The 56,702-nt window shown below is 70.7% G+C and carries 51 protein-coding genes, 1 tRNA gene and 1 pseudogene; 21 read left to right on the forward strand and 32 right to left on the reverse strand.

Features of this window, described 5'->3' with window-relative positions; translation table 11 throughout:
* The 6 genes from AC1DWC_RS18585 to AC1DWC_RS18610 all read right to left on the reverse strand — a co-directional run.
* Positions 1–169: nuclear transport factor 2 family protein (locus AC1DWC_RS18585; protein WP_477910447.1), on the reverse strand; the 169-nt coding region annotated here is incomplete at its 3' end.
* 81 nt (positions 170–250) lie between these two features.
* A complete protein-coding gene (locus AC1DWC_RS18590; RefSeq protein WP_477910449.1) occupies positions 251–1,363 on the reverse strand; it encodes a TIGR03617 family F420-dependent LLM class oxidoreductase in 1,113 nt (370 codons plus the stop codon).
* Positions 1,360–2,472, reverse strand: coding sequence for a 3'(2'),5'-bisphosphate nucleotidase CysQ (locus AC1DWC_RS18595; protein ID WP_477910354.1), 1,113 nt, complete (start codon positions 2,470–2,472; stop codon positions 1,360–1,362). The genes AC1DWC_RS18590 and AC1DWC_RS18595 overlap by 4 nt, the downstream gene beginning before the upstream one ends.
* Positions 2,469–4,331, reverse strand: coding sequence for an adenylyl-sulfate kinase (cysC, locus tag AC1DWC_RS18600; RefSeq protein WP_477910356.1), 1,863 nt, complete (start codon positions 4,329–4,331; stop codon positions 2,469–2,471). Before cysC ends, AC1DWC_RS18595 begins: the two co-directional genes overlap by 4 nt.
* Entirely contained in the window at positions 4,331–5,272 is a 942-nt protein-coding gene (gene cysD, locus AC1DWC_RS18605) for a sulfate adenylyltransferase subunit CysD (RefSeq protein ID WP_477910358.1), read from the reverse strand. Before cysD ends, cysC begins: the two co-directional genes overlap by 1 nt.
* Before the next feature lie 145 nt (positions 5,273–5,417).
* Positions 5,418–6,338, reverse strand: a complete 921-nt coding sequence (locus AC1DWC_RS18610) for an IclR family transcriptional regulator (protein WP_477910360.1) — start codon at positions 6,336–6,338, stop codon at positions 5,418–5,420.
* Positions 6,339–6,430: 92 nt separating this feature from the next.
* On the opposite strand from AC1DWC_RS18610, the gene AC1DWC_RS18615 reads away from it, so the two are divergent.
* The 5 genes from AC1DWC_RS18615 to AC1DWC_RS18635 all read left to right on the forward strand — a co-directional run bounded on the left by AC1DWC_RS18615 (position 6,431) and on the right by AC1DWC_RS18635 (position 10,474).
* Complete coding sequence (locus AC1DWC_RS18615; RefSeq protein WP_477910362.1) at positions 6,431–7,615, forward strand: hypothetical protein; 1,185 nt, start codon at positions 6,431–6,433, stop codon at positions 7,613–7,615.
* An 8-nt stretch (positions 7,616–7,623) separates the two neighbouring features.
* A complete protein-coding gene (locus tag AC1DWC_RS18620; protein ID WP_477910364.1) occupies positions 7,624–8,406 on the forward strand; it encodes an SDR family oxidoreductase in 783 nt (260 codons plus the stop codon).
* 13 nt (positions 8,407–8,419) lie between these two features.
* On the forward strand, positions 8,420–9,571 hold the full coding sequence (locus AC1DWC_RS18625) for a sulfotransferase family protein (RefSeq protein ID WP_477910366.1): 1,152 nt from the start codon (positions 8,420–8,422) through the stop codon (positions 9,569–9,571).
* Between the two features lie 160 nt (positions 9,572–9,731).
* Positions 9,732–10,145: a Zn-ribbon domain-containing OB-fold protein gene (locus tag AC1DWC_RS18630; RefSeq protein WP_477910368.1), complete on the forward strand. Its 414-nt coding sequence runs from the start codon at positions 9,732–9,734 to the stop codon at positions 10,143–10,145.
* Positions 10,142–10,474, forward strand: coding sequence for a hypothetical protein (locus AC1DWC_RS18635; RefSeq protein WP_477910370.1), 333 nt, complete (start codon positions 10,142–10,144; stop codon positions 10,472–10,474). Before AC1DWC_RS18630 ends, AC1DWC_RS18635 begins: the two co-directional genes overlap by 4 nt.
* Before the next feature lie 23 nt (positions 10,475–10,497).
* Here AC1DWC_RS18635 and AC1DWC_RS18640 read toward each other — a convergent pair whose 3' ends face one another.
* Entirely contained in the window at positions 10,498–11,331 is an 834-nt protein-coding gene (locus AC1DWC_RS18640; RefSeq protein ID WP_477910372.1) for an alpha/beta fold hydrolase, read from the reverse strand.
* Positions 11,332–11,510: 179 nt separating this feature from the next.
* Between AC1DWC_RS18640 and AC1DWC_RS18645 the strand changes: the two genes are divergently transcribed.
* Both AC1DWC_RS18645 and bfr read left to right on the forward strand, forming a co-directional pair.
* Positions 11,511–11,708, forward strand: coding sequence for a (2Fe-2S)-binding protein (locus AC1DWC_RS18645; RefSeq protein ID WP_072846427.1), 198 nt, complete (start codon positions 11,511–11,513; stop codon positions 11,706–11,708).
* Between the two features lie 86 nt (positions 11,709–11,794).
* A complete protein-coding gene (bfr, locus tag AC1DWC_RS18650) occupies positions 11,795–12,280 on the forward strand; it encodes a bacterioferritin (protein WP_378419509.1) in 486 nt (161 codons plus the stop codon).
* Positions 12,281–12,333: 53 nt separating this feature from the next.
* On the opposite strand, the gene AC1DWC_RS18655 is transcribed toward bfr, so the two are convergent.
* The 7 genes from AC1DWC_RS18655 to AC1DWC_RS18685 form a co-directional block, all read right to left on the reverse strand.
* Positions 12,334–13,497: a CaiB/BaiF CoA transferase family protein gene (locus tag AC1DWC_RS18655; protein WP_477910375.1), complete on the reverse strand. Its 1,164-nt coding sequence runs from the start codon at positions 13,495–13,497 to the stop codon at positions 12,334–12,336.
* Positions 13,490–14,551 carry a phosphotransferase family protein gene (locus tag AC1DWC_RS18660; RefSeq protein WP_477910377.1) on the reverse strand — a complete coding sequence of 354 codons (1,062 nt, stop codon included), beginning with the start codon at positions 14,549–14,551 and terminating at the stop codon, positions 13,490–13,492. The genes AC1DWC_RS18655 and AC1DWC_RS18660 overlap by 8 nt, the downstream gene beginning before the upstream one ends.
* The gene (locus AC1DWC_RS18665) at positions 14,551–15,300 is read right to left on the reverse strand and encodes an SDR family NAD(P)-dependent oxidoreductase (RefSeq protein ID WP_477910379.1); all 750 of its coding nucleotides are present in this window, start codon (positions 15,298–15,300) and stop codon (positions 14,551–14,553) included. Before AC1DWC_RS18665 ends, AC1DWC_RS18660 begins: the two co-directional genes overlap by 1 nt.
* A 1-nt stretch (position 15,301) precedes the next feature.
* Positions 15,302–16,309, reverse strand: a complete 1,008-nt coding sequence (locus tag AC1DWC_RS18670; RefSeq protein ID WP_477910381.1) for a 3-oxoacyl-ACP synthase III family protein — start codon at positions 16,307–16,309, stop codon at positions 15,302–15,304.
* Between the two features lie 180 nt (positions 16,310–16,489).
* Positions 16,490–16,560 (reverse strand) — tRNA-Cys (locus AC1DWC_RS18675).
* Between the two features lie 87 nt (positions 16,561–16,647).
* The gene (locus AC1DWC_RS18680) at positions 16,648–17,145 is read right to left on the reverse strand and encodes a DUF6998 domain-containing protein (protein WP_477910383.1); all 498 of its coding nucleotides are present in this window, start codon (positions 17,143–17,145) and stop codon (positions 16,648–16,650) included.
* A 126-nt stretch (positions 17,146–17,271) separates the two neighbouring features.
* Complete coding sequence (locus tag AC1DWC_RS18685) at positions 17,272–18,456, reverse strand: MFS transporter (RefSeq protein WP_477910385.1); 1,185 nt, start codon at positions 18,454–18,456, stop codon at positions 17,272–17,274.
* A 112-nt stretch (positions 18,457–18,568) separates the two neighbouring features.
* Between AC1DWC_RS18685 and AC1DWC_RS18690 the strand changes: the two genes are divergently transcribed.
* From AC1DWC_RS18690 to AC1DWC_RS18700, 3 genes are all read left to right on the forward strand, one after another.
* Positions 18,569–19,381 carry an SDR family NAD(P)-dependent oxidoreductase gene (locus AC1DWC_RS18690; protein ID WP_477910387.1) on the forward strand — a complete coding sequence of 271 codons (813 nt, stop codon included), beginning with the start codon at positions 18,569–18,571 and terminating at the stop codon, positions 19,379–19,381.
* A 104-nt stretch (positions 19,382–19,485) separates the two neighbouring features.
* Entirely contained in the window at positions 19,486–20,019 is a 534-nt protein-coding gene (locus AC1DWC_RS18695) for a MarR family winged helix-turn-helix transcriptional regulator (RefSeq protein ID WP_072846441.1), read from the forward strand.
* A gap of 107 nt (positions 20,020–20,126) precedes the next feature.
* Positions 20,127–20,903: a DUF7159 family protein gene (locus AC1DWC_RS18700; protein ID WP_072846442.1), complete on the forward strand. Its 777-nt coding sequence runs from the start codon at positions 20,127–20,129 to the stop codon at positions 20,901–20,903.
* Between the two features lie 44 nt (positions 20,904–20,947).
* Here AC1DWC_RS18700 and AC1DWC_RS18705 read toward each other — a convergent pair whose 3' ends face one another.
* Genes AC1DWC_RS18705 through AC1DWC_RS18725 form a run of 5 tightly spaced genes read right to left on the reverse strand, consistent with a single transcriptional unit; the run spans position 20,948 to position 26,455 of the window.
* Positions 20,948–21,724 carry an enoyl-CoA hydratase gene (locus AC1DWC_RS18705; RefSeq protein WP_477910390.1) on the reverse strand — a complete coding sequence of 259 codons (777 nt, stop codon included), beginning with the start codon at positions 21,722–21,724 and terminating at the stop codon, positions 20,948–20,950.
* A complete protein-coding gene (gene mmsB, locus AC1DWC_RS18710; protein WP_477910392.1) occupies positions 21,721–22,635 on the reverse strand; it encodes a 3-hydroxyisobutyrate dehydrogenase in 915 nt (304 codons plus the stop codon). Before mmsB ends, AC1DWC_RS18705 begins: the two co-directional genes overlap by 4 nt.
* A gap of 26 nt (positions 22,636–22,661) precedes the next feature.
* A complete protein-coding gene (locus tag AC1DWC_RS18715) occupies positions 22,662–23,753 on the reverse strand; it encodes an enoyl-CoA hydratase/isomerase family protein (protein ID WP_477910394.1) in 1,092 nt (363 codons plus the stop codon).
* A gap of 40 nt (positions 23,754–23,793) precedes the next feature.
* Positions 23,794–24,942 (reverse strand): isobutyryl-CoA dehydrogenase, encoded by a 1,149-nt coding sequence (locus AC1DWC_RS18720; protein WP_477910396.1) that lies wholly within the window; start codon positions 24,940–24,942, stop codon positions 23,794–23,796.
* Between the two features lie 7 nt (positions 24,943–24,949).
* On the reverse strand, positions 24,950–26,455 hold the full coding sequence (locus AC1DWC_RS18725) for a CoA-acylating methylmalonate-semialdehyde dehydrogenase (protein ID WP_477910398.1): 1,506 nt from the start codon (positions 26,453–26,455) through the stop codon (positions 24,950–24,952).
* A 165-nt stretch (positions 26,456–26,620) separates the two neighbouring features.
* Between AC1DWC_RS18725 and AC1DWC_RS18730 the strand changes: the two genes are divergently transcribed.
* On the forward strand, positions 26,621–27,400 hold the full coding sequence (locus AC1DWC_RS18730) for an SDR family NAD(P)-dependent oxidoreductase (RefSeq protein ID WP_072846447.1): 780 nt from the start codon (positions 26,621–26,623) through the stop codon (positions 27,398–27,400).
* A 14-nt stretch (positions 27,401–27,414) separates the two neighbouring features.
* Here AC1DWC_RS18730 and AC1DWC_RS18735 read toward each other — a convergent pair whose 3' ends face one another.
* Entirely contained in the window at positions 27,415–28,200 is a 786-nt protein-coding gene (locus AC1DWC_RS18735; RefSeq protein WP_477910401.1) for an SWIM zinc finger family protein, read from the reverse strand.
* Positions 28,197–31,094, reverse strand: coding sequence for a DEAD/DEAH box helicase (locus AC1DWC_RS18740; RefSeq protein ID WP_477910403.1), 2,898 nt, complete (start codon positions 31,092–31,094; stop codon positions 28,197–28,199). The genes AC1DWC_RS18735 and AC1DWC_RS18740 overlap by 4 nt, the downstream gene beginning before the upstream one ends.
* A 103-nt stretch (positions 31,095–31,197) precedes the next feature.
* Between AC1DWC_RS18740 and AC1DWC_RS18745 the strand changes: the two genes are divergently transcribed.
* Complete coding sequence (locus tag AC1DWC_RS18745) at positions 31,198–31,515, forward strand: hypothetical protein (RefSeq protein ID WP_477910405.1); 318 nt, start codon at positions 31,198–31,200, stop codon at positions 31,513–31,515.
* A gap of 26 nt (positions 31,516–31,541) precedes the next feature.
* Here the strand turns inward: AC1DWC_RS18745 and AC1DWC_RS18750 are convergent, their stop codons facing one another.
* From AC1DWC_RS18750 to AC1DWC_RS18770, 5 genes are all read right to left on the reverse strand, one after another.
* Positions 31,542–32,453, reverse strand: a complete 912-nt coding sequence (locus tag AC1DWC_RS18750) for an aminotransferase class IV (RefSeq protein ID WP_477910407.1) — start codon at positions 32,451–32,453, stop codon at positions 31,542–31,544.
* Between the two features lie 42 nt (positions 32,454–32,495).
* The gene (locus AC1DWC_RS18755; protein ID WP_477910409.1) at positions 32,496–33,161 is read right to left on the reverse strand and encodes a DUF5602 domain-containing protein; all 666 of its coding nucleotides are present in this window, start codon (positions 33,159–33,161) and stop codon (positions 32,496–32,498) included.
* A gap of 215 nt (positions 33,162–33,376) precedes the next feature.
* The gene (locus tag AC1DWC_RS18760; RefSeq protein ID WP_477910411.1) at positions 33,377–34,762 is read right to left on the reverse strand and encodes an FAD-binding oxidoreductase; all 1,386 of its coding nucleotides are present in this window, start codon (positions 34,760–34,762) and stop codon (positions 33,377–33,379) included.
* 122 nt (positions 34,763–34,884) lie between these two features.
* Complete coding sequence (locus AC1DWC_RS18765) at positions 34,885–38,295, reverse strand: BTAD domain-containing putative transcriptional regulator (RefSeq protein ID WP_477910413.1); 3,411 nt, start codon at positions 38,293–38,295, stop codon at positions 34,885–34,887.
* 77 nt (positions 38,296–38,372) lie between these two features.
* Positions 38,373–39,818 (reverse strand): MFS transporter, encoded by a 1,446-nt coding sequence (locus AC1DWC_RS18770; protein WP_477910415.1) that lies wholly within the window; start codon positions 39,816–39,818, stop codon positions 38,373–38,375.
* Between the two features lie 173 nt (positions 39,819–39,991).
* On the opposite strand from AC1DWC_RS18770, the gene AC1DWC_RS18775 reads away from it, so the two are divergent.
* The gene (locus AC1DWC_RS18775; protein WP_477910417.1) at positions 39,992–40,828 is read left to right on the forward strand and encodes a shikimate 5-dehydrogenase; all 837 of its coding nucleotides are present in this window, start codon (positions 39,992–39,994) and stop codon (positions 40,826–40,828) included.
* A gap of 51 nt (positions 40,829–40,879) precedes the next feature.
* Here AC1DWC_RS18775 and AC1DWC_RS18780 read toward each other — a convergent pair whose 3' ends face one another.
* The 3 genes and pseudogenes from AC1DWC_RS18780 to AC1DWC_RS18790 all read right to left on the reverse strand — a co-directional run.
* Positions 40,880–41,512 (reverse strand): class I SAM-dependent methyltransferase, encoded by a 633-nt coding sequence (locus AC1DWC_RS18780; RefSeq protein WP_477910419.1) that lies wholly within the window; start codon positions 41,510–41,512, stop codon positions 40,880–40,882.
* On the reverse strand, positions 41,505–42,368 hold the full coding sequence (locus AC1DWC_RS18785) for a sulfurtransferase (RefSeq protein WP_477910451.1): 864 nt from the start codon (positions 42,366–42,368) through the stop codon (positions 41,505–41,507). Before AC1DWC_RS18785 ends, AC1DWC_RS18780 begins: the two co-directional genes overlap by 8 nt.
* Before the next feature lie 30 nt (positions 42,369–42,398).
* Positions 42,399–42,986: pseudogene (locus AC1DWC_RS18790) on the reverse strand (O-acetyl-ADP-ribose deacetylase); the annotation flags it as partial.
* Positions 42,987–43,015: 29 nt separating this feature from the next.
* On the opposite strand from AC1DWC_RS18790, the gene AC1DWC_RS18795 reads away from it, so the two are divergent.
* A complete protein-coding gene (locus tag AC1DWC_RS18795; protein WP_477910421.1) occupies positions 43,016–43,273 on the forward strand; it encodes a GlsB/YeaQ/YmgE family stress response membrane protein in 258 nt (85 codons plus the stop codon).
* 118 nt (positions 43,274–43,391) lie between these two features.
* The gene (locus AC1DWC_RS18800) at positions 43,392–44,705 is read left to right on the forward strand and encodes a benzoate/H(+) symporter BenE family transporter (RefSeq protein ID WP_477910423.1); all 1,314 of its coding nucleotides are present in this window, start codon (positions 43,392–43,394) and stop codon (positions 44,703–44,705) included.
* Positions 44,706–44,940: 235 nt separating this feature from the next.
* Here the strand turns inward: AC1DWC_RS18800 and AC1DWC_RS18805 are convergent, their stop codons facing one another.
* Both AC1DWC_RS18805 and AC1DWC_RS18810 read right to left on the reverse strand, forming a co-directional pair.
* A complete protein-coding gene (locus tag AC1DWC_RS18805; protein WP_477910425.1) occupies positions 44,941–45,972 on the reverse strand; it encodes a phosphotransferase family protein in 1,032 nt (343 codons plus the stop codon).
* A complete protein-coding gene (locus AC1DWC_RS18810) occupies positions 45,969–47,231 on the reverse strand; it encodes an acyl-CoA dehydrogenase family protein (RefSeq protein WP_477910427.1) in 1,263 nt (420 codons plus the stop codon). Before AC1DWC_RS18810 ends, AC1DWC_RS18805 begins: the two co-directional genes overlap by 4 nt.
* Before the next feature lie 139 nt (positions 47,232–47,370).
* Here AC1DWC_RS18810 and AC1DWC_RS18815 point away from each other — a divergent pair, with 139 nt between their 5' ends.
* The 6 genes from AC1DWC_RS18815 (at position 47,371) to AC1DWC_RS18840 (ending at position 54,189) form a co-directional block, all read left to right on the forward strand.
* Complete coding sequence (locus tag AC1DWC_RS18815; protein ID WP_477910429.1) at positions 47,371–48,777, forward strand: cytochrome P450; 1,407 nt, start codon at positions 47,371–47,373, stop codon at positions 48,775–48,777.
* Between the two features lie 53 nt (positions 48,778–48,830).
* Entirely contained in the window at positions 48,831–50,234 is a 1,404-nt protein-coding gene (locus AC1DWC_RS18820) for a cytochrome P450 (protein WP_477910431.1), read from the forward strand.
* Between the two features lie 104 nt (positions 50,235–50,338).
* Complete coding sequence (locus AC1DWC_RS18825) at positions 50,339–50,707, forward strand: DoxX family protein (protein WP_477910433.1); 369 nt, start codon at positions 50,339–50,341, stop codon at positions 50,705–50,707.
* 118 nt (positions 50,708–50,825) lie between these two features.
* Positions 50,826–51,932: a pyruvate dehydrogenase (acetyl-transferring) E1 component subunit alpha gene (gene pdhA / locus AC1DWC_RS18830; protein ID WP_477910435.1), complete on the forward strand. Its 1,107-nt coding sequence runs from the start codon at positions 50,826–50,828 to the stop codon at positions 51,930–51,932.
* Entirely contained in the window at positions 51,929–52,906 is a 978-nt protein-coding gene (locus tag AC1DWC_RS18835) for an alpha-ketoacid dehydrogenase subunit beta (RefSeq protein WP_477910437.1), read from the forward strand. Before pdhA ends, AC1DWC_RS18835 begins: the two co-directional genes overlap by 4 nt.
* Positions 52,907–52,917: 11 nt before the next feature.
* Positions 52,918–54,189 carry a dihydrolipoamide acetyltransferase family protein gene (locus AC1DWC_RS18840; RefSeq protein ID WP_477910439.1) on the forward strand — a complete coding sequence of 424 codons (1,272 nt, stop codon included), beginning with the start codon at positions 52,918–52,920 and terminating at the stop codon, positions 54,187–54,189.
* Positions 54,190–54,302: 113 nt separating this feature from the next.
* Here AC1DWC_RS18840 and AC1DWC_RS18845 read toward each other — a convergent pair whose 3' ends face one another.
* Entirely contained in the window at positions 54,303–56,660 is a 2,358-nt protein-coding gene (locus AC1DWC_RS18845; protein WP_477910441.1) for an arylsulfatase, read from the reverse strand.
* Between the last annotated feature and the right edge of the window lie 42 nt (positions 56,661–56,702).

Consider the following 56,702-nt stretch of genomic DNA (forward strand, 5'->3'; position numbering starts at 1 on the left):
ACGCCCCGAGGAACCCGGCGAGGAAGTCCTTGATTGCGGGCTTCCCCACCACGGGTTCCATCGGAATGTTGTGGTAGACAGCATCTTCGGCGAAGTACTCGGCGAGCGTCTCGGGGTTCGAGTCCGCCCAGCGGGCGCAGAACTCGGTGACGACGGCGTCTGCATCCATGGATGCTCCTAGTGTGGGTGCGACTCGACGCGGATCGGACGCGGCCCCGGTCGGTCGCGTCGGCGCCGGGTCCTCACACTCTCACGCGGGCCCGGAAACCAGGCCCGGTTTCGGCGCCGCTGCGCCGGTCTGGAGGTCGGCTACCACCCGGGCCATCTGCGGGTCACGGTCCGGGTCCGCGGGCAGCGTCAGGGTGACCCCGTCCGCCAGCCCGGCCACCCGGCGGCGGACGGCCTCGGCCAGCTCCGGGTAGCGCGCGGTGGGCAGCATCGCGTCGAGCACGTCGTCGGTGACCACCTCCCGCAGCTCGGACCACGAGTCGCGCCGGACCATCCGGGCCAGCGGCTCACGCAGGTGTCCGAGACCGCACCGCACCAACTCCTGGTGGTAGGCCGGCGTCGAGTAGAGGAAGGCGAAGAGCCGGCGCTGGCGTTCCCGCTCGCGGTCCACCTCGGCTTCCGTCTCGCCGGTGATCACCTGCACGCCCGCGACGAGTTCGAGGTCGGCGAGGGTTCGGCCGGCGGACGCGGCACCGGCGCTCAGCGCGGGCCGGCAGTCGGACTCGAGGTACTGCGGGCTGGAGTTGGTGGGGTGGGTGATGAAGCCGTCGGCCAGTTCCCCTGCCACCGTGCACATCCGGCGCCCCACCCCGCCCAGGTAGACGGGCGGTGCCGGGGTCTGCGCGTCGGGTCCCGGGTTGAAGTACGGCTGCATCCGCCGGAAGCGGTAGTGCTCGCCGTCGAAGACCGTCAGCTCACCGGTCCGGAAGGTCTCGAACGCCGCGTGCACCACCCGCACGTACTCGGCCATCCGCGCGGCGGGCGCCGACCACGGCATCGCGTACCGCTCCTCGATGTTCTGCCGTACCTGGCAGCCGAGCCCCAGCTGGAAGCGGCCGCCGGAGAGCCGCGAGAGGTCCCACGCGGTGTACGCGGTCAGCAGCGGGCTGCGGACGAAGGCCAGCGCGACGGAGGTGCGGACCACGATCCGCTCGGTCGCCTGCAGGGCCTGCAGGGCCAGCATGAACGGGTCGTGCACGGTCTCGGAGACGTGCAACCCGTCGTAGCCCGCCGCCTCCGCGCGCCGCGCGTAGGCGCCGATGTCCGCCAGTCCGAGCCTCGGGTCCGTGCCCGTGTACACCTTCACCGGACAGTTGTACCCGAGGCCGACCCGGACCCGAGGCGCCGCGGTCAGCGCAGCGGTTCGATGATCGCGGTGATCGCCGCGATCGCCGCGCCCGAGATCGCGAAGTGCTCGGTGATCGACACCGTGAGCGTGCCCTCGCCGGAGCGCATGTCGAGCAGGAAGCGGGCCACCACCTGGGAGCCCCACTCGTTCAGCTGGAGGTCCCGGATCCCGGTGATCGGCTCGTACTGGTGACCGTGCTCGAGCTCGTACCGGATCTCCGCACCGCTGCTGCCGGTGCGCTGGCCGTTCTCCACCCGGAGGCAGTTCTCCGCCAACCGCACCTTCGAGGCGTCGTGGGTGACGAGCGAGTCCAGGTACTCGCGGACCAGCGCCACCGACTGGCTGCCCGCCGCCGCGGTGAGCGTCGCGATCTCGCCCAGCAGCGTGCCCGCCACCTCCGGCCGGCAGATCAGCAGGTCCGGCAGGTACGGACGGGTCTCGTTGTAGCGCAGCGCACTACCGTCCACCCGGGAACAGTGCAGCCCGGCCGCCTGGGCCACGCCGACCGGTGCGGCGGAGTCCCACTCCCACTGCCCACCGGCGTGCACGTACGCGTCCGCCTCTCCGCGCAGCACCGCCATCGCCTTCGCACCCGCCGAGCCCATCGGGACCAGCTCGGCATCGACGCGGTGGGCCAGCTCCGTGACGAACGCGGGTGGGCGACTGCCGCTCACCAGGATTCGGAGCGGTCCGGGCGCGCGCTCGGCGAAGCCGACCGCACCGGAGGTGTACACCGCACCCAGGGCGGGCTGCGCCACCGCCGCCTCGGTGATCCCGCGGCCACGCTCCCACAGCGCCACGTGCACGGCCCAGTCGTCGCGGCCCGGCAGCCCGTACTCCTTGGAGCCGTCGAGGGGGTCGATGATCCACACGCGGTTCCGGTCTAGTCGCGCGAGGTCGTCGGCCGACTCCTCGGAGAGCACGGCGTCGGCGGGACGCCCCTCCGCGAGGAGGTCGAGGAGCAAGGTGTTGGCCTCCTTGTCCCCGCGCCTCCCCAGCTCCCGCGCCTGGGCCGGGTCGAGCGGGGTGGCACCGAGCTCCCCGGCACGGATCTCGGTCAACAGCTCACCCGCACGGGCGGCCAGGTCGGCGGCAAATTCGGCGTCGGCGTTCATACAGACAGATATTCCACGATCCGCACGGCCTGCGCAGCCGGATCGCCGTCCTCGGGGGTCAGCACCAGTTCGGCGTGCTCGGGCCGCTCGTACGGGTCGTCGACTCCGGTGAACCCGGTGATCTCCCCCGCCCTCGCCTTGGCGTACATGCCCTTCGGGTCCCGGGCCTCGCACTGCTCGATCGGGGTGTCGACGAAGACCTCGACGAACGGGATCCCGGCCGCCTCGTGCTGGGCCCGCACCCGGTCCCGGTCCTCCCGGTAGGGACTGATCAGCGAGGCCACCGCGATCACCCCGGAGTCCGCGAGCAGCTGCGCCACCTCCCCCACCCGGCGGACGTTCTCGGCCCGGTCGTCGGCGCTGAATCCGAGGTCCGAGTTGAGTCCGTGCCGCAGGTTGTCTCCGTCGAGCCGGTAGGCCGGCACCCCGGCCGCGACCAGCCGTCGTTCGAGTTCCACGGCGACGGTGGACTTTCCGGACGCCGACAGTCCGGTCAACCAGACCGTGGCGCCGCGGGTGGCCCGCTCCTCTCGCGAGACCGCGGCGGAGTGCCACACCACCTTCGACTCCTTGAGCGTCGGCCCGGTGATCATCCCGGCCGCGACGGTGGCGCCGGTGGCCTCGTCTACCAGGACGAAGCTGCCGGTGACCCGGTTGCGCCGGTACGGGTCGAACAGCAACGGCTGCTGGGTCTTGAGCTGCACGCGGCCGATCTCGTTGAGCTGCAGGCGTTCCGCGGACTCGTCGCGGTGCAGGGTGTTGACGTCGAGCCGGTAGTCGAGGCTCACCACCTGCGCCTTGGTGGCCCGGGTGGTGTGCAGCAGCGAGTACCGCGCGTTCTCGCTCAGTGCCGACTGCTCGGTGAGCCAGCAGACCATCGCGTCGACCTCCTGGCCGACGAGGGGGCGGTTGTTCGGCCGGCACAGCATGTCGCCGCGGCCGATGTCGATGTCGTCGGCGAGCTGGACGCAGACGGCCGACGGCGCGAATGCCTCCTCGACCGGCACCCCGCCCGGCCCGTAGACGGCCGCGACGGTGGAGGTGAAGCCGGACGGCAGCACCACCACCTCGTCGCCCGCCTTGAACACGCCGCTGGCGACGGTGCCCGCGTAGCCGCGGAAGTCGCGGCGGGCGGCGTCGGTCTGCTGCTGCGGGCGGATGACGTACTGGACCGGGAGCCGCGCGTCGATCAGGTTGCGGTCCGAGGCGATGTGCACCTCCTCGAGGTGGTGCAGCAGCGACGAGCCCTCGTACCAGGGCATGTTCTCGGTGCGGGTGACGATGTTGTCGCCCTTGAGCGCGGAGACCGGGACGAAGGTCAGGTCGTGGATGTCCAGCTTGATCGCGAACTGCCGGAACTCCTCCTTGATCTCCTCGAAGCGTTCCTGCGACCAGTCGACCAGGTCCATCTTGTTCACGCACAGCACCAGGTGCGGGATGCCGAGCAGGGTGGAGAGGAACGCGTGCCGCCGGGTCTGCTCCAGCACGCCCTTGCGCGCGTCGACCAGGATCAGCGCGAGATCCGCGGTGGACGCGCCGGTCACCATGTTGCGGGTGTACTGCTCGTGTCCGGGGGTGTCGGCGACGATGAACTTGCGGCGCGGCGTGGCGAAGTAGCGGTGTGCGACGTCGATGGTGATGCCCTGCTCGCGTTCGGCGCGGAGGCCGTCGGTGAGCAGCGCCAGGTCGGCGTACTCGTCGCCGCGGGCGCGGCTGGTGCGCTCGACGGCCTCGAGCTGGTCCTCGAAGATCGACTTGGAGTCGTAGAGCAGCCGACCGATCAGCGTGGACTTGCCGTCGTCGACACTGCCCGCGGTGGCCACCCGGAGCAGCTGGAGTTGATGCTGGGACTGGGCCATCAGAAGTACCCCTCCTTCTTGCGGTCTTCCATCCCGGCCTCCGAGATGCGGTCGTCGGCGCGGGTGGCGCCGCGCTCGGTGATCCGGCTGGCGGCCACCTCGGTGACCACCTCGGCCGCGGTGGCCGCCGAGGACTCGACGCAGCCGGTGCAGGTGGCGTCGCCCACGGTGCGGAAGCGGACCAGCTCGTCGCGGGCCTCCTCACCGGGCAGCAACGTCAGGAAACGGGTCTGTGCCAACAGCATTCCGTCGCGCTCGACCACCGGCCGGCGGTGCGCGTAGTAGATCGACGGCAGCGCGATGTCCTCCTCGAGGATGTACTGCCAGATGTCGAGTTCGGTCCAGTTGGAGATCGGGAACACCCGGATGTGCTCGCCCTTGCGGTGCCTGCCGTTGTAGAGGTTCCACAGCTCGGGACGCTGCGCGCGCGGGTCCCACTGCCCGAACTCGTCACGGAAGCTGAACACCCGCTCCTTGGCCCGCGCCTTCTCCTCGTCCCGGCGGGCGCCGCCGAAGACCGCGTCGTACCCGTTCTCCCGGATCCCCCGCAGCAGGGTGTGGGTCTGCAGCCGGTTGCGGCTGGCCCGCGGACCGGTCTCCTCGACCACGCCGCCGGAGTCGATGTCGTCCTGCACCCCAGCGACCACCAGTCGCAGCCCGAGCCGCTCGACCGTCTCGTCCCGGAACTCGATCACCTCGTCGAAGTTGTGCCCGGTGTCGACGTGCATCACCGGGAACGGCAGCGGCGCCGGCCAGAAGGCCTTGGCCGCGAGGTGCAGCATCACCACGGAGTCCTTGCCACCGGAGAACAGGAGCGCGGGCCGCTCGAAGGTGGCGGCGACCTCACGGAAGATGTGCACCGACTCCGCCTCGAGTGCACCCAGGTGGGACAACTCGTATCTCGGCGGGGACGAACTGCGTGGCGGGGACTGTGCGGTCATCGTGGCTCCAGTTCAGGCTCACAGGGTCGGAGATCGGTACATTTCTGTACCGCATCGGTACCAAATTGCGATCTGTGCCCGACCTTAGAACGTGTTGCAGAACCGGTCAATGCCCCGACGGCACCGCCCCGGCACACCCACGCCCTCAGCGCACCGGAGCCCGGCCCCCCACCTCGGCGGTCACCGCGTTCGCCGCCGCCACGAGCGCCCGGCCCCGGCGCGCAATCTCGGCGCCACTGATCGATCCGCCCACATCGAGGGTCATCACCAACGTCTGCCGTCCGTCCGCGTCGTAGCTCGGGGCGGCGATCAGGCTGACCGGGTACTCGACGTCCGCGGACGTTTCGCGACCGAGATAGACCCGTTCGCCGAGACTCGAGACCATCTCGCCCACCAGTTCGCGCAGCTCGGCCGGCAGGTCTCGACCGGCGACCCCGGCCATCAGGGAGAACAGCCGTCGCCCCGTCGGCGTGAGGCGCTCGACGAGGTAGCCCGTCTCCCGGCAGTCGTCGACGACGCTCCGCAGCAGGTCGCGATCGAGCACGACGGGGAATGCCGGTTCGCGCCCGAGCCACCGCGTGAAGTCCTCGTCGTGGCTCCACAGGACGTACATCAGCCCGACCGGCGGCGCGAAGGGGTACACCTGCCCGACCTTGGCGACGGTTCGTCCGGCCTCGACACCGGACGGAGCCGCGACCTCGAGAATCATGACCTGGTCCCCCACCACCGCGGACGCCGTGCAGATCGCGCCGAACTCCTCGGCCAGCGCGTCCAGGTACGGCCGGACGATGGGCCCGACCGCGAATCCCCGCTGCGCGGCCCGGCCGGCGACTATCAGCGCCGGCCCGAGGCCGTACTTCGCCTCCGGATCCCGGGTGAGGTACCCGCCGCCGACCAGGGCGGTGAGGATGCCCAGACAGGTCGGCTTGCTCATCTCCAACGCCCGGGCGAGCTCGGAGAGGCCGAACCGTCGCTCGGGCCGGGCGACGAGGTGATCGAGCACCTGAATCACCCGATCGGTCGGGGGCGAACGGCGCCCGGTGACGGCATCCGGCTCGACAGCCATTGACCACTCCTTAGAACACGTTCTATGGTCGGGGCAACAAATTCCCTACCACTTGGGTACATATTTGTACCACCTGAACGCGAGGAGCGGGAGTGCTGACAGATCCACTGGCCGAGGCGATCGCCGAGGCCGAGAAGCTGGTCGAGGCCGCGCCGCACATCCGGTCCGAACAGGACCTGCTCGAGGGCTACCAGTACCTCGCGGGCGGCATCCTGGCCACCGTGCACGCGGCCTGGGCCACCGAGAAGACGCATCCGGGCTTCATCCAGGGCACCGGCCCGTACACGAAGATGGGCCTGGACAACCCCGACACCCTGTACTTCGGCACCCGCGTCAACGACGACGCCGAGTACGTCGTCACCGGCACCCGGGGCACCACCTGCGACCTCAGTTTCCAGGTGCTCAGCGGCAACTACACCGATTCCAACGTGCCCGGCAGCGCATCGGCGTTCGACGACCGGGACATCGACATCGACGCCGACGGCAACTTCGAGGTCCGATTCGGGCCCGCGGGCGGGGCATGGGCCGAGAAGAACGCCGGGCGCCGCAACTACTTCACGCTCGCGCCGGGCGCGTCACAGCTGGTGGTGCGCGAGGTCTACAGCGACTGGTCCCAGCGCCGGGGCACCGTCCGCGTCGAGCGCGTGGACCGCAGGGGCGTCCCGTTCGATCCGCTGACGCCCGAGGAGACGGCGAAGCGCTTCGCCCGGGCCGGCAAGGCCCTGGTCAGCCGGGTCAAGACGTGGCTGCAGTTCCCGGAGTGGTTCTACCTCAAGCTGCCGGTGAACACGATGACCGAGCCGCGGCTGACACCGGGCGGCCTGGCCACCCAGTTCTCCTCGGTCGGGCACTACGAACTCGCCGACGACCAGGCGATGATCATCACCGTCCCGAAGTCCGACGCGCCGTACCAGGGTTTCCAGCTCGGGAGCATGTGGTACATCTCGCTGGACTACACCGGACACCAGACCTCGCTGAACAACACCCAGGCCCAGGCCGACCCGGACGGCATGATCCGCATGGTGATCTCGGAGCGGAACCCGGGCGTCACCAACTGGATCGAGACCGTCGGCCACCCGCGGGGCATCCTGCAGTTCCGCTGGCAGCGCACCTCGCGGGAGTTCACCCCGGCCGACGGCCCGACCGTCGAGGTGGTCGGCATCGACCAGGTCGCCGCGAAACTGCCCTTCCACGAACAGAACAAGATCACGCCGGAGGACTGGACCGCCCGCATCGCGGAGCGCCAGGCCGCCGTCGCCAACCGCATGCTCGGATAGGACTCACCGTGACAAACCTGTTGCAGGACAAGATCGTCGTCATCTCCGGCGTCGGCCCCGCGCTGGGCCGCTCGCTGGCGCTGCGGTTCGCCGCCGCCGGCGCGGACCTGGTGCTGGCCGCACGGACGCAGGCCCGGCTCGACGAGGTGGCCAAGGAGGTCACCGACCTGGGCCGGCGCGCCGTGACCGTGGCCACCGACATCACCGACCACGACTCGGCGGAGCACCTGGTCGCCGCCAGCGTCGAGGCGTACGGCCGGGTGGACACCCTGGTCAACAACGCCTTCTCCGTCCCCTCGATGAAGCCGTTGGCGCGCACCGACTTCCAGAGCATCCGCGACGCCGTCGAGCTGACGGTGCTGGGCGCGCTGCGGCTGACGCAGCTGTTCACCCCGGCCCTCGAGGAGTCCAAGGGGTCGGTGGTGAACATCAACTCGATGGTGCTGCGGCACTCGCAGGAGCGCTACGGCAGCTACAAGATGGCCAAGGCGGCCCTGCTGGCGATGTCGCAGTCGCTCGCGACCGAACTGGGCCCCAAGGGAATCCGGGTCAACTCGGTGGCGCCGGGCTACATCTGGGGCGACACCCTCAAGGGCTACTTCGCGCACCAGGCCGAGAAGTACGGCATGACGGTCGAGCAGATCTACCAGGCCACCGCCGCGAACACCGACCTCAAGCGACTGCCCGAGACCGAGGAGGTCGCGGACGCGGTGCTCTTCCTCGCCTCCCCGATGGCCAGCGCCGTCACCGGGCAGTGCCTCGACGTCAACTGCGGCGAGTTCCACCACTAGAAGGTCGAGACAGATGACTGAACGCACCAGTGCCGAGCGGACGACCGTCGGCACCGTCGAGGACCTGCACGCCTCGGCCACCAAGATGACCGGGCTGACCGACTTCGGAGTCGACGACTACACCGAGGCGCTCGGCGTCCTGCTCGACTCCTACGCCCGGGACGAGGACCTGACCCCGTTCGGCAGCAAGATCTCCCGGGTGTTCCTGCGCGGCGCGCTGGTGGCCCGGCTGCTGTCCGAGGCCGCGTGGAAGCAGCATCCCGAACACGCGGACGTCGCGATCGAGCGGCCGATCTTCGTCACCGGCCTGCCCCGCACGGGCACCACCGCCCTGCACCGGCTGCTCACCGTCGACCCGGCCCACCAGGGCCTGGAGATGTGGCTGACCGAGATGCCGCAGCCGCGGCCGCCGCGCGAGAGCTGGGGGTCGAACCCGGTCTTCCAGGGCATCGAGGCCCAGTTCAGCAAGCACCACGTCGAGCACCCCGAGTTCATGGGAGTGCACTACATGTCGGCCGCCGAGGTCGAGGAGTGCTGGCAGCTGCTGCGGCAGACCTTCAAGTCGGTCTCCTACGAGTGCCTGGCCAACCTGCCCACGTACTCGAAGTGGCTCGAGGGCCAGGACTGGACCAACGCCTACGAGCGGCACAAGAAGAACCTGCAGCTGATCGGGCTGCCCGATCGCGACCGCCGGTGGGTGCTCAAGAACCCGAGCCACCTGTTCGCGCTCGACGAACTGCTCGCGGTGTATCCCGACGCGCTGATCGTGCAGACCCACCGCGCGCCGAGCACCATCATCCCGTCGGTGTGCAGCCTCGCCGAGCAGGCCACCGACGGCTGGTCCAACAAGTTCAAGGGCGAGGTGATCGGCCGCAGTCAGCTCGAGCTGTGGGCGCGCGGTCTCGAGCAGTTCACCGAGGCGCGGGCCCGGCACAACCCGGCGCAGTTCATCGACGTCGACTACCACGACTTCGTCGCGGACCCGCTCGGCACCGTGGAGGGCATCTACACCACGTTCGGCCTGCCGCTGACCGCCGCCGCGCAGGGGGCGATGGAGGCGATGCACGAGGAGAGCCACAGCGGGCCGCGCCGTCCCTCGCACAAGTACACCCTCGAGGAGTTCGGGCTCACCGCCGCCGAGGTGGAGGAACGTTTCGGCGCCTGAGACCGCTCGGGGAGCAGATCCGGCCGGCCTGGCGGGATCTGCTCCCCGGTCCGTCCGGACGAAAAACAGGTATGCACCCGGGTAGGTCGGCCGTCGCCGGCAGGGGCGCGCGCTGACACAGTGTGATTCACATCACCAGCCACGACCCGCCGAGGTTCCCATGCACCAAGACCAGCAGGTTTCCCCGCCCAGCACGCCGGACGCCCCCGCGTCGGACGGACTGTTCATCAAGCGCTGCGCGAACTGCGCCACGCTGCTCGCGCCGCTGACCGAGACGTGCACCTCCTGCCGGGGCACCGAGCTCGGAGCGGTACTCAGCTCCGGCGCCGGAGCGATCGTGTCGTGGCAGCCGGCGGCTCCCGCGCCGCACTCGGGCCCGACCCCCGGCGCGGTCGCCATCGTCAAACTCGACGACGGCCCGAGGATCTACACCTGGATCGAAGGCGAGGTCCCGACCCCGCCCGACCTTCCCGTTCGGGTCCGGTTCCGGCCGACGCGCGACGGCGAGCGTTCCCCCCTGTTCGTCGTCAGTTCGACCGCGCCGACCGCTGCCGTGACGGCGGGTGCCGCATGATCGCCGGCGGCAGGACCGATGCCGAGCGCATCCAGGCGTGGCGTCGGCTGTGCGACTACCTCGCCCGCAACGGCGCCGTCAGCCCGCACTCGCGGTGGGTGGTCAACTTCGCGATCACCTGGGCACCGTTCGGCGGCGCGAGTCCGGCCGAGCTGCTCGAGACGTTCGGCGTCTCACCCGGGCGGTACATCCAGATGCTCCGTGAGGCCCTCGAGCCGCACGGCGCCGCCGACTACGTCGGGACCGTCAAGCGTCAGCTGTCGGAATCGCTGCTGCAGGCCTGGGCGGGCGCCGACCCCGCGAGGTCCCGCGGGCGACGCGCCGCGTAGCGGCCGATCCCAGGATGCCCCGGTCAGACGAGATGCCGAGCGAGCAGCTCGTCGACCTGGTCCGGCGCCTCGTCCGGGATCCAGTGGCTGACCCCGCGCAGTGTCTCGAGGGTGTATGGCGCGTCGACATACCGGGCGGACAGCTCGGCGCCGACCCGGCCGACCGCGGTGTCCCCGTCGCTCCACACGTGCAGGGTGGGCACCCGCACCTTGCCCGCCGTCGCCCGCCACGTGGTCAGCGCCATCGCGCGGTACCAGTTCAATCCGCCTCGGGCCCGGGACTTCTCGCGCATCGGCGGGAGGTCCCGATCCACGACCTCGGCACTCATGCCGGTGTCGAGATAGGCGCGGCGTATCACCCGGTCGGAGGCGAACAGCCGTTCCGGCAGCCAGGGCAGCTGGAACAGGAGCATGTACCAGGACTTGACGATCTGACTGCTGGTGAGCACCGCCCGCACGAACGCCGCCGGGTGCGGCACCGACAGCGCGGTGAGCGTGCGCACGTGGTCCGGGCGCTGCGCCGCGACGCGCCAGGCCACCGCGGCGCCCCAGTCGTGGCCGACCAGGTGCACCGGGCCCAGGCCCGCCTGCTCGATCAGCGCGACCACGTCCTGGTTCAGCTCGGCGGACCGGTAGGCCCGGCGCGAGTGGGGGCGCGCACCGGTCGAACAGCCACGCAGGTCCGGCGCGAGGGTGCGGAACCCGCGTCGGTGCAGCAGCGGCGCGAGCCGGTCCCAGGATCGGGAGTCCTGCGGGAAGCCGTGCAGCAGCACGACGGGCGCACCGTCGAGCGGGCCGGCGTCCCGGACGTCGAAGATCAGGCCGGTGCGGGTGAACGTGGCGATCCGCTCGCTCATGCGTAGGACCTTACGCGGGCCCACACCGCACCACAGGCCTTGTCGCCCGCGGGTAGGAGCTGTCCGGTCTTCACCGAGACCGGTCGAAGGTTGTCAGATTTGGGTTAGCCTACCCTTTAAACCATCGACTTCTTAGTGTAGCCTCGCCTGGGAAGACGTCATATCGAGGAGTTCGAAACATGTACGTGTGCATCTGCGCGGCCGCCACCGAGGACCAGGTCCAACTGTGCATCACCGCGGGCGCACACACCGCCAAGCAGGTCGCGATGGGATGCGGGGCAGGCAAGGGCCGCGGCTGCGGACTGTGCCGCGACCGCATCAAGTCGATGATCGAGAAGCACTACTCCGAATGCGAGGTCGAACAGATCAGCGCGTAGAAACACCGGCCACTCGGCGCGTAAAAACTCCGATTGGGAGATAGGCTGCGATCAAGGTTCAGCCCGCCCCCATCGGAGGTGTCACCGTGCGCGGAGACGACGAGGTTATCGCCCTTCTCAACGAGCAGTTGACCAGCGAACTCACGGCCATCAACCAGTACTTCCTGCACTCGAAGATGCAGGCGAACTGGGGCCTGACCAAGATCGCCGCGAAGACCCGCGAGGAGTCCTTCGAGGAGATGCGGCACGCGGAGCTGCTCACCGACCGGATCCTGATGCTCGAGGCGCTGCCGAACTACCAGCGACTGCTGCCCCTGCGGGTCGGGCAGACCATCCGCGAGCAGTTCACCTCCGACCTGGCCGTCGAGGTCGAGGTCGTCGAACGGCTGCGTCCCGGGATCACCATGTGCCGGGCGAAGGGTGATCACACCAGCGCCGGCCTGCTCGAGCAGATCCTCGCCGAGGAGGAGGAGCACGTCGACTACCTCGAGACCCAGCTCGAGCTGATCGACAAGCTCGGCGAACAGCTCTTTCTCGCGCAACTGGTCGACCAGCCGCCCAGCGTGGGCTGACGCCCCTCCCGTCGGCGGACACCGCCCGTCGGCGCCGACTCGACCGGCGCGACTCAGCTCGGCCAGCCGTCCTCGAAGGCGTCGTTGTGTTCGCCGAGGGCGGGCGCGGGCAGCCGAACCTCGAAGGGCGCGTCGTCGACGAGGCCAGGCATGCCGACGTAGGTGAATGGCCCGGCGACCGGGTGCTCGGCGTCCACGAATACGCCCCGGTGCCGCAGATGCTCGTCGCCCGACATCTCGCCGAGCGTGCTGCGGACCGGCCCGATCGCCAGGCCTGAGTCGATCGCGAGCGAAATCCACTGCTGCTGTGTCCTCGTCGCGAAGATCTCGGTCAGCGTGTGCTCGAGGTCCACCCCGTCCGGGCTGGCGTCGATCAGGTCCTCGCGGCCGACGGCGCGGCAGAACCTGGCCCAGAACTTCGGCTCCAGCGCGGTGAACGCCACCGCCTGCCGATCGCCGGTTGCGTAGAGCCGGTACCGCGGCCCGCCGGTGCCGTCGCTGAGCAACGGCAACGTCGTGGTGTCGGCAATCCGGTCCAGGTTCGCCTGGTAGACAACGGGAATCATCGACTGCGTCAGCAACGCGTCGGCACCCGACACGTCGATCCGAGCGCCGATGCCGCGGCGTTCCCGACGCACCAACGCGGCACAGATCGCCGTGGCCGCCGCACTGCCCGCGGCGACGGCCGCATCCCCGCCCCGCCCGCTGATCGACGCGCCCTCGCGCTCCGCCGCGCCGAGCGTCCCGTCGGCGGCGACCGTCGTCGGGTTCGCGCCCACCAGAGCGCTCATCATCAGCCCGTGCGTCGGTATCGCGGAGTACGGACCGCTCACCCCGTAGCCGCTGACCGAGCAGTGCACGAGGCCCGGATTCAGCTGCGCCAGCACAGGATCCGGCAGCCCCATCTTGGCGAGGGTGCCCGGCGCGTTGCCGTCGACGAACACCGCCGCGCCCTCGAGCAGCCGACGGAACCGGGCGGCCCCCTCGGGCGTCCTCATGTCGAGGGTGATCGCCCGCTTGTTGCGGTTCAGCTGCAGGTGCGCCGGGCTGTATCCGGCGGTCACCTGGCCCAGCGCCCAGCGGATCAGGTCGCCGTGCGGCGGTTCGACCTTCACGACGTCGGCCCCGAGGTCGGCCAGCATCATCCCGACCGTGGCTCCGGTCAGCAGGCTCGCCGACTCGACCACGCGGACCCCGGCCAGCAGCGGCTCAGCCATCGCCGTCCGAGAGCCGCAGCCCGTGGTCGGCGCAGCCGTCCGCCATCGTCGCGAACAGTGCGGCCGCCTCGGGGCGACCGCGACGCGTGCCGGCCGCCACCCGCCCCTCCAGCACCACCGCAAGCCGGGCCATCGCCAGGCCCTGGTAGAACGGCAGCAGCTCGATCGACCGGCCGCTGACTTGCTCGTACCGCTCGGCGAGGTGTTGCCGGGACGGCAGCAGGTCGTGCGCGGCGGGGTCGGGGCCGCCGAGCGCGAACGCCGCCACCAGCGGGTTCTCCTCGGGCCGCACCCACCGCGCGGTCAGGTACCCGATGTCGATCATCGCGTCGCCGACGGTCGCCGTCTCCCAGTCCAGGACCGCCTGCACCGCCGGCCGCTCGCGCGAGACCATGATGTTCATCGCGCTGTAGTCGCCGTGGATCAGCCCCAGGTCGTAGGCCGAGGGCTGGTCCCCGCGCAGCCGGTCGAGGAGCTTCTGCAGGGCCGGGGTGTCGCGGGTGCGGAACCGCTCGAGCATCGAGGCGGCCTTGTCGAACTGGCGACCGAGGTACCCGTCGGGGCGTGCAATGTCGCCGAGTGCGGTCGAGCGCCAGTCGACGGCGTTCACCCTGGCGAGGGTGTCGACGATCGATTCCGCGACGGCCCGGCCGTCGCGGGGGTTGGCGTACGCCTGCGGCAGCGTCCGGTCGAGGGTGATCCCGTCGACGAACTCGCTGACCAGGAAGTCTCGGCGCGTCGGCGCGGACTCGTCGCGGACGGCGACCGCGGCCGGGTGCGGGACTCCGGTGCCCGTCAGGGCATCGAGAATCCTGGCCTCCCGGCTCAGGTCGAAGCCGCCGCCCACCGACGCCTCCGGATGGTCGGGCGCGACCCGGAGCACCCACCGCAGCTCGCCGCGGGTCAGCAGGTAGACCACGTGTGAGTGCCCGGCGGCCTGCACCAGCGGCGTCGCCGTCACCGCTCCCCGGCCCGGCAGCCGGTCGGCGAGCCAGCGGGAGAGGTCCTCGATCTCGGCGTCGCCGAGCGCTCGACTGCTCGTGGTTTCCGACATCAGAACCGGAATCCCCCGTTGAGGCCGATGGTCTGACCGGTCAGCCAGCCGGACTCCCCGCCGACCAGGTGGCTCACCAGGGCGGCCACCTCGGAGGGCTCCCCCACCCGCCGAACCGGCGCCTGCATCGCGTAGAAGTCGATCACCTGCTGATTCGTCACCGCCCGCGCCGTCGCGGTGTCCACGAGGCCCAGTTGGATGGTGTTGCAGGTGATTCCGCGTCCACCGAGCTCGCTGGCCGCGGTGCGGGTGATCGACTCGGCGGCAGCCTTGCTCGCCGCGTACGCCGCCCCGCCGAACAGTCCCTGCACCGTGGCGACCGACGAGATGTTGACGATGCGACCGCCGTCGGCCATCCGCTGTGAACACTCGGCGGCCGCGACCAGCAACGCGTGCGCATTGAGCGCAAACACCTGGAGGTAGTCGTCGTGCCGCTGGGTCGCCAGCTTGGGGAGCGACCCGAACACCGCGGTGGCCGCGTTGTGGACGAAGGCGTCGAGGCGTCCGAATTCGTCGACCGCCGTGCCCACCAGCAGCCGCACGCCTTCGGGCTCGGTGAGGTCGGCCTGCACGGTCACCGCCCGCACCCCCGACTCCCGGCAGTCGTGTGCGGCATCCTCGGCGCCGGATTCGTTGGCGCAGTATGCGATCACCACGTCGAAACCGTCGGCGGCCAGTCGCCGGCTGATCGCCGACCCGATGCCGCCGCCGCCGCCGGTGACCACCGCGGTGCGCTGCTGGTGCCCCATCTCAGAACCACCGCATGACGATGACCGCGCCGCTGACGCCGGCGCCGGCGGTGACCATCGCGACGATGTCCCCCCGTTGGATCTTCCGCTCCCGCGCGGACATGACGGTGCCGATCGGCAACGACGCCGCCGCCGTGTTCGCCACCCACTGCCCGGTGGTCGGCACCTTCTCGGGTGCAAGCCCGAGGACCTGCCCGAACAGTCGCACCATCTGCACGTTGGCCTGGTGCACGAAGAGATGGTCGATGTCCGCCACCGTCAACCCGGCCTCGTCGAGCGACTCCCGGAGCAACTCCGGCAGTTCTCGGACGAACACCTCCGCGAGCTGGCGACCGTCCATGTGCAGCGGTTCGACCCCGGCGGAATCCGGGGTGCGGTACGGGGTGCACAGGGCGTCGACGAAGGTGCTGTCCGTGACGAGGCGGCTGGCGAGCATCCCGTAGCCCGGCGTCACGGGGCCCATTAGGTAGGCGCCTGCCCCGTCGCCGAACAGCGGTGCGGTCTTGCGGTCGGACGCGACCAGGAAGTTCTCGATGCGGTGCGCGCCGATCACCAGCGCGGTACCGGCCTGCCCGATCTGCCGGTACGCGTCGGCGGTCACCATCGCCTGGGCAAACCCGGCGCAGCCACCGTCGAGGCTCAATGTCGGCATGGGCGCCAGCCCGATCCGCGCATGCACGTCCGAGACCGGCGCGGGCACCTGCCGGTCAGGCGTGGACGTCGCCACGATGAGCATCCCCGGTTCCTCGCCTGCCTCCGCCGTCAACGACATTTCGCGCGCGTGCTTGAGCGCCTGCCGGCCCGCCTCGGCGGCCATGTCCGCGGTGTTCTCCCCCGGCGCGGTTCGTCGGCGCTCGAGGACCCCTGTCTTCTCGACGATCCACTGCTCGGTGACACCGGCGCCGTCCGCGACCTCGGCGTTGGTCGCCACGCGCTGCGGGACGTACATCCCCATACCGAGGACGCCGTAACCCCCCTGTCCCTCGGCACGCCTTTTCCCCGACACCATCAGCCTCCTCATGAGTGGACGCCCCCGACAGCGCTGAAACCTGTTCTACTCCAAAGATTGACGCCCCGGCGTCGATTTCGGGGCATTCGTCCTACTCCGGACACGCACCCGCGAGTCGAGCCGTCTCACCCGCGCAACACGAATCGGGGCCGACCATGGCTGGCCGGCCCCGATTTCTCGAGCGGATGACGGGATTCGAACCCGTGTGAACGGCTTTGCAGACCGGTGCCTGACCACTCAGCCACACCCGCATCGACTACGGACTATGCCGGTCCGCGGAGCCGGCGAACAGGGTTCGGATCAGCATGATTGAAACCCTCGCCCTCACGGCCGCACCGCTACTCTGCCCGCGGTGTACTGATTCGCCGGTAGGCATCTCGCAGATCAATCGTCGTGATCATCTCGCTCGCCAGCAAAGCCTTCGAGAGGCGAGGGATTATCCCGTTGACGTAACTGCTCCGTGCGAACTGCGACTCGACCGCGCAACTCGGCATCGTGAACGACTGCGCAAGGTTGAAATCGGTGTCGAAGATGACCACAAGCAACGTGTCGAAATCGGTATCCCGGATTGCGCTGAGAGCGACCCGCTTGTTGGTGGCGGTGCGACGCATTCCCTTCACCTGAATGCGCACACCGTCCGGCGTACGAATGTCCCAGCCCTTCTGGCTGAACGACCCCCGCTCACCGCCGTAGTGCTCGTGCGCGATCGCCTCGGCGAGATCGCCCACGGGGTTGTTGTTCGTCCGCGTCAGTTCGCGTGATTTCAGCTCTTCCATGCTTGCTGCCCACAGCCTGAGCAAGTCCGGCGCGGTCATTCCGGCGAGGTCGATGTCCATCCAGCTATCTCAGCACCGATCGTCCCCGCCAGCTCGTGTTCGATCGGATGCCCGCGTGCCTCCGGTGTCCGTCCGCCGGAGGCGATTCGTAGGTGACCGCGGTGGGTCGATGATCGAGCGTCTACCTCACGGCCGCGCCCACGCGAGCCGCGCGCTGAACCCCACCGTGCACAGCGCGAACACCACCGACAGCGCCGCGAAGGCCTGCCCGCCCAGCGCCGTGAGGCCGAGCACCGCGGTACCGGCACCACTGCCGACGTAGAGCACGGAGTTGTTCCAGGACACCGCCGCGCCGCGCCGCTCCGCCATCACCGTCGTCAGGTACACCTGCGCCGAGCTGAAGAACCCGGTCCCGGAGAAGAACGCCAGCACGAACCCGGCCAGGGCGAGCTGCCAACTCGACGCCGTCGTCGCCACGGCCAGGGCCACCGCGAGCAGCAGGCCCCAGCCGACGTTGAGCACCGGCACGTGACGCCCCTTCGACGACCACCAGTCCACCAGCGGGCCGGCGGCCAGCGACCCGGCCAGCGACCCGATGCCCACCAGCGCGCCGACCAGGCCGAGCACCGCGGTGGAGAAGCCGAACTTCGACGCGAACAGCGCGCCCGCGTACGCGTAGGTGCCCAGCCGGGCCGCCTGGAGGAAGAAGTTTCCGGCCATGATCGTCCGGAACACCCGCACCCGCCACAGGCCGAACGACGACCGCAGCGCGGCCGCGGGACTCCTCGGCGCCGCCGCGGCGACCGACCGAGATTCCCGCAGCCGCAGCCAGATCAGCGTGCCGGCGACGGCGAGGCCCGCGGCGACCGCGGCGAAGGCCAGGCGCCAACTGGACTCGGACGCGACGAAGGTCGCCAGCGGCACCCCGATGATCTGACCACCGGCGTACGCGGACGCGCCGAACGCGATCGCCTTCCCCCGATGGCTGGGCAGCGCGGTCTCCGCGAGATAGGCCCACATCGCCGGCCCGATCAGGGCGCCGCCGACACCGCCGACCACCCTGGCGCCGATCAGCCAGCCCAGCGACGGCGCGACCGCACACAGCAGCTCACCGGTCATGAACACCGCGATGCCGGAGAGGATCACCCGTTTACGCGGCAGGTGTTCGGTGAGCGCCCCGACCAGTGGACTGGCGATGGCGTAGGACAGACCGAACGCGGTGACCACCCACGCGGTGCGCGCGATCGACGTGCCGAAGTCCTCCGACATCGTGGGCAGCAGCGGCGAACTCAGGAACAGCTCGGCGCCCATCAGGAAGAAGACGAAGTGGATCAGACGGTGCTGGCGCCACGGGGTGCTGGGTTCGGTCACGATCACTCCTTCGGCTCGCACGCTACCCGGCCGGCCACCACCGATCGCCCACTCTCCCGCTGACAGGGAGCACGCGCTGCCGCCCCGACGCACACTCGCCTACCGTGCGGGCATGACTGCTCTTGACCTGCGGGACCTGACGGGCACGACCGCGGTGGTCACCGGCGCCGCCTCCGGAATCGGCGCCGCCGTCTCCCGTAGGGCGGCGACGCTCGGAATGCGGTTGGTACTGGCCGACTTCGACGGCGCCGGCCTCGACCGCGTGGCCGCCGAGCTCTCCGACGCGGGCACCGAGGTGCTCGCCGTCCGCTGCGACGTCACCAGCGCCGCGGACGTCGAACACCTCGCCGCCGCGACCGCCGAACGCTTCGGGGCGGTGCGACTGCTGGTCAACAACGCCGGCATCGAGAGCACCGGGCGCCTGTGGGAACTCGAGCCCGACCATTTCGACCGGGTGCTCGGCGTCAACGTCGGCGGGGTCTTCCACGGGATCCGCGCCTTCGTGCCGCGGATGCTGGCCGCCGGCACCCCCGCCACCATCGTCACCACAGCCTCGATCGGCGCGGTGACCACGATGCCCGCCCAGGCCGCGTACGTCGCGAGCAAGCACGCGGCGCTCGCGTTGACCGAGTGCCTGGCGTTGGAACTGGCCGAGTCCGCCGTCACGGTCGCCGCCCTGCTGCCCGGCCCGGTCGACACCGCCATCTACGCCAACGCGGGCGCCGACGGTCCCGCCGGCGACGCGGTGCGCCAACGGATGCTCACCTTCCTTCGCGAGCGTGGCGTCACCCCCGACGCGGCCGCCGAGGCGCTGTTCGACGGCCTGGCCGCCGGCGAGTTCTGGATCTACACCGACCGGGAGCGGGCGGACGTACTGCTGCGGCAGCGCGCCGACCGCCTGACCGGCCACCTGCCACCTGCCTGATCCACCCCGACAGGCTCGGCGAGCTCGTGCGCGGCTACCGGGTCCCCAGACCCGTCACCCGCGCACGAGCAGCGGAGCTGCCTCCTCGTGGGATGATGACGAGTATGTCGCGCCCGCAACCGCTCCCACTCGACCCGATCGAGGAGGCCCACCGTCAGTGGGAGGCGCACGGCTGGGGCGAGGTCGCCGACGGCATGGCGGCGGTCACTTCCCTGATGCGCGCGCAGCAGATCATGATGGCCCGGGTCGAGGAGGTGCTCAAGCCGAGCGGCCTGACCTTCTCCCGGTACGAACTGCTGACGCTGCTGACGTTCACCCGCAGCGGCGCGCTGCCGATGGCCAAGGCCAGTGCGCGACTGCAGGTTCACCCCACCAGCGTCACCAACGCCGTCGACCGGCTCGAGGCCGCGCACCTGGTCCGCCGGATGCCGCACCCGAGCGACCGGCGCGCGACGCTCATCGAAATCACCGAGGCCGGACGCGATTTGGCCTTGCGGGCCACCGAGCAACTCAACTCGCAGGTGTTCGCTCAGCCCGGCCTGTCCGCGGATAAACTGAACACCCTTGTGCGCATCCTCGCCGAGCTCCGCCGCGAGGCCGGGGACTTCGACACCGGGGACGCACCCACCAAGTGGTGACATGACAGGCGAGGAGCTCTAGGTTGGTGCTGGTTCTCGGGGTGTCGGCAGGCGCGAGCGGGGCCCGGGCGGTGTTGGCCCATTCCGATCGCCCCCATCGCGAGCCGATGGCGCGTTGCGACGTCCGGCGCCGGCCCGGAGCCGACGTCGGCGAACCGGTGATGTCCGCGATCCGCACCCTGCGGGCCGCCGCGGTCGACCAGGGCGACCTCGTCGGCGCCACCGCGGTGACCCTGCGCACCGGCATCGACCCGTTCGTGGTGGAGAACGCCACCGCCACCACCACCCGGCAGCACGTCCGGGTGTTCACCGAGACCTCCGCGCAGCTGCGGTACCTCAGGTTCACCGGGCTGCTGCCGCGCACCGGCACGGTCGCCCTCTACGACGTCGGCAGCTCCGGGCTGTCACTGTGCGTGGCCGACAGCGCGTCGGGCGAGGTGCTCGCCTCGCGGCGCAGCGCGGTGGTCGGCGGCGACCAGTTCGACCGGCTGCTACAGGACCATGTGGCGGGCAACGGGATCCGTCTGGACCTTGCCGTGTGCCGGGACGTCAAGGAGAGGCTCGCGGCCGAGCGGCTGACGACGGTGGCGGACCCGGACACCGGCGCCTGCACGGTGGTGACGAACAACGACCTCGCGGCGCTGGTCCGTCCGGTGGTGGCGCACTCGGCGTCGCTGCTGCGCACCATGGCCACGCAGTCGCGGACGGCGCCGTCGCTGGTGGTGCTGCTCGGTGGCGGTGCCGGCGTGCCCTCACTGCAGGCCGAACTCGAGTCGGCGCTGCGCATCCCGGTCGCCGCCGCCCCGGAGCCGGCCGCGGTGTCGGCGCGGGGTGCGGTGATCCTCGCCGCCGCCGACTCTGCGGTCGGCACCCGGGGCTGGTAGCCGCCGGCCGGACTCGGTGACGAGCCGGACCGGCGGCCGGCCGGTCAGCGGTGGGTGAAGTTCGGCGCCCGCTTCTCGATGAAGGCGGCCATGCCTTCCTTCTGGTCGGCGGTCGCGAAGGTCGAGTGGAACACCCGACGTTCGAACCGGACGCCCTCCGCGAGGGTGGTCTCGAACGAGCGGTTCACCGCCTCCTTCGCCATCATCGCGATGGGCAGCGACATCTCGGCGATGGTTGTCGCGGCCTTCAGCGCCTCGTCGAGCAGGTCCGCGGCCGGGACGATCCGCGCGACCAGTCCCGCACGCTCGGCCTCCTCGGCGTCCATGTTGCGCCCGGTCAGGCACAGGTCCATCGCCTTCGCCTTGCCGACCGCGCGCGTCAACCGTTGCGAGCCACCGATTCCCGGGATCACGCCGAGCTTGATCTCCGGCTGGCCGAACTTCGCCGTGTCCGCGGCAATGATGAAGTCGCACAGCATCGCCAGTTCGCAGCCGCCGCCGAGGGCGTATCCGGCGACCGCCGCGACGATCGGCTTGCGGGCCGCGGAGAGCCGGTCCCAGTGCGTGAACAGGTCCTCCGCGTAGACGTCGGCGAAGGTCTTCGGCTGCATCTCCTTGATGTCCGCGCCCGCGGCGAAGGCCCGCTCGGAGCCGGTGATCAGGATCGCGCCGATCTCCGGGTCCTGCTCGAGCTCCTCGACCGCCGCGACCACCTCGCCCATCAGCTGGGCGTTGAGCGCATTGAGCGCCTTCGGCCGGTTCAGGGTGATGACACCGACGCGTCCGCGCCGGTCGAGCAGGATGGTCTCGAAGTCGCTCACGCGTTCTCCTCGTCGGCACGGTTGCGGATGTCGGTGACGATGGCGGAGAAGTCCAGTCCGCCGCCCGTCTCCTGGTGGAAGCGGGAGTAGATCTCGGCGGCGCGCAGGCCGAGTTCGCCGGGAACGCCGTTGCTGCGCAGCGCGTTCGCGGCCAGGCCGAGGTCCTTGTCCATCAGCGCCGCGGCGAACCCGGGCTGGTAGTCGTTGTTCGCGGGGCTGGTCGGCACCGGACCCGGAACCGGGCAGTTGGTGCTCAGCGCCCAGCACTGGCCCGAGGCGTTGGAGGCGACGTCGAACAGCGCCTGGTTGCTCAGGCCGAGCTTCTCGCCCAGCACGAACGCCTCGCTGATCGCGATCATCGAGACGCCGAGAATCATGTTGTTGCAGATCTTGGCGGCCTGACCGACGCCGGGACCGCCGCAGTGCACCACCTTTCGGCCCATCACGTCCAGGAGCGGCCGGGCCGACTCGAAGTCCTCGTCCGAGCCGCCGACCATGAACGCGAGGGTCCCCGCCGTGGCACCGACGACGCCGCCGGAGACGGGGGCGTCCACCGAGCGGTGCCCCGCCGCGACGGCGAGGTCGTGGGCGGCGCGGGCGTCCGCCACGTCGATGGTGGACGAGTCGATGAACAGCGTGCCCGGGGTCGCCGCCGCGAGCAGCCCGCCGGCGTACAGGTCGAGGACGTGCTTGCCGCTCGGCAGCATGGTGACGACCACGTCGGCACCGGTGGCCGCGTCGTTGGCGGAGTCCGCGACCGTGATGCCGTCGCGCCGAGCCTGTTCCAGCGCGGCGGGTGCCAGGTCGAAGCCGACCACCTCGTAGCCGGACTTGGCCAGGTTCGCGGCCATCGGGCCGCCCATGTGCCCGAGCCCGACGAAACCGATCCGGAGGTTTTCTGCGGCGCTCATCTGATTTCCTTCCCCAACATTGTGGTTCACTGCGTGCTCAGTTCACTGGCGCGCGTCGACGCCGCGTCCTCGGGCAGCCCGAGTTCGAGGTCGCCGAGTGCCGCGAAGAAGCCGTCCACCTGCTCGGCGGTGACGTCCTCGAGCGTCGCCGGCGACCACTTCGGGTTGCGGTCCTTCTCCACCACCTGCGCGCGGATCCCCTCGACCAGGTCGTGGGACGCCAGGCAGGCCGACGACACCCGGTACTCCTCGTTCAGCACGGCCTCGAGGCTGGTCTGCCCGCGGGCCTGCCGCAGCGACCGCAGCGTCACCTTGGCCGCGGTCGGCGACTTCGCGAGCACCTGCTCGGCCGCGGCGGCAGCGTCCGGCGACCCGTGGGCACGCAGCCGCGCGACGATCTCCTCGACCGTGTCCGCCGAGTAGGCGGCGTCGATCCACTCGCGCTGCGCCTGCAGGGCGGATGCCGGTGCGGGCTCCGCGAACTCGGCCACCGCGTCCACGACGGCGCCGCCGGAGAGGGCTGCGACGAAGGCGTCCAGCCGGTCGGACGGGACGAAGTGGTCGGCCAGTCCGCAGTAGAGGGCGTCGCCCGCGCTGAGCCGGGCGGTGGTCAGCGCGATGTGGGTGCCCAACTCGCCCGGGGCCCGGGAGAGCAGGAAGGTGCCGCCGACGTCCGGGACGAATCCGATGCCCACCTCGGGCATCCCGATCATCGAGCGCTCGGTGACGATGCGGACGCTGCCGTGCGCGGAGACGCCGACACCGCCGCCCATCACGATGCCGTCCATGATCGCCACGTACGGCTTGCGGTAGGACGCGATCGCCGCGTTGAGCACGTACTCGTCACGCCAGAAGTCGCGCGAGCCGTCGCCGCCGGTCCTGGCGTCGTGGTAGATCGAGACGATGTCGCCGCCCGCGCACAGGCCGCGCTCCCCCGCGCCGGTCAGCACCACGGCGTGCACGGATTCGTCGTCGCCCCACTCGATCAGCGCGGACGCGATCTGCCGCACCATGTCGTGGTTGAGCGCGTTGATCGCCTTGGGTCGGTTGAGGACCAGCCGGCCGAGGCCGCCGGACACCTCGACCAGGACCTCCGGCTCGCCGATGGGCTCGCTCACTGCCTGCACTCTCCTTCTCCTGTCGAATCGATCGGTCCGCTCACGCGGGGCCGGCCGAGCCGACGACCGCGCGCGCGATGACAACCCTCATGATCTCGTTGCTGCCCTCGAGAATCTGGTGCACACGCAGATCGCGGACAATTTTCTCCAGCCCGTACTCGGCGAGATAGCCGTAGCCGCCGTGCATCTGCAGTGCCCGGTTGGCCACCTCGAAGCCGGTGTCGGTGGCGAAGCGCTTGGCCATCGCGCAGAGTTCGACCTTGTCGGGGGCGTTCTCGTCGAGCGCCGCCGCGGCCCGCCACAGCAGCGTCCGCGCCGCCTCCAGTTCGGTGCGCATGTCGGCGAGCTGGAACTGGAGGGCCTGCGAGCCCAGCAGCGCCTCGCCGAATGCCTTGCGCTGGGCCAGGTAGTCGACCGCCTTGCCCATCGCCGCCTGCGCGCCGCCGACCGAACAGGCGGCGATGTTGAGCCGGCCGCCGTTCAGCCCGGACATCGCGATCTTGAAGCCGTCGCCCTCGTTGCCGAGGAGGTTGGCCGCGGGCACCCGCACCTCGTCGAGGATGACCTGGCGGGTGGGCTGCGCGTTCCAGCCCATCTTCTTCTCGTTGGCGCCGAACGAGAGCCCGGCGGACTCCCGCGGCACGACGAACGCGGAGATGCCCTTCGGGCCTGCCGCGCCGGTCCGGGCCATCACCACGTAGACGTCCGAGGTGCCGGCGCCAGAGATGAACTGCTTGACCCCGGTGAGCACGTACTCGTCGCCGTCGCGAACCGCCTTGGTGCTCAGGGCCGCCGCGTCCGAACCGGCACCCGGCTCGGTGAGGCAGTAGCTGCCGAGCTGGTCCATCGAGCACAGCCCGGGCACCCACTGGTGTCGCTGCTCGTCGGTGCCGTAGGAGTCGATCATCCAGGTGACCATGTTGTGGATGGACACGTAGGCGGCGAGCGACGGGTCGCCGGCGGCGAGCTGCTCGAAGATGCGGACGGCGTCGAGCCGGGTCAGGCCCGAGCCGCCCACGTCCTCGCGGATGTAGATCCCGCCCATGCCGAGCGCGGCCGCCTTGCGCAGCACGTCGACCGGGAAGTGCTTGGTCTGGTCCCATTCGACTGCGTTGGGCGCCAGGCACTCCGCAGCGAAGTCGCGAGCGGTGTCGCAGATCGCCCGCTCGTCATCGGTGAGGGTGAACATGTCTGTCCTAGTCCATCGTCGGGATGACGAAGTGGTCCGTGGCGTGCTCCTTGGTGCCGGAGGGCCAACGCTGGGTGATCGTCTTGGTCTTGGTGTAGAAGCGGATCGAGTCCGGGCCGTGCTGGTTCAGGTCCCCGAAACCGGAGGCCTTCCAGCCGCCGAAGGTGTGGTACGCGATCGGCACCGGGATCGGCACGTTGATGCCGACCATGCCGACCTCGACACGGCTCGCGAAGTCGCGAGCGGTGTCGCCGTCGCGGGTGAAGATCGCGACGCCGTTGCCGTACTCGTGGTCCGACGGCAGCGCGAGGGCCTCCTCGTAGTCGTGTGCGCGGACGACGAGCAGCACGGGTCCGAAGATCTCCTCCTTGTACACCCGCATGTCCTTGGTCACCCGGTCGAGCAGCGTTGCGCCCGCGAAGAATCCGTCGCCCGCCCCCTCGATCTTCTGCTCGCGGCCGTCGACGACCACGTCGGCGCCCTCGTCGACCGCGATCTGGGTGTAGTCCAGGACTCGCTTCACGGCGTCCGCGCTGACGAGCGGGCCGAAGTCGACGCCCTTCTCGTCCGACCGTCCGACGTTGAGCTTGTGCACCCGCTCGGTGAGCTTCTCGACCAGCTTGTCCGCGGTCTCCTCGCCGACCGGCACGGCCACCGAGATGGCCATGCAGCGCTGGCCGGCGGAACCGTAGCCGGCGCCGATCAGCTGGTCCGCGACGTCGTCGAGGTCCGCGTCGGGCATCACGATGGCGTGGTTCTTGGCGCCGCCGAAGCACTGCGCGCGCTTGCCGTTGGCGGTGGCGGTCTCGTAGATGTACTGCGCGATCGGGGTGGAGCCGACGAAGCCGACGGCCTTGACGCGCGGGTCGTGCAGCAGCGCGTCGACGGCCTCCTTGTCGCCGTTGACGACGTTGAACACGCCGGCGGGCAGGCCCGCCTCGAGGAACAGTTCCGCGAGCCGCAGCGGCACCGAGGGGTCCCGCTCGGACGGCTTGAGCACGAACGCGTTGCCGCAGGCCAGCGCCGGACCGGCCTTCCACAGCGGGATCATCGCCGGGAAGTTGAACGGCGTGATGCCGGCGACGACGCCGAGCGGCTGACGCATCGAGTAGACGTCGATGCCGGTGCCGGCGCTGTCGGTGTACTCGCCCTTGAGCAGGTGCGGGATGCCGATGGCGAACTCGATCACCTCGAGGCCGCGCTGGATGTCGCCCTTGGCGTCGGGGATGGTCTTGCCGTGCTCGGAGGAGAGCAGCGCCGCGAGCGAGTCCATCTCGTCGTTGACGAGCGCGACGAACTTCATCAGCACGCGGGCCCGCTTCTGCGGGTTGAACGCCGCCCACTCGCGCTGCGCCTCGGCGGCGTTGGTGACGACGGCCTCGACCTCGGACTTGCTGGCCAGCGGCACCCGGGACTGCACCTGGCCGGTGTTCGGGTCGAAGACGTCACCGAACTTGCCGGAGGTGCCTGCGACGGCCTTGCCGCCGATGAAATGAGTTAGCTCACGAACCATTTTCTTCAACCCGTCCTCATGAGGAAGCCCGCGGCGTCGTCGCGCAGCACTGTCTGAATACATTGCCATCCTATAGTTGGATGTCCATGTATGTCTAGGGTTGCCGTGGCCGCTCAGTGGGAAACAGGGATTGCGTCACCCCCGGGGCTGGCGGAGTGTCGGGACATGCCTGAATCACCCGTCTCCAACCTCGCCTCCCCCACCACCGCGGTGATCGTCACCGGCGGCGCCTCCGGCATCGGACTGGCGTCCGCCCGCGCGCTCGCCGAGGCCGGTCGCCCCGTCGCCCTGTGGGACATCAACGAGACCCGGGCCAAGTCCGGTGCGGCCGAGATCGCCGCCGAGTTCGGTGTCGACGCGATCGGCGTCGGGGTCGACCTCAGCGACCCCGCGCTCTACGCCGACGCCCTGGCGACCACCCGCGCGGCGCTGCCGAAGATCGGCGGCCTGGTGCACGCCGCCGGCGTCGTGGACACCGGTTCGCTCGAGGGCGTCACGGTCGACGTCTGGGACCTCGGCATCAACACCCACCTGCGTCCGCTGATCCTGCTGGTCAAGGAGCTGATGCCGGACTTCACCGCGAACCCGGGATCGGCGGTCGTCGGCATCGCCTCGATCAACGCCACCCTCGGCAACGCGATCAACCCGGTGTACAGCGCCGCCAAGGGCGGCATGCTGGCCATGGTCCGCTCGCTTGCGGACCGACTCGGCCCGGACGGCATCCGCATCAACTGCGTCTCGCCCGGACAGATCCTCACCCCGATGCTGCAGCCCACCGTGGACCTGCTGCCCGAGGGCACGTTCGAGCGCCGCATCCTTCTCGGCCGCCTCGGCCGGCCCGAGGAGGTCGGCCGGGCGGTGCGTTTCCTGCTCTCCGACGAGGCCAGCTACATCACCGCCAGCGAGCTGGTGGTCGACGGCGGCAACATCTCCTCGCAGCGCTGACCCCAGCCGGCCGGCTACTCCCCGCCGAGCGCGCGGTAGTAGCCGGCCAGCTGGTGCGCCGCGTCGGCGACGACGCGTTCCTCGACCCCGGCCGCCCGCAGCGCCTTGCGTAGCGGCGCCGGGGCGAGGTCGTCGGGGGCCGGTCGGAAGTCCGCCTGCGGCAACCCCGGCAGTTCGATCCGGTCGCCGAAGTAGTCGTCGAGGTCGAGGGCCGGGTCCGCCTCCTCGTCGTCGAGACCGCGGATCAGGGTGTCGAGGTCCAGGCCACGCAGCGTCAGCATCACCAGCGGGTTGTTGTCGAGCCGCTCCGCCGCGAGGTACACGATCGCCGCCGCGTGCTTGCACGGCCAACCCTGGTCGGGGCAGGTGCACCCGAAGTCCAGCTCGCCGGACTCGGTGGGCAGCAGCAGGTCCGCCAGTTCCCGCGGGACCGAGCCCGACGCCAGCGCGGCCAGCATGCCGGGGGTGGACCGCACCCGGTCGACCAGCGCGTCCACCGCCTCGGGCTCGAGGCGTCGCAGCGTGAACGTCGCGGTGAACGGGTCCACCTGGCTGCCCTGCACCTCCCCGACCACCGCACCGGGCGCGACCCGGAAGCTGATCACCTGACCGGCGCGCGCGTAGCTGCGCCCCCGCGCCAGCCGGCCCGGGTCGGAGATCCGCTCCATCGAGGTCACCAGCGCCCGGCCCCACCAGGACTGGGCGAAGGCCCCGCGACGCGACACCGCCGTGACGCCGCCGCTTGCCCGCCGGGGCCGGCCGAGCTGGCCGAAGTCCCCGCCGCGCCGCGTGCCGGTCATTCCCCCACCGCCTCGTCGCCGAGCGTCATCAGGGCGCGCAGTTCGTCGTTGCTCATCTCGGTGATCCAGTTCTCCCCGGTCTGCACCGCGAGGTCGGCCAGTTCCGCCTTGTTGCCGAGCATCGCGTCGATCCGTTCCTCCAGGGTGCCGACGCAGACCAGCTTGCGGACCTGCACGTCGCGGCGCTGCCCGATCCGGAACGCCCGGTCGGTGGCCTGGTTCTCCACCGCCGGGTTCCACCACCGGTCCAGGTGCACGACGTGGTTGGCGGCGGTGAGGTTGAGGCCGGTGCCGCCGGCCTTGAGCGAGAGCAGCATGATCGGAGGGGAGCCGCCGTCGCTGCCGGCCTGGAAGTCGTGGACCATCGCGTCCCGCCGGCCGCGCGCGACGCCGCCGTGCAGGAACGGCACCTCGGTGCCGAACCGTTCGGCCAGGTACGGGGCGACGATCGCCCCGAACTCCCGGAACTGGGTGAACAGCAGCACCCGTTCGCCGTCCGCCAGCACCGAGTCGACGATGTCCTCGACCAGGCCGAGCTTCCCCGACCGGTGCCGGCCGCGCCGCAGCACCGGCGAGCCGTCGCCGAGGAAGTGCGCGGGGTGGTTGCAGACCTGCTTGAGCCGGGTCAGCGCGGCGAGCACCGCCCCCTTGCGGGCGACGCCCTCCTTGTCCTTCAGCTTGGCCATCATGTCGTCGAGCACCGCCTTGTAGAGCGCGGCCTGCTCGGCGGTGAGGTTGGCCCGCACCGTCATCTCGAACTTCTCGGGCAGGTCGGAGATCACCTCGGGATCGGTCTTCACCCGGCGCAGCACGAACGGCGAGGTGACGGTCCGCAGCCGGGTCAGCGCCGTCTCGTCGTGCGAGCGCTCGATGGGGATGGCGAAGCGGGCCCGGAACTGCTGCGGGCTGCCGAGCATCCTCGGGTTCGCGAAGTCCAGGATCGAGCGCAGCTCGTCGAGCCGGTTCTCGACCGGTGTTCCGGTCAGGGCCAGCCGGTGCGCCGCCGGGATGGCCCGGGCCGCCCGGGCCTGCGCGGTCGCAGAGTTCTTGATGTGCTGCGCCTCGTCGAGAACCACGCGGCGCCACTGCAACTCGCGCAGCACCTCCACGTCCCTCGCGAGCAGCGCGTAGGTGGTGACCACGAGGTCGTGTCCGGCGACGACGGCGCCGAGGTCGTCCCCCCGCAGCCGGTCCGCGCCGTGGTGGACGTGGACCCGCAGGCCCGGGGTGAAGCGGGCGGCCTCGCGTTGCCAGTTGCCGACCACCGACATCGGGCACACCAGCAGCGTCGGCCCCTCGGCGCCGGTGGCCTGCTCGTGGGCCAGCAGCGCCAGCAACTGCACGGTCTTGCCGAGGCCCATGTCGTCGGCGAGGATGCCGCCGAGGCCGAGGCCGCTCATGTACGCGAGCCAGTCCAGGCCGCGCCGCTGGTAGGGGCGCAGCGTCGCCTCGAGTCCGGGCGGGGCGGGGATCTTGACCGGCGCGACGTCCGAATCCAGCAGGCCCGCAACCCAACCCGTGGAAGTGATCTCGTCGACCGGGATCGGCGGCGCGCCCTGGACCGCGAGCTCGCCGAGCAGGTCGGCCAGGGTCGAGTCGTCGCCGGAGCCGCGCTTGGTGACGTAGGCGATGGCGTCCGCGAGCGCGCCGCCCTGGGCCTGCACCCACTGTCCGCGCAGTTTCACCAGGTCGGACTTGGTGCGCGTCAGCTCCGCCATCTCGCGTGCGGTGAGCACCACGTCGCCGAGCGCGAGTTCCCAGTTGTAGGCCACCAGCTGGTTCAGCCCCACCGCCCGGTCGTCGGTGTCGACCAGCACCGACGGGCTGGTGACCCGCAGCCGCAGCGACGGGGCGACCACGCTCCAGGCGCGCGGGAGCAGCAGCGTGATGCCGGCCTCGGCGAGCTCGCGGGCGCCGTGCGCGACCAGGTCGGTGACCACGGCGAGCGGGAGCAGCAGGTCGAGGCTGCGGGGGTCCGACGGCAGTCCGCGCAGCCGGGGGTAGGCGGTCATCGCCTCGCCGAGCTTGCGCATCCCCATCCGGACCGCGTCGGGGTCGGCGAGGTGGACGGGCACCGGGCGGGGCGCCTCCCCGGTCGGGCGCAGGCAGACCTCGAGTCGCCACAGCGGATCGGGGTCCTGGCCGTCCGCGGCGCCCGACGGCCCGGCCTGCCCGTCCTGGACTGCACCGTCGTCCTCGGGTTCGATCAGCCGCAGCACCAGTTCGGGTTCGTCGACCGCGAGGGTGCTGCGCCACTGCTGCAGCTCGTTGGCGATCTGCTGGGTGCCCTCCTCGAACGGGGTCTCGGTGGCCAGCGCCAGCAGCATCGGGTGCTCACCGGGGTGGGCGGCGGACTGATTGCCGAGCATCCGCCGGACGATCGGGTCGGTGAGTTCGAAGATCAGGTCTTCGAGCGCCTTCCGTCCGCCGCCGGAGACCCGGAGCACCGGGGGCATGGCGACGGCGAGTTCGGAGACCCAGGCACGCTGCCGCTCGCCGCCGACCAGCTGCCAGCGCACCCACCACTGGCCGTCCGCGCGCTGCAGGTCCGGCACCACCCGGCCCGCCCGCGACCACCGGTGGATGCCCCGCGCGACGTGGGCGAGGAAGCGGAGGTCACCGGAGACCGCGGCCGCACCGGTGACCGGGCCGAGCGACAGGTTCAGCAGGAGTTCCGCCGCGGCATCCGGTGCCAGGGCGAGCGCGGGCACCGTGACGTCGGCGAGGGTGCCGTCGCCGTTGGGCAGCGAGACGGTGACCCGGTGGCGGAACTTCCGGGTGAGCGCCCGCTGCAGCGCCTCGGGCAGCTCGTCCGGGTCGAGGGCCGGCTCGGCCGCGCCCGCGTCTCGCCACAGCAGCAGGCCCGAGCCGGGAGTCCAGAGCGCGTGCACCACCGCACCATCCAATCACCCGCCGCAGACAGGCCGCGCCGGCACTGGATTTGTCGCCCTGACCAGCGGAATAATGGCGACTGTCGACTACATCGGGAGCGCGACGATGACCATACTGATCCAGGTCCTCGAGCAGGGGTACCCGCACGGCACGCCATGGCAGGAACGCCGGTACCAGTTCGTCGACAGCGCGCACGTCGTCGGGATGCGACTGGACGGGCAGTCCGGCGTGTGGCTCGACATGGCCCGGCAAGGCGAGTCACATCAGCTCGCGCTGACTCCCAACCCCGACGACTCCATCTACTTCCTGCTGCGGATCTTCGACAAGATCGCCGACTGCGAGCGGCAGGGCGGCTCGTGGATGATCGGCCACGACGGTTCCGACCGGGATTCCGTCATTGCAACCAAGTTCCCACTCCCCTGACGCTCGCCACCCGTCCGGCCGAACCGTCAGATCGCGGTGACCCAGCCGTGCGCCGGGTCGGCCCGCAGCACCGCGGCGTGCCGCTTGCGCAACGCCTCGCACACCGGTCCCGGCACGCCCGAACCCACCCGGCGACCGTCGACCTCGACGACCGGGGCGACGCCCGCCGAGGTGCCGGTGACGAACACCTCGTCGGCGATGTACAGCTCGGTGAGGTCGACTGTCCGCTCCACGACCTCGATGCCGTCCTCGGCCGCGAGCGTCAGCACGGTGCGCCGGTTGATGCCGTCGAGGATGTCGCACGAGACGTCGGGGGTGATCAACGTGTCGTCGCGGACGAGGAAGATATTGGCGGCGCTGAGCTCACACACGTGACCGTTGCCGTCGAGGAAGATGGCGTCGTCGTAACCGGCGTCGATGGCGTCCTGCTTGGCCAGCACCGAGTTGACGTACGCCCCGTTGACCTTCGCCCGGGACGGGATCGCATCGTCGGGGATGCGGCGCCAGGTGCTGGTCTTCAGGCGCATCCCGTGCTGCGGCACGATCGGCACCGCGTCGTAGACGAACATGCTCACCAGGGTGTGGCATCCGCGCACCCGGGTACCGGGGATGGACTCGTCGACGTGCACGCTGACCCGCACGAATGCGTCCGCCTCGGGCCCGTTCGCCGCCACCACCTCGGTGGCCGCGGCCACGAACCGCTCGTAGTCCCAGTCCGCCTCGAAGGTGTCCATGCCGATGATCCGGCACGACTCGACGAGGCGTCGGTAGTGGTCCCGCAACCGGAAGGCCGAGCGTGCCGAGCCGTCGACGTGCACCGGGAACACGGTGTAGACGCTCAGGCCGTACAGCACAGCCGAGGTCGCGATGCCGAGCGAAGCCTGGGCGGCGTCGACGATCCGGTCGCCGAAGTACACGTGGGGATGTGGGATGGCCATGGCGGGATGCTACCGGTGTGAGCCCGTGCGCTGATACCGGTTTTACGACGCCTGACGCATCGTCAGGCCGCCGAGGGCAATGACGTACTCGTCTGCCTGATCGTCGAAGTCGACGGAGTAGACGGTCGGGTAGTAGCCGTCGCTCTGGTACGACGCCGGCTGCTTCACGTCCTCGCGCAACGACGGCTTGGTCCTCAACCACTCCCGGGTCATCATCGGTTCGATGAAGGTGAACTTCCCGTCCCACGACCCGTTGATCAGCACCTCGGTGAAGTCGAAGGAACCCGGGATGGCGGCGTCGGCGGCGTCGGTCCAGTGCATTCCCATGAACGGCACGGTGTTGGCGGCCGCGGGTCCCGGCGGCGGCACGTACCCCTGCGGAATGTACTTCGCCGCCGGCATCCTGGCGGCCCGCTCGGCGAAGTCGGGTGTGGCCGGATCGATGTCGCCCTGCACGGCGCCCGTGTAGAAGTGCATGTCGAAATGCGGCTTGCCGAAAAGCACCTGGGGCTCGTGGCCGTGCGGATTCCAGTCCAGCATGACGTGGTCGAAGCCGGTCGCGGGCGCGCCCTCGGGCAGCGCGAGCATCGACATCTGGCTGGTCGCGTCCGGGCCGTCGGGCAGTCCCTCGAGTGCGGCCGCCGAGATCCGGATGCCGACCTCGCTGGGATTCCCGTCGTTGTCGCTGACCACGTAGGTCCGCGACATCCCCTGTCCCAGAGTACTTTCCGCCCCCAGCAGGGTTCCCGCCGGGACGGGGCCCGGGCTGACCGCCCCGCCGTGCGCGTGCGGTGTCGACGGCGCCGCGCACCCGCCGAGTGTCAGTGCAGCGCAGGCAGCGACTGCCGTGCAGAGAACGGTCCGGGATCTACTCATGGTGTGCCTCTCGAGTTGCCTGGGTCGCGCGGGCCGGAAACGGGTGTTCACAGCGGTCTGCGCATGACCTGGCCGACCCGCAGCACGCCGTCCGGGTCGTGCTCGTTCGCCAGGGCGCCGAGCCAGTGCGCGGTGTCCTCGTCGTAGCACCGGGCAATCCGCTCGGGGTCGGCAGTCGCCGCGAAGTTGGGCAGAGTGCGCCCGGTGGTCCAGGGAGCCAACGCCCGCTCGATGACGTGGGCGTGGTCGACGACCGCGTCCGCGATCGGCGGAGCCAGAACTCCGACGGCCAGCAGCGCGAACGACGCGTCGCGATGGCAGAAGGCGCTGCGGTGCCGGGGCTCTCGGGCCAACGCACCACCGAGCAGGCGCAGCTCGACGACGGTCTGCGGCGAGCCGGATCCCGGGCCGGCGACCGCGAGCAGTGCGTCGACGGCCTCGTGTGGCAGGTCTCGGGTGAGCCCGCTGAACTCGTGCGTGGGCATCGGGTCGACCGGGTCCGCGTGGATCGCCGAGATCGCCACGCAGGGCAGCACGTCCACGGCATCGATCAGCGGTGTCGCCACGCCGCGTAGACGGGCAACGAGCGCCTCGGCCTCGCCGGCGGGCGCGACGCTCGCGAAGCGGACCGCCAGTGTCATTCGCCCGGCGATTGGCGGCGGCACCTGCGGCAGCGCCGGAAGTTGCAGGAACGCGATCGACGTCGAACTGTGCTCGGGCAGGTCGACGCACCAGTCGAGCCACGCGTGCGCCACGGCGGCGGCGTCGGCACCGTCGAAGTAGAGCGCGCCGCCGTAGACATCGGTGAGCGGCAGCAGATCGATCTCGACCGCCGTGACAATCCCCAGTGTGCCCTTGCCGCCGCGCAGGCCCCAGAACAGCTCGGCATGCTCGTCGGGTGTCACTCGCAGGAACTCGCCGTCGCCGGTGACGACGTCGAACGCCCGCACATGGTCGGAGGACAGCCCGTAGGTCCGTACCAACGGGCCGATTCCCGCGCCGGTCAGGAAGCCGGCGACCCCGACGGTCGCGGACGATCCGGTCAGCGGCGCCAGTCCGTGGGGCGCGGCGGCGTCGATGACGTCCTGCCAGATGGCACCCGCACCGACCCGGGCGCTGCGGGTGCCGGGATCGACGACGCACTCGTCGAGCCGGCCGGTGTGGACGAGAAGAACGTCACCGTCCAGCGCGACGGCACCGTGGCCGGTGCGTTGGACGGCGACCCGCATTCCGTGCTCGGCCGCGAACCGAACGGTGGCGACCACGTCGCCGGCGTCGGCCACCGCCACCACCGCCCGCGGGGACACCGGCACTGCCAGGTTCCACGGCGTTGCCAACTCGTATCCGGGTTCTCCGGGGAGCGCGACCGATCCGGAGACGACGGCGCGCAGGTTCTCGACTGCCGCATCGATCGTGGGGGCCTGAAGGTCCATCTGGGGCTTCCTCTCCTCGTCCGCTCTCGGGCGGTGAGGAAACGATGGCCGAAACCACTTGGCTGGTTCTTGGCCCGCAGATCGGAACGGATCCAAGGTTTCGCCAAGCCCGACGGCCCGGCTCAGTCGAGGAGCGAGCGCGCCTGCGATGCAACCGCCCGCATGCCGCGGTGTTCGGCTTCGTCGACCACCGCGGCCAACTCCCGGCTGTGGTAGGCGGAGTCGGACATGAGCTGCGCGCGAAGCAGCCTGCACCGCAGGAGAGTCGGGGCGCCGGAGGTTCTGGAACAGATCTCCTCCGCGCGGTCGAGCAACGTCGATGCGTGCTCGATCCGGCCGAGCATCGCGTGCAGACGCGCGGACGCCTCCGCCACCGCACCGATGACCCCCACCTGCCCGACGTTCGCGATCCGGTCGGTGAAGGGCGAGAGGAGTCCGAGGAACTTCTCGCCGTACTCGGTCAGGGACAGGTCGGCGATGACGTGGGCGATCAACGTCTGATGTCCCAGTGTGGTCCACACGTTCGGTCCCGGATCCGATGTCCAGCGCGCGATACCGTCGGCCGCGGCCCGCCGGTCCCCCCTCGCCGCCGCGATCGCGATGTCCCAGGCCCTCGGCTCGACGAAGCCGGGCACCGTGTCGGCCAGCTCACCCTGCGCCCACTTCAGACTGTTCAGGGCGAGATCGTCACTGCCCGCGGTGTACAGCTCGGTTTTCAGGTGAATCTGCCGGGCCGTGTCGTACTGTCGCGCGGTCCATTCGAAATCACCGCGCCATTCCGCGAGCGTGCCTTCCATCCATCGCAGCTGGACTCGAACCACAGGTAGGCGCAACAGGTCGCAACCGATGATGCCCTGGCGCACGTGCGCGGCGGCGGCCTCGGTATCGGCCAGATTCAACTGCGTCATGGACGCGACAGTGTGCGCAATGACATCGTCGACCCGCGACTGCTGGTGTGGCAGTTGGAGAAGCTCGGTCAACAACTCGACTGATTCACGACTGCGGCGTGCCACACCCGAGAAGAGGAGTATCCGTCCCAGCAGTGCATCGGCCACCACGTCGGGATCACCGTGAGTGCGAGCGAGCTCGAGTGACCGACGGCTCATCTCCTCGGGCACCGCCGAATTCGGGTGATAGCAGCTGCCGACGGCGAGTGCGGCGAGGACCCGCGTGTGCGCGACCGGATCGGATTCGACGAACAACTCCAGTGCGGCGAGGCGCTCGAGCAGCGGGCCGGGATCACGGCCGTACGACACCCACGGCCACGCGCCGGCCGCCCGCAGCAGAGCCGCGGCCAGCCTCCCTGCGGCCGACGTCCGCCCCTCCCGCACCGCATCGAGCAGACCGGCATCGACAACGTCGAGGACCGTCTGCCCGCGACCGGCCCTCGCCAGCGCCTCAACCCGCGCCACCAGCAGGTCGTCGCGGTCGCCCGCGGACTGCTCCGACGCGGACAGCAGGTCGAAGGCCTGCACCGCGGCCTCCCACCAGTGCGCGGCGGTCTCGGAACTCCACCGCTCCGTCGCCTCTCGGGCGGCGGCCGTGCACGCGTCGAGCACCTCGCGCGGATCCACCAACGGCAGTGCGGAGCACAGGTGCTGGGCCCGCCGGCTCGATCGGTCGGCATCGGACGAGGCCGCCAGCACCTCGGCAACGCGCGCGTGGATACGTTGTCGACGCAACGCCGGTATGGCCGCCAGCACCTCGTCCCGAAGCAGCCCGTGGGCAAAGACGTACCCACCGGATCCGGGGGCGGACACGATGATTCGTTCGTCGGCCGCATCGTCGAGGTAGTCGGCCAGCGTGTTCGTGTCGAGCCGGGTGGCGGCGGCGAGGACGTCCACCTCGACCGCGTCACCGAGGACGGCCGCAACCCGAAGGACCTGCAGCACCGCCGGTTCCACGGCCGCGAGGCGGCGGCCCAGAACCGAGCGGACGGCCATGGGTATCCCGTCGCCGAGACGCTCGTCCCGGGGCAGTCGCGCGTACTCGGAGACGAACAACGGGTTACCTCCGGTCCGGTCCGCGAGCATGCGCACCTCGACCGGGCTCAGCTGCTCACCGGCGACATAGCTGGCCAGCGCGTCGACCTCGTCCTCGGCCAGTGCCGGCACCGCGATGTGCCGATTGCCCTCCCCCCGAAGCACCGCGTCCACGAACCGGGGTACCACTGTCCCGATCTCGGAGTCGCGGACCGTCACCACGAACCACACGGGGCGGTCGCGAAGTGCGCCGACCAGATACGTCAGGCACCGCAGCGACGTCGGGTCGGCCCACTGGATGTCGTCGACGATGACGGTCAGCGCGGGTGTGCCCTCCGCCGCGGACTCGATCGCCGCCAGCACCCGCTCGTACACGGCGAACCGCGCCTCGTCCGGATCGACATCGGTCGGTGGGATCAGCACCGTGTCCCCGTCGCCACCGACCTCAGTCACCATCCGACGGATCGGCCACCACGCCGGGGCACCGTCGTCCTCCGGGCAACGAGCCCACACCGCGGTTCCCCCGACCGACACGGTTCTCGCCGCACACTCCTCCGCGAACCGGGTCTTGCCGATCCCGGCGGGGCCGGTCAGGACCAACCACCGGCTCGCCCCGTGGCGGACGTCGTCGAGCATGCGCTCGACCATCTCGGTCTCGGTTCCGCGTCCGACGAACACCCGCCGCGGCGCCGCGGCGCCGGCCTCGCCCGGTCCGGCCGCGCCCGTGAACGACGGGTCTGGCACCGGAACCTGCTCTGCCCCCGTCCATCCGGGGGTCCGAGGCCAGGCCGCCAGACTCGGGTCGTGCCGCAGGATCGCCCCCTGAAGGGCCTGCAGCTCGGCGCCCGGCACCAGACCCAACTCGGAGTCCAGCCGGTCGGCGTGCAGCCGGAACTGTTCCAACGCCTCCGACGACCGGCCGGCCCGGTGCGACGCGAGCATCCGGAGCCAGCAGGTCCGGTCTCGAAACGGAAATTCGCCGGCCAACTGGGCAGCCTCGACGAGAGCGGGCGGCAGGCGTCCCAGGGCGAGGAGCGCGGTGATACGGGTCTCCCGGCACTCAGTGCGCGCCTCGTCGAAGGCGGCAGCCTCCGCCTGCATCCAGTGTTCGTCGCTCAGGTCCTCGAGCAGTCGGCCCCGCACCGTGGCCAGCGCTCGATCGGCCGTCGTCAGCACGCTGTCCCACTCGCCGGCCTCGGCAAACCCTCGCGCTGCCTCCGCGTCCGCGAGGAAGGTGGACAGGTCGACCTGGTCGGCCGAGACGTCGAGAACGTACCCGGGCGGTTGACGCACGATGGGCGACGTGTCGCCGCTCGCACCGCGGAGCGCCCGTCGCAGATTCGAGATGTACGCCTGGAGGCTCGCCGTCGCGCTCGCGGGAGCCTCGTCCCGCCACAGCGCGTCGATCAGGCGATCGGTGGACACCACGCGTCCCCTGCTGAGCAGCAGGACCGCGAGAACCGTGCGTTGCTTCCGCGGTCCCAGATCGAGAGCCTGCTCGCCGGTGTCGGTGCGAGCCACTTCGAGCGGTCCGAGCAGTCGATAGATCATCCGCGCGCTCCCCCGATCTGCCGACGCCGAGTCGCTCGAGTGTAAGGACAGCGAGCCGGCAGTGCGCACCAAAACAGTCACCTGGGTACCGAGACGACCTCGCGGGACTGCTCGCCGGTCCAGCCCGCGGATCTCCTCGCGGGCAGCGTCGCCGCGCACACCAGCGCGCCGAGGGCAGCGATCAACGCGGCGACCAGCAGGGCCTGTTGCAGGCCGACGACGAACTCGGTCGGCGACCCTCCCGGCAGCATCGACTGGGCGGGCAGGAAGATGCCGAGGCCGGCGACGCCGACCGCGATGCCGGTCTGCCGGAACGCGTCGTTGATGCCCGCGGCCAGCCCCGAGTGGTGTGCGGTCCCCTCGCCGAGCACGAGGCCGCTCATCACCGGATTGAACACTCCGGCGCCGACGCAGCTCACCACGAACCCGGGCAGGATCGCGTACGGCGAACTCGACACGTCGACGACGGTCATCATCAGCAGGCCGACGGCCACCAGCAGCAGCGAGCCCGTCAACAGGACGGACACCGGGACACGTCCGTCGAGCTTGGCCGTGGCGCCCGCGACGACGAACATGGCGACCGTCGCGGGCAGGTACACCAACCCCGCCTCGACGGGCGAGAGGTGAAGCACGTTCTGCAGGTAGAGGGTGGTGTAGACGAACACCGCGAACAGGGAGGCGGAAATCGCGAACGCCGCGACCTGAGCTCCCGCGAACGCCCGGTTGGCAAGCAGGTGCGGCGGCAGCATGGGTGCGCTGGTGCGAATTTCGTGTCCGACGAACGTGATCAGCGCGGCCGCGGCGACCACCAGCGCGACGACCGGTTGCACGTCGGTCCAGCCGGTTTCGTTGCCGCGCAGCAGCCCGAAGACAAGTGCCGCCAGCCCGGTGGAGATCAGGATCTGCCCGATCACGTCGGCACCCCGCGGATTCGGGTCACGCGACTCGGGCACCCACCTCGCGGTCACCGCCAGCGTGACGAGTCCGATCGGAACGTTGACCAGAAAGATTGCTCGCCACGACAACATCTCGGTCAGCAACCCGCCGATGAGTGGGCCGACGGCGAACGCGCCGCCGATGGTGGCCCCGTACGCGGCCAGGGCGCCCGCCCGCGCGGGCCCCTCGTCGAACACGTCTGCCAACAGGGCCAGCGAGCAGGCGAAGAGAACGGCACCGCCGACACCCTGCACGGCCCGCGCCACGTCGAGGACCCAGATGTTCGGTGCCAGCGCGCACAGCAGGGAGGCAACGGTGAACAACACGATCCCGAGTTGGAACACATGGCGGCGGCCGCGCCGATCCGCCCAGGAGCCCGCGCTGAGGACCACGGTGGCCAACGCCAGGGTGTACGCGTCCACGACCCACTGGAGTCCGCTGACACCGGCCTCGAGGTCAGCTGCGATCGACGGCAGGGCCGTGTTGACGACCGCGATGTCGAGCATCAACATGGCGGTGGTCACGCACACCACCGTCAGCGTCGCTCGACGCGTGGCCGCGCTCTTCGGAATGGTCTCGACTGTCATCGTCCGTCCTAGCGTTTCGAAGGGAAGGGACGAGGCGCGTCCCACCGAAACCCTGCGCGTGCACGCTTGGCGGAAGTCGGGCGAAACTCTTGGAATCGCGGCGGCTGAGGCGGCCGCCACATGTCACCGGGCTCGGCTGGACGCTCGCCGACGCCCGGCGCTAGCGTCGACGTGTGGGCACCAAGAGCAGGGACGACATCACCAAGGACACGACGCTGTGCATGTCGCTGTCCGCTCGACCGTCGAACATCGGCACGAGGTTCCACAACTACCTCTACGACGAACTCGGCCTGGACTTCGTCTACAAGGCGTTCACCACCACCGACCTGCCGAGCGCGATCGCCGGGATCCGCGCGCTCGGGATCCGGGGTTGCGGGGTGTCGATGCCGTTCAAGGAGGCGAGCATCGAACACGTCGACGTCATGCACCCGTCGGCCTCCGCGATCTCCTCCGTGAACACCATCGTCAACGAAGCCGGCACGCTGCACGCCTACAACACCGACTACGAGGCCGTGGCCACGCTGCTGACCGAGCGTGCGATCTCGACCGATTTCGAGGTCGCCGTCGCGGGCAGCGGCGGAATGGCGAAGGCGGTCGTCGCGGCACTGCGCGACAGTGGCTTCACCGCGGTGACGGTCGTCGCCCGGAACGAGGAGACCGGGCGCGGCCTCGCCGGGCAGTACGGCTTCCGCTGGCGCCACGAACTCGGCGAGTTGCGGCCGCAGCTGCTGGTCAACGCCACACCGGTCGGGATGGCGGGCGGACCGGGCGGCGAGTCCGCGGCCATGCCGTTCGAGGCCGCCGCGATCGAGGCGTCGCGGTCCGTGTTCGACGTGGTCGCCATGCCGCCGGACACCCCGCTCATCCGTGCCGCCACGGCCGCCGGCAAGCAGACCGTCACCGGCGCCGAGGTGATCGCGCTGCAGGCGGCCGCCCAGTTCCGGCTCTACACGGGGGTCACCCCCACCGCGGACCAGGTGCGCCGGGCGTCCGAGTACTCGAGGAGCTGAAGTCTCGAGACGCTGACGCACCCGAGATGCTGAAGTACCCGGGATGCCGGCTCAGGTCGGTTTGTGCGCCAGCACCCGAAAGACGATGCCGCCCCGGCCCGTTCGGCTGACCTCGTCGACCACGAACCCCGCCGACTCGAGGTAGCCGACCGGTTCGCGGGTCAGGTGGTCCGCGCCGAACCGGACCGAGAGCGGCTCGACCATCCGCATCAGCGCGCGCACCACGCCCGTGGTCGACGGCCCGTGCTCGGCGAGCACCACCCGGCCGCCCGGCACGAGCACCCGAAAGGCCTCCGCGCTCGCCGCGGCCGGGTCCGGGATCGTGCAGAAGGTGAACGTCGAGAGCACCGTGTCCACGGACCCGTCCGGCACCTCCAGCGCCTGCACGTCGCCGCGGCGGACCTCGGCCCGGTCGATCCCGTTGTCGTCGACGCGGGCCCGGGCTACGTCCAGCATGCCCTCGGACAGGTCCAACCCGAGCACGTGCGAGACCCCCGGCCCGTACAGCGGCAGGTTCAGCCCGGTCCCGACCGCCAGTTCCAGCACCCGGCCCCGGGCCTGCGCGACTGCCCACTCCCGGGCGGGTCCGAGGACGAACCGTTCGAAGTACCCGATCTGCCGGTCGTAGTTGCCCGACATCGCGTCGAACACCTTCTCGACCTTCGCATTTCCGGGTTCACGCATCGCGGTCTCCGGCCGGCGTGAGCCCGGTGGCCGCCGGGCGGGCGGGGTCGGCCGACCACTGCGACCAGGACCCCGGGTACAGCGCCGCCTCGATCCCGGCCAGTGCGAGCGCGGCGATCTGGTGCGCGGCGGTCACCCCGGACCCGCAGTAGACCGCGGTCGGCGTCGACGCGTCCACCCCGAGCTCGGCGTACCGTCGCCGCAACTCCTCCTCGCCGGCGAATCTGCCCGACCCGTCCAGGTTCTCGGAGGTCGGCGCGCTCACCGCGCCCGGGATGTGCCCGGCCCGCGGATCCACCGGCTCCGTCTCGCCGCGGTACCGCTCGCCGGCGCGGGCGTCGAGCAGCACCCCGGACGCCGACCAGGTGGCCGCCTGCCCGATGTCGACGGTCGGCAGGTGTCCGGCCGACAGCGTCACGTCGCCGGCGGCGGGCGGCGCGCCCGGCCCGGACTCCACCACGAATCCGGCACCGGTCCACGCGGCCAGTCCGCCGTCGAGCAGTCGCACGTCGGCCACCCCGGCCCAGCGCAGCAACCACCACGCGCGTGCGGCCGCGGTGTTGCCGGTGTCGTCGTAGACCACCACCGGGTCGCCCGCCGAGATGCCCCACCGCCGCGCGCCGGCCTGCAGGTCCGCCACGTCGGGCAGTGGGTGCCGCCCCCGCCCGGCCGAGGCCGGCGCCGCGAGCTCGGTCTCGAGGTCCACGAAGACCGCCCCCGGCAGATGCGCGGTCTCGAAGTGGCGGCGGCCGTGCGGGTCGCCGAGTGCCCAGCGGACGTCGAGCAGCACCGGTGGCCTCCCCGACGCGGCGCCGCCCGAATCGATCTGCGCCGCCAGCTCTTCCGCGGTGACCAGCACCGTCGACCCGCCGGACCGCAGTTCGTCGCGCAGCAGGTCCGCCACCTCGTCGCTGAATGCGACGAAGGTGACGTCCTGCACGTCCGTCCGGGCCTGACGCACCGCGGTCACCGCCTGGTGCACGGCGTCGACCCGAGGCCAGCCGTACACGCCGGCGGAGATCAGCGGGAAGGCGACGGTCCGGGCGCCCACCTCGTCGGCGACCGCCAGGCTGCGGGTGTACGCCGAGCGGAGCACCGGCGAGCGGTCCTCGGTCTCGAGATACACCGGGCCGACCGTGTGAATCACCCAGCGGGCGGGCAGATCCCCGGCCCCGGTCGCCACCGCGTCCCCGGCGGGCAGCCCGTGCGGCAGCGTGCTCGCGCGCAGCCGCCGACAGTCGGCGAGAATATCCGGTCCGCCGGCCCGGTGGATCGCGCCGTCGACGCCGCCGCCGCCGAGCAGACTCGAGTTCGCCGCGTTGACGATCGCGTCGGCGGGGAATCGGGTGATGTCACCTCGAACCACGTGGAGTTCCACCATCGATTCACCGTACGCCCGAGAACGGCATTCTCGGCCCCGCTGGTCGTGACGGGCCTGGTCGGGTAGAACGAATGCAGCACTACGACAACTCATCGAACGCCCGAACGAGCGAAGGAGTGGTCATGCTCTCACTGGGAATCTTCAGCTGGATCATCCTCGGCGGCCTGGCCGGCTGGATCGGCAGCAAGATCATGGGTACCGACGAACAGCAGGGCATCATCGCCAACATCGTCGTCGGCATCATCGGCGGCCTGGCCGGCGGCTTCCTGCTGAACCTCTTCGGCGTCGACGTCAAGGGCGGCGGGCTCATCTTCAGCTTCCTCACCTGCCTGCTCGGCGCGGTGATCCTGCTGTTCGTCGTCAAGAAGGTCAGGAGCTGACGTAGCGTCCCGCTGCGCCCGCCCACGCGGCTTCCGGGGAGGGCGGGCGTAGCCACGCGTGGGCAGGCGTGGGCATTCGCGCGGCCGGCCACCACCGCTGCGAGAGACAATGACCGCCATGCCCGACGCCGTCACCCCCGAACAACCCGCGCCCGCCGCACCGACCGGCACCCCTCCGGCCGACGTCGGGATCGCGCACCCGATCAGCGCCGGCGTGGTCACCGCCCTCGTCGGGTTCACCAGTTCGTTCGCCGTGGTCCTGACCGGCCTGCGCGCGGTCGGCGCCAGCCCGTCGCAGGCCGCGTCCGGCCTGATGGCGCTGTGCGTCACGCAGGCGGTCGGGATGCTGTGGCTCTCCCGGCGCTACCGGATGCCCCTCACCCTGGCCTGGTCGACACCCGGCGCCGCGCTGCTCGCGGGCACCGGGATGGTCGCCGGCGGCTGGCCCGCCGCGGTCGGCGCCTTCGTCGTGGTGGGTCTGGCCGTGGTGCTCACCGGGCTGTGGCCCCGGCTGAGCCGGCTGATCGCCGCGATCCCGACGCCGCTCGCGCAGGCCATGCTCGCCGGGGTGCTGCTGCCGCTGTGCCTCGCGCCGATCACCGCCTTCCGGGACTCCCCCGCCGCCGTGGCGCCGGTGGTGCTGACCTGGCTTGTGCTGCAGCGGTTCTCCAGACGCTGGGCGGTCCCGGCCGCGTTCGGCGTGGCCGCGGTGGTGATCGGTGTGTACCTGGCCACCGGGGACACCGCGCTCGACACCGCCACGCTGATGCCGACGCTCGACCTCACCGTCCCGCACTGGACCGGGCAGGCGATGATCGGCATCGCGGTCCCGCTCTACATCGTGACGATGGCGTCACAGAACATCCCGGGCACCGCGGTGATGGGCGCGTTCGGCTACCGGGTGCCGTGGCGGGCCGCGATGGCGGTCACCGGCATCGGCACCGTGGTGGGCGCCCCGGCCGGCGGGCACGCGATCAACCTGGCCGCGATCAGCGCCGCGCTGGCGGCCGGGCCCACCGCGCACCCCGACCCCAAGCGCCGCTGGGTCGCGGCGTTCACCGCCGGCTGCGCCTACCTGGTGCTGGCGTTGTGCTCGGCGGCGCTGGCCGCGCTGGTGGTGGTGGCGCCGGCGGGGGTGGTGGAGACGGTGGCCGGGCTGGCCCTGCTCGCGACGCTCGGCGGCTCGCTGGTCGCCGCTCTCGCCGACGAGTCGGACCGCGAGTCCGCGGTGCTCACCTTCCTGATCGCGGCGTCGGGCGTCAGCATCCTCGGCATCGGGTCGGCGTTCTGGGCACTGCTCGCGGGCCTGGCGATCCGGCTGGTGTTGCGCGCCCGGCCGTTTCGGAAGTCCCCGTCACCCTCGGCCGAACAAGCACCCGACGCGCCCACCCCGCCGCCGCCGGACTGGTCCGTCCGCGGTAGCAGCAGGTGAGACGCCGAACGCCCCGCGCTCGTGCGCGGGGCGTTCGGGACGAGCCCCCGCCGAACAGGGCGGCGATCGTCGCGATGATTTCTTCCATGCGGTTCTCCTTGATCGTGTTCACGTCGTTCGCCGAGGGCGACCCCACGAGGAGTCTGCACTGCCCCACACACCGGTGTACCTGCTTTGGACGAACCCCGTCGCGTGTGGCGAACCGCCGCGAAACAGGGACCGTTCACCCGCGCAACTACCGCAGGCCGGCCTCCGCCGCGACGATCGTCGCCCGGGTCACGATGTCGTCGATGATCTTGGTCGACGGACCGCCCACCGCGGCGGTGTTTCTCGGATCCTCCATCGTGCGGCGCAGCACCCCCTCCGCGATGATCGCGAGCTTCCACAGCGCCAGCGCGTGCCAGAAGCCGAGCGCGGCCGGGTCCCGGTGGGTCTCGTCGAAGTAGGCCTGCGCCAGTTCCGCCCGGGTCGGGAAGCCTGCGAGCGTGGACGCGATGAACGGTCCGGTCACCACGTCACCGGCCTCCGACCAGTAGGCCAGCAGCGCGCCGACGTCGGCCAGCGGGTCACCGAGCGTGCACAGTTCCCAGTCCACCACCGCGACCACCCGACCGTCCTCGCGTGAGGTGATCACGTTGCTGAGGTGGAAGTCGCCGTGCACCAGGGTCAGTTCCCGCTGGTCGGGGATCGAGCGGGCGAGCACCCCGGCCAGTTCGTCGACCTCGGGCACGTCGCGGGTCTTGGACTGCTCCCACTGTCCGGACCACCGTTTGAGCTGCCGCTCGGCGTACGGCGAATGGCTCGCCAGGTCCTCGAGGCCGGCCAGTTCGAGGTCGACGCCGTGGATGCTGGCCAGCGCGGCGGGCATCGACAGGCCGGTGGCGCGGCGCCGCTCCGGAGTGAGCGCTTTGGCCACCCCGATGCTGTCGATCACCACCCCGTCGACGTAGCTCATCAGCATCAACGGCGCGTCGGTGACGGCCGGGTCCTCGGTCAACGCAAGCACTTTGGGGACCGGTACGCCGGTACCCTGCAGCGCGGAGAGGATCCGGTACTCGCGGGCGACGTCGTGCGCCGATGCCAGCAGGTGTCCGAGCGGCGGCCGGCGCAGCACCCACTGCGCGCCGCCCGAGTCGTCCACCTGGAAGGTCAGGTTCGACTGGCCGTTCCCGATCCGGGTGAAGGTCAACGGCGCGACCGCGCCGACCCCCAGGTCGGCGATCCACGCGGACACCGCCTCCTCGTCGAGCCCCACTGCGTTGCTCATCCGCGTGCTCCCTTCGTTGTGTCGACCTGTGCTGCCGCCTTCGCCGCCTCGGCGTCGAGCCGGTACGGCCGCAACTCCTGGCGGGCAATCGTTCTCTTGTGCACCTCGTCCGGGCCGTCCGCGAGCCGCAGCGTCCGCAGGTGCGCGTACGCCGACGCCAGCGGGAAGTCGTCGGACACCCCGCCGCCGCCGTGCACCTGGATCGCGCGGTCGACGATCTTCAGCGCCATCTGCGGGGCCGCCACCTTGATCGCCGCGATCTCGGTGCGGGCCTCCTTGTTGCCGACGGTGTCCATCAGCCAGGCGGCCTTGAGCGTGAGCAGTCGGACCATCTCGATCTCGATGCGCGCCTCGGCAATCCAGTCCTGGATGTTCGCGCGCTCGCTGAGCGTTCGGCCGAACGTCACCCGGGTCGAGGCGCGCAGGCACATCAGTTCCAGTGCCCGCTCGGCCATTCCGATCGCCCGCATGCAGTGGTGGATCCGGCCGGGTCCGAGCCGCGCCTGGCTGATCATGAAGCCGGCGCCGGGGCCGGCCAGCACGTCGGCATCGGGCACCCGCACGTTCTCGAACAGCACCTCGGCGTGACCCTCGCGGTCCTGGTAGCCGAACACCGGCAGCCCCCGCACCACCGTGACTCCCGGGGCGTCGATGGGCACCACCATCATCGACTGCTGGCTGTAGACGGGGCCGCCGGGATCGGTCTTGCCCATCACGATGAGCACCTTGCAGTTGGCGTGCAACGCATTCGAGGTCCACCACTTGCGCCCGTTGAGGACCCACCCGTCGCCGTCGTGATCCATCGTCATCGCGATGTTCGTGGCGTCCGAACTGGCGACGTCGGGCTCGGTCATCGCGAACGCCGACCGGATGGTGCCGTCGAGCAGCGGGACGAGCCACCGCTGCTTGTGCTCGTCGGTGCCGAAGAGGGTGAGCACCTCCATGTTTCCGGTGTCCGGCGCACTGCAGTTGCACGCCTCCGACGCCAGGTGGCTGCGGCCCATGATCTCCGCGAGCGGGGCGTACTCGGAGTTGGTCAGGCCCGGGCCCCACTCCGGATGCGGGTGGAAGAGGTTCCACAGCCCGCGCCGGCGGGCCTCGACCTTGAGCTCCTCGAGGATCGGCGGCTGGAAGTGCGGATCGCCCGCCGCGCGCATCTGTCCGTCGTAGACGGCCTCCGCCGGGTAGACGTGCTCGTCCATGAAGGCGAGCAGTCGTTCCCGATAGTCCTGGCAGCGCTCGGTCGGTGCGAAGTCCATCAGCGATCATCCTCTCCGCAAGCACAGTGCGACGAGCCCCGACGACAGTCGTCTGTCGATGGTAGGCCGACCGCGTGCGGTACGCGGCCGGAAGCAACGAAACCGTGCCGGTCGTCGCGACCCGGGTCAGGATGGGTGCATGGCCGTCCCGACCACGCGTCGGCACCCGCGGGTGCCACACCCGCCTCACCGTATCCCGTTGCTGGGCGACGTGATCGGCGTCAGCATCACGAAACCGACACAGAACGCGATGACGTATGCGCGCCGGCTCGGGCCGATCTACGAGCGGCGGGTGCTCGGCTACACGTTCACCTTCGTCTCGGGCGCCGAGCTGGCCGCCGAACTCAACGACGAGAAGCGTTTTCGCAAGCAGCTCGGGGTGGCGCTCGAGGCGCTGCGCCCGATCGGCCACGACGGCCTGTTCACCGCCCACAACGACGAACCGAACTGGTCGACCGCCCACAACGTGCTGCTGCCCGGGTTCACCCAGTCCGCGATGCGCGGCTACCACCAGACGATGCTGGACACTGTGCGCGAACTGACCGGGCACTGGGACCACCACTGCGACGACGGCACCTGGGTGGCGGTCACGCCAGACATGAACAAGGTGACGCTCGAGACCATCGGCCGCGCCGGATTCGGCTACGAGTTCGGTTCGTTCAGCAGCGAGGAGCAGCACCCGTTCGTGGCGGCGATGCTCCGCGCGCTGAGCTTCGCGCAGCGCTCCACCTTCAAGATCCCCGTGCCGCTGCTCGGCGGTGCGCTCACCCGCCGCACCGCGCAGCAGAACCGCGCCGACCTCGCGTACCTGGCGGAGGTCGTGGACGAGGTGATCGCGTCACGCCGTGCGAACCCCCACGAGCGGCGCGACGACCTGCTCGAGCTGATGCTCACCAGTACCGATCCCGAGTCCGGGCGGCGCCTCGACGAGGTCAACATCCGCAACCAGGTGATCACCTTCCTGATCGCCGGGCACGAAACATCATCGGGCGCATTGTCGTTCGCGCTGTACTACCTCGCCAACCACCCGGAGGTCGCGGACCGGGCACGCGCCGAGATCTACCGGGCCTGGCCGGCGGGTGCCGAACCCGCCCCCTCCTTCGAACAGGTCGCAAAGCTCCGGTACCTGCGACACGTCCTCGACGAGACACTGCGGCTGTGGCCCACCGCGCCCGGCTACATGCGAGAGGCCCGCGAGGACACCCTGCTCGGCGGTCGGTACCCGATGAAGGCGGGCGACGCGGCGTTCGTGCTGTTGCCGCAGGTGCACCGGGACCCCGCGTGGGGTCCCGACGCCGACGCGTTCGACCCCGACCGGTTCCTGCCCGAGCGCGCGCACGCGCGGCCCGGTCACGTCTACAAGCCGTTCGGCACCGGCATCCGCTCCTGCATCGGCCGCCAGTTCGCGCTGCACGAGACCGTCCTGGCGTTGGCGCTGATCCTGCACCGCTACGACCTCGAACCCGAGCCCGGCTACCTGCTCGACGTCGAGGAACTGCTAACCCTCAAGCCGTCCGGGTTCCGGGTCCGGCTGCGACGACGCTGAACCGCTCACCGCGCGAGGGCAGACAAACCGATCGGTCTACGAGACAATGAGGCATGGCGTCTCCCGGCGTCGTCGACACGCGCCAGATTCCGCACCCTCCGCACCGAGTACCGGTGCTGGGCGACCTGCTGAGCGTGGACCCGGCCAGCCCGACCCAGACCATGGCGCGGCACGCCCGCACCCTCGGGCCGATCTTCGAGACAAAGTTCTTCGGCCAGCGCATGGTCGTGGTGTCCGGGCCGGACCTGTACGCGGAGCTCGGCGACGAGAAACGCTTCGGCAAACACGTCGGATTCGGTATCGCCGCCGCCCGCGAATTCCTCGACGACGCGCTGTTCAGCGCCTACACCGACGAGCCGAACTGGTCGCGGGCGCACAACATCCTGATGCCGGCCTTCACCCTGCCCGCGATGAAGAAGTACCACGACACGATGCTCGACACCGTCCGCGAGCTGCTGGCGCACTGGGATCGCCGGCTGCAGTCGGGACCGGTGGACGTGCACACCGACACGAGCAAGCTGACGCTCGAAACCATCGCCCGGATCGGCTTCGGCTACCACTTCGACCCGTTCACCCGCGGCGAGCCAGATCCCTACGCAGCCGCCGTGATGCGGACGTTCGCCTACGTCGGGCGCAGCGCCTACCGGATCCCGGTGGACTGGCTCGAGCGCATCGTCCACCACCGCGCCAACACCCAGATGGACGCCGACGTCGCCTACATCCGCCGGGTCGTCGACGAGGTGATCGCGGCCCGCCGGGCCTCGCCCGAGCCCGCTCCCGACGACCTGCTGGCGCTGATGCTCACCACCGCCGACCCAGCGACCGGCGAGTACCTCGACGACGCGAACGTACGCAACCAGGTGATCACCTTCCTCAACGCCGGGCACGAGACCACCTCCGGCACCCTGTCGTTCGCACTGCACCTGCTCGCCACCCATCCGGAGGCCGCGGCGCAGGCGCGCGCCGAGCTGCACACTCTGTGGCCGGCCGGCACCGACCCGGACCCGGCGTTCGGCGAGATCCACCAGCTGCGGTACTTGCGCCGCGTCGTGGACGAGACGCTGCGGCTGTGGCCCATCGCCCCCGGGTACTTCCGGGAGCCTCGCCGAGACACCCTGCTCGGCGGGCGCTACCCCCTGGCCGCGGGGCAGGCGGTGCTGGCGTTGACCCTGAAGGTGCACCGCGACCCCGCCTGGGGCGCGGACGCTGAGTCCTTCGACCCGGACCGGTTCCGGCCGGAGCGTGCCCGGACCCGCCCCCCGGGCCTCTACAAGCCGTTCGGCACCGGCGTCCGGTCCTGCATCGGCCGCCAGCTGGCGTTGCACGAGACGGTGCTGGCGCTCGCGCTGATCCTGCACCGCTACGACCTGGTGCCCGAGCCCGGGTACACGCTCGAGGTGGCCGAGGAGCTCACCCTCAAACCCGCGAACCTGCGGCTCGGACTGGTTCGCCGCTGACGCTCGGCCGTGTCGCCTTGACCCTGCCCGCATCCCCAGTAGCCTCGGACGGCGGGCGTAATTCATACGCCAGCTGAAAGTTTTGTGACAGCCAGGGAGAGTCAGTGGACGTCGTTGCCATCGTTTGCGCGGTCGTTCTTGCGATCGGCGCCCTCGGCGCGGCCGTCCCCAAGGTCCGGCTGCGCGGGACCGCCTGGACCGCCCTGCGTGACCGCGGTCTGACCGCCAACCAGGTCCGCACGATCGGGGCCGCAGAGATCGCCGGTTCGGTCGCCGTGCTGGTCGGGCTGTTCTGGTGGCCGCTGGGCGTCGTCGCGGCGGCGGCACTGCTGCTGCTGATGCTCGGCGCGACCGCCTTTCACGTCAAGTACGGCGACTTCGGCAACCCCGACATGCGCGGTCCCGCGCTGTACCCGGCCGGCCTCGCGGTCCTCGCGGTGGTCGTGATCGTCGCGCTGCTCCTCGCGAACTAGGGCACGCCACTCACCCGCTTGCGCCGCCCGCCCAAAGGGGGATGCTGAGAGTAGGACTCCAACAACGTCGGACGCGGCCCCACAAGGGCCTCCCGACGTAGGCACCAGGAGGTCAACCATGACCGACAAGATCGCCTACCCGGTCCAGCTCGTCCAACCCGACGGACGACGCGTGCACCGGGCCGCCTACTCCGAGCTCGTCGCCGACGTCGGCACCGCGGAGCTGCGCGCACTGTACGAGGACATGGTGGTGGTCCGACGCGTCGACGGCGAGGCGACGGCGCTGCAACGCCAGGGCCAGCTCGGCATCTGGGTGCCGAGCCTGGGGCAGGAGGCCGCGCAGGTCGGCTCGGCCCACGCGCTGGCCCCCGACGACTACGTCTTCACCAGCTACCGCGAGCACGGCGTCGCCTACTGCCGCGGCGTCGAGCCGGCGCAGTGGCCGCGGCTCTGGCGCGGCGTGGCGCTGTCCTGCTGGGACCCCGACGAGCTGGGCCTGACCAACCCGGCGATCGTCGTCGGCGCCCAGGGACTGCACGCCACCGGCTACGCGATGGGCGCGCACTTCGACGGCGCCGAGATCGCGACCTTCGCCTACTTCGGCGACGGCGCCACCAGCCAGGGCGACCTGTCCGAGGCGCTCGGCTTCGCCGCCACGTTCAACGCCGGCGTGGTCTTCTTCTGCCAGAACAACCACTGGGCGATCAGCGAACCGGTGACGCTGCAGAGCCCGTTCCCGTTGGTGCAGCGCGCATCCGGCTTCGGCATCCCCGGGATCCGGGTGGACGGCAACGACGCGCTGGCCGTCCTGGCCGTCACCCGCAGCGCCGCCCGCCGGGCCCGTGAGGGCAGCGGGCCGACGTTCGTCGAGGCCGTCACCTACCGGATGGGCCCGCACACCACGTCCGACGACCCGACGCGGTACCGGACCGGCGCCGAACTGGAGATGTGGCGGGCGCGTGACCCCATCGACCGGCTGCACCGGCTGCTCGAACGCGAGGACGGCCTCGATGCCGAGTTCCTGGCCGGGGTGAATGCGAAGGCCGAGGACACCGCCGCCGCGTTCCGGGCGGCGACGCTGACCCTGCCCGATCCCGACCCGATGCAGCTCTTCGAGCACGTCTACACACAGGACCACCCGCTGATCGACGAGGAACGCGAACAGTTCGCCCACTACCTCGGCACGCTGTCCGTTCCCGAAACACTGTCGGAGGCCCGGTCATGACCACGATGACGCTCAGCGGCGCCCTGAACGCCGGGCTGCGGCGGGCCCTGGAACAGGACCCGAAGGTGGTGCTGATGGGTGAGGACATCGGCCAGCTCGGCGGTGTCTTCCGGATCACCGACACCCTGCAGAAGGACTTCGGCGGCAACCGGGTCATCGACACCCCGCTGGCCGAGTCCGGGATCGTGGGCACCGCTTTCGGGATGGCGCTGCGCGGCTACCGCCCGGTCTGCGAGATCCAGTTCGACGGGTTCGTCTACCCCGCCTTCGACCAGATCGTCTCGCAGGTCGCGAAGATCCACTACCGCACCCAGGGCAGCGTGCGGGCACCGCTGACCATCCGGGTGCCCTACGGCGGCGGAATCGGTGCGGTCGAACACCACTCGGAGTCGCCGGAGGCCTACTTCGCGCACACCGCGGGGCTGCGACTGGTCAGTCCCTCCAACCCGAACGACGCCTACTGGATGATCCAGCAGGCCATCGCCTCCGACGACCCGGTGCTCTTCTTCGAGCCCAAGCGCCGGTACTGGGACCGCGGCGAGATGGACACCGACGCGCCTCCCGCTCTCGACCTGCACCGGGCCCGAGTCGCGGCGGCGGGCACCGACGCCACCGTGGTGGCCTACGGGTCGGTGGTGCCGACCGCGCTGGCCGCGGCGAGAGTGGCCGAGCAGGAGGGTCATTCGATCGAGGTCATCGACCTGCGTTCGCTCTCCCCCGTCGACTTCGACGCCGTCGAGGCGTCGGTCCGCAAGACGGGCCGACTGGTGGTCGCGCACGAGGCGCCGGTGTTCCTCGGCCTCGGTGCGGAGATCGCCGCCCGAATCTCGGAACGCTGCTTCTACCAGCTCGAGGCGCCGGTGCTGCGGGTCGGCGGGTTCGCCACCCCGTACCCACCGGCGAAGCTCGAGAAGTACTTCCTGCCCGACCCGGACCGCATCCTCGACGCGGTCGACAAGACGCTCGCCGCCTGAGGGGGTCTGCCGTGGCCGACCGCAGCCCGCAGCCCCTGCACGAGTTCCGACTGCCCGACCTCGGCGAGGGTCTGACCGAGGCGGAGCTCGTCTCCTGGTCGGTCGCGGTGGGCGACGCCGTCGCGCTCAACCAGGTGATCGTGCAGGTGGAGACGGCCAAGGCGGTGGTGGAGCTGCCGTCCCCGTACGCCGGCACCGTCCTGGCGCTGCTCGCCGAGCCCGGCGCCACCGTCGCGGTGGGGGCGCCGCTGATCCGCATCGGCGAGCCGGGCGCGGGTCCTGCGGAGGGTTCCGGGCCTGACCCGGACGCGTCCGGATCCGGGTCGGTGCTGGTCGGGTACGGCCCCACCGCGGCCGCGCCCAGCCGGCGCCGGACCCCGGGTGCCGCCGCTCCCCCCACGCCCGGCAGCGCTGCGTCCGCGCCGGTCCGGCCCGACGCCAAGCCGTCGGCGCGCAAGCTCGCCCGCGAACTCGGCGTCGACCTGAGCGCGGTGCCCGGCTCCGGGGCGGGCGGCGCGATCACCACCGGCGACGTCCGGGCCTGCCACGACGCCGCCGAGCCGACCGCACCGCCCACCGACGCGACCGCCCCGCGCGAGACCCGCACGCCCATCCGCGGCGTCCGCAAGCAGACCGCCGACGCCGTCGTGCGCAGCGCGTTCACCGCCCCGCACGTCACCGAGTTCCTCACCGTCGACGTCACCGCCTCGATGGACCTGCTCGCGACGCTCCGGGCCACGCCCGCGTACGCCGGGCTCAAGCTCACCCCGCTGGCGCTGGTGGCGAGGGTCCTGGTGGCGATGCTGCGCGCGCACCCGGCCCTGAACTCGAGCTGGGACGAGGAGCACCAGGAGATCGTCACCCGGCACTACGTGAACCTCGGCATTGCCGCCGCCACCCCGCGCGGCCTGCTCGTCCCGACGATCCGGGATGCGCACCTGATGGGCCTGCTGGAGCTGACCCGGGCGATCTACGATCTGGCCGAGACCGCCCGGGCGGGACGGGCCACCCCGGCGGACCTGTCCGGTGCCACCGTCTCGATCACCAATGTCGGGGCCTTCGGGGTGGATGCCGGCACCCCGATCCTCGGCCCCGGGCAGGCCGCGATCCTGTGCCTCGGCGCGATCCGGCCACGCCCGTGGGTGGTCGAGGACCGTGTCGTCGTCCGCCAGGTTGTCACCCTGGGTCTCTCGTTCGACCACCGACTGGTCGACGGCGAGCAGGGCTCGCGGTTCCTCGCCGACGTCGGCGCGACGCTCACCGATCCCCTCACTTTGCTCTAGGCGTCTCCGGAGCACCGGGTAGGACGGCGCCGGGCCGTCGGCGCCCGCCAATATCGCCTGCTTGCTGGGCTCCCTCCGGCCAGCCGGGGAGTGGATCGTCGGCCGTGGTGCCGCTACTCGCGCGAGAGCATGGCGGCGGATTCGCGTTCGAGATCGATGTAGGGTTCGCCGCTGACGTCGACGGCCACCCGTTTCAGAGTGCCGCCGGTGAAGGCCCACGGCGCGGTGCCGGGGTAGTCGTCGGTGACGGGTTCGCCGGTGTCGCGGCCGGCGCACAGGCCCTCGCCGGCGAGGCTGAACTTGCCGGGCTGGGTCTTGATCCGGCCCTCGCCGACCTTCCGGTCCCCGTAGAACAGGGTCAGGGTGCCGTGGGCGGTGCCGGGCGGGTCCTCGCCGTCCTTGTCGAACGAGGCCGCCAGGATCAGGTTCTCGCCGGTCGGCAGGTCCTCGGTGGCGCTGATGCGCTGTTCGTCGCTGCCGAGGAAGTTGTACTCGTAGCGCAGGCGGTTGTCCTTGACGTAGAGGGCGTGTCCACCGAACCGGCTGCCGTGCGCGAAGAGCACCCCGGATGCCCCGGGTTCGGGGAGATCGACCAGGGCGCCGATCGAGTAGGAGCGGTTGCGGATGTTGACCGCGACCGACTCGGGGACCTCGGCGCCGCCCGGGCGGTAGACGTAGCGGTTGCGTGGGGGCGCGAGCTGCGGGCGGGGGGTGGTGAGGAGTTCGACCGCAGACCGGTCGTCGAGCGGGAGCGCCTGGTTGGCGCCGGCCTCGTGGAACCACAGGCCGACCAGTTCGGCGAGCCGCCCGGGCTCCTCGGCGGCGAGGTCGTGGAGCTCGGTGCGGTCGACCTGGGTGTGGTAGAGCTCCCAGGTGTCGTCGGGGAACCGGGCCCAGCCGCTGATCGCCGGGTGGGTGGTCACGGCCTTCCAGCCGTCGTGCCAGATGCCGCGGGTGCCGAGCATCGAGTAGAACTGGGTGTGCTTGGCCGTCGGGATGGTGGCCGCGTCGAAGCTGTACCGCATGCTCACGCCCTGCAGCGGGTGCTGGGTGTAGCCCTTGACGGTGTCCGGGAGTTCGATCCCCAGGCAGTCCAGCACGGTCGGGACCACGTCGATGGCGTGGTGGTACTGGTCGCGGTTTTCGCCGCGGGCGGCGATCCCGGCTGGCCAGGAGATGATGCAGGGGTCGGACGTGCCGCCGTTGAACGAGTACCGCTTCCACATCTTGAACGGGGCGTTGAAGCCCATCGCCCACCCGTTCGAGTAGTGGTTGTAGGTCTTGGTGCTGCCGAGTTCGTCGAGCATCTTCAGGTTCTCGGCCAGATCGTCCGGCACGCCGTTGGCGGCCTTGTTCTCGTTGACCGAGCCGTCCGGGCCGCCCTCACCGCTGGCGCCGTTGTCGGAGACCAGCACGATGATGGTGTTCTCGAGCTGCTCGGTGTCCTCGAGGTAGGCGATCAGTCGGCCGATCTGGTGGTCGCAGTGGGAGAGGAACCCCGCATATACCTCGGCCATTCGGGCGAAGAGCCGCTTCTCGTCGGCGGGGAGGGTGTCCCAGGGGCGGGTGAAGTCCATCGGCGGGAACGGTTGCCCGTCGGGGCCGGTGCGCGACTCGGGGGTGCCGATCGGATTGATCGGGGGCAGTTCGGTGTCCTGGGGGATCAGACCGAGTTCCTTCTGCCGGGCCAGGGTGTGCTCGCGCATGGCCTCGTAGCCGTCGTCGAACCGGCCCCGGTAGCGGTCGGCCCATTCCTGGGGCACCTGGTGTGGGGCGTGCGCGCAACCGGGCGTGTAGTAGAGGAAGACCGGCCGGTCCGGGGCGATCGCCTTGACGTCGTCGAGGTACTCGATGGCCTTGTCGGTGATGTCGACGCTGAAGTGGTAGCCCTGCTCCGGGGTGGCCGGTTGCTGCACGGGGTGGTTGTCGTGGACCAGGTCGGGATACCACTGGTTGGTCTCTGCGCCGAGGAAGCCGTAGAAGCGTTCGAAGCCGCGGCCGACGGGCCAGTTGCGTTTGGTGGAGGCGAGGTTCATCTCGTCCTCGGCGCACAGGTGCCACTTGCCGACCATCGCCGTGCTGAAGCCCTGCTCGACCAGGACCTCGGCGAGGGTCGCGCATTCGGGCGGGATGTGCCCGTTCGCGCCGGGGAAACCGACCGCGGCCTCGCTGATACAGGCCATCCCGTTGGTGGTGTGATTGCGGCCGGTCAGCAGGCAGGACCTGGTCGGTGAGCACAGGGCGGTGGTGTGCCACTGGCTGAAACGGAGTCCGTTGGCGGCGATCTTGTCGATGTTCGGTGTCTCGATCGGTCCGCCGTAGCAGCCGAGGGCGCCGAAGCCGACGTCGTCGAGAACGATGTACAGCACGTTCGCTGACCCAGGAGGGGCTTTCGGTTGCTCGTACGGGCCCCAGTCCGGGACGGAGTCGCGTATGTCGAGGTTGACGACACCTCTGAACGGCTTGGCCATTGCCAGCTCCTCATGCCGGGTTTCCCCCTGCCCTCAACTACA

This window comes from Rhodococcus sp. P4_C10 (assembly GCF_056402135.1).

Excerpts from the sequence above, each read along its gene's own strand:
- AC1DWC_RS18630 (WP_477910368.1), top strand. The coding sequence starts at position 9,732 with ATGCACCAAGACCAGCAGGTTTCCCCGCCCAGCACGCCGGACGCCCCC.
- AC1DWC_RS18760 (WP_477910411.1), bottom strand. The coding sequence starts at position 34,762 with ATGGACCTTCAGGCCCCCACGATCGATGCGGCAGTCGAGAACCTGCGC.
- AC1DWC_RS18720 (WP_477910396.1), bottom strand. The coding sequence starts at position 24,942 with ATGTTCACCCTCACCGATGACGAGCGGGCGATCTGCGACACCGCTCGC.
- AC1DWC_RS18765 (WP_477910413.1), bottom strand. The coding sequence starts at position 38,295 with ATGATCTATCGACTGCTCGGACCGCTCGAAGTGGCTCGCACCGACACC.
- AC1DWC_RS18805 (WP_477910425.1), bottom strand. The coding sequence starts at position 45,972 with ATGAGCAACGCAGTGGGGCTCGACGAGGAGGCGGTGTCCGCGTGGATC.
- AC1DWC_RS18680 (WP_477910383.1), bottom strand. The coding sequence starts at position 17,145 with ATGGACATCGACCTCGCCGGAATGACCGCGCCGGACTTGCTCAGGCTG.
- pdhA (WP_477910435.1), top strand. The coding sequence starts at position 50,826 with ATGACCGACAAGATCGCCTACCCGGTCCAGCTCGTCCAACCCGACGGA.
- AC1DWC_RS18725 (WP_477910398.1), bottom strand. The coding sequence starts at position 26,455 with ATGGTTCGTGAGCTAACTCATTTCATCGGCGGCAAGGCCGTCGCAGGC.
- AC1DWC_RS18750 (WP_477910407.1), bottom strand. The coding sequence starts at position 32,453 with ATGGCCATCCCACATCCCCACGTGTACTTCGGCGACCGGATCGTCGAC.
- AC1DWC_RS18810 (WP_477910427.1), bottom strand. The coding sequence starts at position 47,231 with ATGGACTTCGCACCGACCGAGCGCTGCCAGGACTATCGGGAACGACTG.
- AC1DWC_RS18610 (WP_477910360.1), bottom strand. The coding sequence starts at position 6,338 with ATGGCTGTCGAGCCGGATGCCGTCACCGGGCGCCGTTCGCCCCCGACC.
- AC1DWC_RS18670 (WP_477910381.1), bottom strand. The coding sequence starts at position 16,309 with ATGGTGTCGGGGAAAAGGCGTGCCGAGGGACAGGGGGGTTACGGCGTC.
- AC1DWC_RS18690 (WP_477910387.1), top strand. The coding sequence starts at position 18,569 with ATGACTGCTCTTGACCTGCGGGACCTGACGGGCACGACCGCGGTGGTC.
- AC1DWC_RS18595 (WP_477910354.1), bottom strand. The coding sequence starts at position 2,472 with ATGAACGCCGACGCCGAATTTGCCGCCGACCTGGCCGCCCGTGCGGGT.
- mmsB (WP_477910392.1), bottom strand. The coding sequence starts at position 22,635 with ATGAGCGCCGCAGAAAACCTCCGGATCGGTTTCGTCGGGCTCGGGCAC.
- AC1DWC_RS18730 (WP_072846447.1), top strand. The coding sequence starts at position 26,621 with ATGCCTGAATCACCCGTCTCCAACCTCGCCTCCCCCACCACCGCGGTG.
- AC1DWC_RS18835 (WP_477910437.1), top strand. The coding sequence starts at position 51,929 with ATGACCACGATGACGCTCAGCGGCGCCCTGAACGCCGGGCTGCGGCGG.
- AC1DWC_RS18815 (WP_477910429.1), top strand. The coding sequence starts at position 47,371 with ATGGCCGTCCCGACCACGCGTCGGCACCCGCGGGTGCCACACCCGCCT.
- AC1DWC_RS18660 (WP_477910377.1), bottom strand. The coding sequence starts at position 14,551 with ATGTCGGAAACCACGAGCAGTCGAGCGCTCGGCGACGCCGAGATCGAG.
- cysD (WP_477910358.1), bottom strand. The coding sequence starts at position 5,272 with ATGACCGCACAGTCCCCGCCACGCAGTTCGTCCCCGCCGAGATACGAG.
- AC1DWC_RS18655 (WP_477910375.1), bottom strand. The coding sequence starts at position 13,497 with ATGGCTGAGCCGCTGCTGGCCGGGGTCCGCGTGGTCGAGTCGGCGAGC.
- cysC (WP_477910356.1), bottom strand. The coding sequence starts at position 4,331 with ATGGCCCAGTCCCAGCATCAACTCCAGCTGCTCCGGGTGGCCACCGCG.
- AC1DWC_RS18695 (WP_072846441.1), top strand. The coding sequence starts at position 19,486 with ATGTCGCGCCCGCAACCGCTCCCACTCGACCCGATCGAGGAGGCCCAC.
- AC1DWC_RS18800 (WP_477910423.1), top strand. The coding sequence starts at position 43,392 with ATGCCCGACGCCGTCACCCCCGAACAACCCGCGCCCGCCGCACCGACC.
- AC1DWC_RS18665 (WP_477910379.1), bottom strand. The coding sequence starts at position 15,300 with ATGGGGCACCAGCAGCGCACCGCGGTGGTCACCGGCGGCGGCGGCGGC.
- AC1DWC_RS18625 (WP_477910366.1), top strand. The coding sequence starts at position 8,420 with ATGACTGAACGCACCAGTGCCGAGCGGACGACCGTCGGCACCGTCGAG.
- AC1DWC_RS18795 (WP_477910421.1), top strand. The coding sequence starts at position 43,016 with ATGCTCTCACTGGGAATCTTCAGCTGGATCATCCTCGGCGGCCTGGCC.
- AC1DWC_RS18745 (WP_477910405.1), top strand. The coding sequence starts at position 31,198 with ATGACCATACTGATCCAGGTCCTCGAGCAGGGGTACCCGCACGGCACG.
- AC1DWC_RS18735 (WP_477910401.1), bottom strand. The coding sequence starts at position 28,200 with ATGACCGGCACGCGGCGCGGCGGGGACTTCGGCCAGCTCGGCCGGCCC.
- AC1DWC_RS18645 (WP_072846427.1), top strand. The coding sequence starts at position 11,511 with ATGTACGTGTGCATCTGCGCGGCCGCCACCGAGGACCAGGTCCAACTG.
- AC1DWC_RS18820 (WP_477910431.1), top strand. The coding sequence starts at position 48,831 with ATGGCGTCTCCCGGCGTCGTCGACACGCGCCAGATTCCGCACCCTCCG.
- AC1DWC_RS18635 (WP_477910370.1), top strand. The coding sequence starts at position 10,142 with ATGATCGCCGGCGGCAGGACCGATGCCGAGCGCATCCAGGCGTGGCGT.
- AC1DWC_RS18700 (WP_072846442.1), top strand. The coding sequence starts at position 20,127 with ATGGCGCGTTGCGACGTCCGGCGCCGGCCCGGAGCCGACGTCGGCGAA.
- AC1DWC_RS18640 (WP_477910372.1), bottom strand. The coding sequence starts at position 11,331 with ATGAGCGAGCGGATCGCCACGTTCACCCGCACCGGCCTGATCTTCGAC.
- AC1DWC_RS18770 (WP_477910415.1), bottom strand. The coding sequence starts at position 39,818 with ATGACAGTCGAGACCATTCCGAAGAGCGCGGCCACGCGTCGAGCGACG.
- AC1DWC_RS18755 (WP_477910409.1), bottom strand. The coding sequence starts at position 33,161 with ATGTCGCGGACCTACGTGGTCAGCGACAACGACGGGAATCCCAGCGAG.
- AC1DWC_RS18845 (WP_477910441.1), bottom strand. The coding sequence starts at position 56,660 with ATGGCCAAGCCGTTCAGAGGTGTCGTCAACCTCGACATACGCGACTCC.
- AC1DWC_RS18780 (WP_477910419.1), bottom strand. The coding sequence starts at position 41,512 with ATGCGTGAACCCGGAAATGCGAAGGTCGAGAAGGTGTTCGACGCGATG.